The following is a 57,671-nucleotide window of genomic DNA, read 5'->3' as shown; positions in this document are numbered from 1 at the left end:
AGATGTATATGTGCCATGCGAAATCTGTCACGGTAAACGATACAACAGAGAAACTCTTGAGGTTCGTTTCAAAGGAAAATCCATAGCCGATGTGCTCGATATGACCATCAGCCGTGCTGTAGAATTCTTCGAGAACGTTCCTCAGATTCTTAACAAGATAAAGGTGCTCGAGGAAGTGGGTCTAGGATACATACGCCTGGGACAACCATCAACCACCCTTTCCGGTGGAGAGAGCCAGCGTGTGAAGCTTGCCACTGAGCTTGCCAAGAGAGATACAGGCAAAACACTCTATATACTCGATGAACCAACTACCGGACTCCATTTCGAGGATATCCGCGTACTGATGGGAGTACTTAATAAACTGGTCGACAAAGGAAACACAATCATTGTCATCGAGCACAACCTGGACGTTATCAAGATGGCCGATTACATTATTGATATGGGCCCAGAAGGCGGTAAAGGTGGCGGACAGCTTCTTTGCTGTGGAACTCCCGAAGAGGTAGCCAAATGTGATAAAGGCTACACACCTAAGTTTTTGAAAAATGAATTAGAGTATGAGTACGAAAATAAATAAAACCAATGCAGCACGCCTGCTCGACAAAGCTAAAATAGCATACGAACTGATACCTTACGAAGTAGACGAAAGCGATTTAAGTGCCGTACATGTGGCAGCCGAGTTAGGAGAGAACGTAGATCAGGTTTTTAAAACATTAGTGTTGCACGGAGATAAAACCGGTCATTTTGTTTGTATCGTTCCTGGTGACAGAGAAGTAAACCTTAAACTGGCTGCAAAAGTATCCGGCAATAAGAGTTGCGACATGATTCCCATGAAGGAATTGCTCCCCACAACCGGATATATCCGTGGTGCATGTTCTCCGATAGGAATGAAGAAACATTTTCCTACATACATTCACAACACCTGTCTGGATTTTCCATATATATATGTTAGTGCCGGGCAGAGAGGATTGCAGTTAAAAGTCGATCCCAAAGAACTTATTAAAGAAGTGCGTGCAGAAGTCTGCATACTTTTTACTGAAGAAGAATAATTAATTTAATCATAAAAAACAATTTAAACAAAACCGATGAAAAAACTACTTTTACTTGCTGCCGTTCTTTGTGTGCAAGGCAATGTTATGGACATCAATGCCCAAACCAAAGGAACAAAAGTTAAACAAAAGAATAAAGCTACAGAGAAACAAGTTAAACTTGAAGTTGCTAAAACAGTAAAACCAGTTGTTATTAAGAATCAGATGGATTCTCTTGCCTACACAATGGGTATGGCACAAACACAAGGTCTGAGAGACTATCTAACCGGTAAAATGGAGATGGATACAGCTTACTTCGACGACTTTATCCGCGGTCTTAAAGAAGTAGCCACTTCAACCGATAAGAAACAAAATGCCTATCATTTAGGAATCCTTATTGGTCAGCAACTCAATAGCCAAATGCTGAAAGGCGTTAACGAAGAGATCTTTGGCAAAGAAACAACACAAAGCATAGACAAAGACCTTTACCTTGAAGGCTTCATTGCCGGAACAATGGGTAAAGGAGGCATTATAAGCGTAGATGCTGCACAGAAATATGTTCAGGAAAATATGGAGAAAATCAAAGACAAGAATCTTGAACAACAATACGGTGCAAATAAAGAAGCCGGAATTAAATTCCTTGCCGAAAACAAAACCAAAGAAGGCGTAGTAACTACAGCCAGCGGTTTGCAGTATAAGATTATAACCAAAGGAACAGGTGAGATTCCTACCGCCGATAGCAAAGTGAAAGTTCACTATAAAGGAACCTTGCTCGATGGAACAGAGTTCGACAGTTCATATAAACGTAACGAACCAGCTACATTCGGTGCCGGTCAGGTAATCAAAGGATGGACAGAAGCCCTAACACTTATGCCTGTTGGTTCAAAATGGGAACTTTATATTCCTTACGATCTTGCTTACGGTTCAAGAGATGCTGGTCCTATCAAGCCATTCTCAACCCTTATTTTTGAAGTAGAATTACTTGGTATCGAAAAATAATATTATCCATTAAATAAATTTATATGTTAAAAGGACATCCCAAAGGATTATTTGTTCTTGCCCTTGCAAACATGGGCGAGAGATTTGGTTACTACACCATGTTGGCTATCTTTGTACTCTTTATCCAGGCCAAGTTTGGTTTTGATAAGAATGCATCCAGCGAAATATTTTCTAATTTCTTAGCCTTGGTTTACTTCCTTCCGTTATTGGGAGGTATTGTAGCCGACCGTTTCCTTGGATATGGAAAAACAGTTATAGCAGGCGTTGTTGTTATGTTTGTTGGATACCTGCTGCTGGCTATGCCTACAGGAGTCGATACAGCTGCCAAGTATATGATGTACGGTGCTTTAGGACTGATTTCTATTGGTACCGGACTTTTTAAAGGCAATATACAAGCTTTGGTTGGTAATTTGTATGATGATCCTAAATATAACTCAAAGCGTGATATGGCTTTCAGTATATTTTATATGTGTATCAATATTGGTGCATTCTTTGCTCCTTCGGCTGCAGGTGCTGTATATAACTTCTTCCTGAAAAGAGCCGGACTCTTTTACGAAGCAAAGATCCCTGCATTGGCTCATCAGCTGACTAACGGAACAATTACTCCAGAAGGTTTGGCTAGCTTTAAACAACTGGCAGAAGCTCAAACTCCGGGTGCAAGTGCCAATCTTCAAGCTTTTGGAGCTAATTATATTGAAAAGCTTTCAGAAGGATATAACTACGGCTTCGGTGTAGCTTGTGTTTCTCTGGTAATCTCTATTCTTATATTTGCTTTGTTCCGTAAATATTATAAAGCTGCCGATGTTACTGCACGTCAACAACAAAAAGCAGATGTTGCATCAGGACAAACAAATCATGTAGAAGAACTTTCGGGTGCCGAGACAAAGCAAAGACTGATAGCCTTGTGTCTTGTGTTTGCAGTAGTAATCTTCTTCTGGATGGCATTCCATCAGAACGGATTAACACTAACCTGGTTTGCCCGCGACTATACCAATAGTGCTGTTGGCGGACTAACGAGAATAGGCTTCGGCTTGCCTACCATGGTAATGATGATTGTTGCTTTCTATGGTATTCTTGGTTTTATTCAGGCAAAAAGCAATAATACAAAAGTAATATCGGCAATAGCATTCCTTATTGGAGCAGGCGGAGCATATGCCTACTACGTTGGTATGCCGGAGATATTAACCATTACTCCTGAAATCTTCCAGCAGTTCAACCCATTCTTCATCGTTATTCTTACTCCTGTATCAGTAGCATTCTTTTCTATGCTCAATAGTAAGGATAAAGAGCCATCGGCTCCGCGTAAGATTGGAATTGGTATGTTTATTGCAGCTTTTGCCTTTATAATGATGGCAATAGGTTCACTAGGCCTTCCTAATCCGGATGCAATAGCATCTACCGGTGGAGTAAGTGATGTTTTAGTTTCACCAAACATGCTTATTGGAACCTACTTCATGCTAACCATTGCCGAATTGTTCCTTAGCCCGATGGGGCTTAGCTTTGTTTCCCGTGTAGCTCCTCCCAAATATAAAGGTTTGATGCAGGGTGGATGGCTTGCAGCCACAGCTATAGGTAACAAATGTGTAGCAATCATTGGTTATTTATGGGGAATTGAATTATGGATTATGTGGGGCGTTCTTGTAGTGCTTTGTATAATCTCAGGTACATTCATTTTCTCAATCATGAAAAAGCTCGAAGCCGTTTCAAAGTAAGAAACAGATCAAGTTCTGTATAAATAGCAATAGCCTTTCTTCATCCCGAAGAAAGGCTATTTTCATATAGAGATGCCTCAATCAGCATCCAGGTGTTAAGCAAATTATTTAGTACACAATATGTATTTTTCCATGTATAGTTTTGTTGTTGTATAACTCTGCCAACTGATTAATAAAATCAGTTTTAGCTTCTTCCGTGAGTTTATTTAGGCCCGTAATTATAGTTTTCAGTTGCATATCATTCCCCGCAGTAACAGCTTTTACTGAATACGAATCAAAAAAATCGGGGTCAGTATCTTTCATTACATAAATTCCTCTATAATTACCTGTCTCAATTACTGCTGTATGGATTCCATCACACAGTTCGTGTGGTTTGGAATTTTTATGTTCAAATGTAATTTCTATAATCATATTATTTGGAATATATTATTTCTATATAAAACAGATTAATGGATAAAAATACTGCTTATTAAAATATACAATTTGCATAAAATGTTCATTGTTTTATATAAAACATTATCCGTGACAGAAAAAACATTAAATGTTTTGCTGATGAGGTAAAATGTTCTCTATTAATAGCATATTTACATTGTTTTAAATTATATGTTAAAAATAATGAATGGAATGATTAGCGCCAATTATAATTATCTATATTTAGAAAATCATAAATTATTATCTATTATACTATGAAAAGATGTACAAATCTGAAATTTTTACTTGTAACAATTAGTCTGTTTCTATCCTTAAGTTTGCAAGCGCAGGGAGCCTCGCCGGTCAAGGTCTGTACTGATACAGCCGATACATTATCAACTTCAATGCCGGCAAATGATAAGTCGCTAATTGCAGAGATAACCTTACCTGGTAACTTAAACGGAACAGATATACAATGCATTTGCGGGATGGCGGATGGAGTTCTCTTGAAAGAAAATTATGCTGTTGTAACCAAGGATAGCCTGGCGTCCTCCCAATCAATTATTATCGATCATGATGCTTTAGCAAAAAGATACAAGCGTAAATCTACAAATTACGGAATTGCAGCAGTAGTTTTTGGGGTAGGAGTCGTTGGCTGTTCTAAGTATATTTATGACCATTTTTCTTCTCATAGAGCCGTTAATGCATTGGCTATTGGTGCTGTCTGTTTGGGAGCAACTATTGGATGTACCATTGCATCAATTGTATACCATCACAAGGCAGGAAAACAACTTAAATTATCAGTAAAAGGTACAACAGCCAGTCTGGTTTATACTTTCTGATTAGGAATTCAATATTATCTATTATCTAATAAGAGGGCGTTCCAATTATTCTACGTCAGATTTAGATGTAAGACTTGATAACTTTGCTAAGAATATTAAATAATTGTCACAACTCACCAAGTAGTTTCTTCCAGACTTCAACCTTATATAAAACGCCTGTTGAGGATTGCCCATGTATGCAATGTATTTACCAACCCCCTTGTTACGGAAAAGGCCTGTATAACCCCATAATCCACCAATTCCAAACACTCTAATATCTGTAAAATCCTTATATTTTTGTGCAGTTTCAATTACAGCGATATTTGATAGCGGAATGTACACTCTATGTATTAAACATCGTATCACAAGTTTATCGCTCGTTAGGAGCAAACTTATTGGCATGAAATATAAACTTGAAATATAAGCTAATATGACTAGAAAAAATAATATAATATTGATAATATCATGAGAACCCTTTTGCAGGAAAATATCCTTCCCTAAAAAAATGAGGCAAGCAATGATACCAATAGATGTCAATATGGAAATAATCCAGACACCCTTACTAAAACTTATTTTAGAATTCATAAATTAATTATTTTAAAACCTGGAATTTTTTTTTCGATACATTTTATATTTAAGAATAACACTTGGATATTTTTCTTGAAAGGTTGTCTTATGTATGATATATGCCACTGTTACATCAATAATTAGATACCTTTTGGTGCTATATATCTTTTTTCGCTACAAGTGTAATAAAAATAGTTCAAATTAATAACTATATTGTTGTTTTTTAGCAATGGTGAGATAGCGATTTTTTAGCGAAATAAACAAAAGCAAAATGGGCTATCACTTCTGGATAGCCCATTCGTTTTATTCCCACGTTTCGTCGGCTGTGTTAAAACAGGGACATTCTTTCACACGCTCAGATGGATCAATAATGCCGTTGTAGTTTTTATCCGGACTTAAATCCCGATGACCTACTACCTTGCTGCCGGGGAACTCTTTGAGTAACTTGCTTACCAGAGCGTGTAGTGCAATTTGCTGAGACAATGTGCGAGTATCAGCCGGTTTGCCGTTGGTGTCCAGTCCGCCTTCGTAGCAGATGCCCAGAGACTTTGCATTGTATCCTCGAGCATGCGCTCCAACTTCATCGTGACTTCGCATTGGTTCCACTTTGCCGTTCTTACGGATGTAGTAGTGATACCCCCAGGAACTGAATCCCCTTACCTTGTGAGCTGAATTAATGTCTTGTGCGGTGATATCTCTATCCACTCTCGTTGCCGAGCAATGAATTACAATTAAATTAATTTCTCTCATTTTGTTTTGCCGTTATTTTATTTAAAATGCCGTAATCTTCGTTTTAATTCCCCATTAATAGGGCTTTCTGAATCTCTAATTGCCGTAATTTGTATTCCGTTTCCGTTATTAAAATACTAGTGCCGTAATTCCATTCCGGGAACCCTATAAACAAAGGCATTCTGAATCCTTAAATGCCGTTATTTATATTTCGTTCCCGTAATTTATTTACGACTGCCGTAATCTTGATTCTGGAATCCCTATTAACAGGGCTTTCTGAATCTCTAATTGCCGTAATTTGTATTCCGTTTCCGTTATTAAAATACTAATGCCGTAATTCCATTCCGGGAACCCTGTAAACAAAGGCATTCTGAATCCCTAAATGCCGTTATTTATATTTCGTTCCCGTAATTTATTTACGACTGCCGTAATCTTGATTCTGGAATCCTTATTAACAGGGTTTTCTAAATCTATAAATGCCGTAATTCTGTTTCCTGTGCCGTAACTATTGCCTGTCCTTGCAGCTGGTTACCAAACATTGTCCTTTTAGAGCGGTGTTTAGTTGCGCGTTCAAAGTAATCATCTCCTGATACATCTGCCTTACTTTCTCGGAAAGTTCGAAGTAATCCTTCTCAAAGCGGGTTACCTGCTCCATCAGGTAGTCGAACTGACTCTTTACCAGTTCGGTGAAATCCTGCACTTGCTTGGCATCCTTCTTTTTCAGAAAAGGAAGTACCATTTGCAGAATGTTTATTATGCCATCTAAAATTTTCATTTTTCTTGTTTTTGTTGATTAATAACTGATTTGAGGTAGGAGAGGCTCTCTCTTGTATGAGAGAAACCTCTCCGGTTTGCTTGTTTGCTGTGCTTATTGTGCGTTTAAAAGCAGCTACAAGGTATACAACCTTTTTGCTTCACCTATTTACTGTGCTTATCTGCTTTGCAATGGATGGTAGCAAGATTCTATAGCCTCCCTGGTTTACCGATTTGCTGCTTTTTTATTTGCCCCGCTTTTAGGAAGAGTCCCGGAATTTACCGGATGTTCTTTATCAATGCGGACTTAGAAAAGTACCTGTGCACCAACAGTTTTATTTGGTTATCGCTGTTGGTAACACAGAGTACTCTTTTCCTAAGCTACAGGTCTTGACTATCCCACCTCGTTACCACCATTGGTTACCTTTACCGGAAGCTTGGCTACCTGCGTATATGCAAGCGTTTTTTGCATATTGGTGAGCAACTTACCAGGACGGAAACTGATTCTGGTTCCGCGAATCATAGACGATACAAACTCATCTTCTTTTACGGCACCATTACTTCTCACACCAATCTGGAAACTACCGAAGTTACCCAGGCGAACAATTCTACCCTCGGCCAAAGCCTTTTTCATCGATTCCAGAATCGCTTCCACTGCTGCAGCCACATCGGCGCGGGTTACGGTACATCGTCCGTTTACCTCTTCGCAAAGCGAATCGAAATCCATTTCACCATACGCCTGTGCATGTGCGTAATACTTTCCCGGTTCTGATGATTTAGCCGGATTCTTTCTCATAACGACTGAATACTTTACACTCATTTTCTTTACATTTTTAGTTGATTAATACTGTGGTAAAGAGCTCTTATCCTTTCTTGTTAACACTACAAAGATAGGGTGTGGCGGGTGAACGGAAACAGTAGAGTGTATTAGGTGTAATTGGTTCTAATTAATTACAATTATTATGCGTTTTATTACCTTTAAAACTTGGTTAAACGGGCAAAAATTGGTAAATTTACAGGAAGAAAAACAAGAAAGACTATGATAAAAACAGCAGAAGAATTTAAAATCCGGGCATATACCAAAGTAGAACTGGCATGTCTTTACAATCCGCACATGACTATTCCCGGAGCCTTGCGCACACTTGCCCGCTGGATAGCCGGCAATAGTCAGCTAACAGCCGAGCTTTCCGTTTTGGAATACAATCACCGTAATAGGATTTATACGCCACGCCAGGTTAAAGTAATTGTAGATCATCTGGGTGAGCCTTAGAAATTTATCTCAAGGCGATATTACTCTGTTTTGTTTGTGTTTGCATATATATACAATCGGAAGAAAAAATGTATTATATATTATTGTCAGTTTTATTGGGAGGGAATGAGGGGTTATTGTAAAAAAATAGAAGAGTGATATCACTCTTCTATTCATTTCTGGTTAGGTGTAATTGGGTATTTATAATACCTTTAATGGTGTTTTGTTTCGTTTCTTATGCAAATGTATATATTATTTTTTGTATTTGCAAAAAAATTACATCCTATTTTATAAATTATATTACAATTATCTTGCCTGCTTCATCAACCACTCCATAGGCGGCACGTAATCGCTAATCTTCGTCATACTCTTGTTGTGCGAGAAATACACATTGCCCGTTTCCCCGTTACGGTGCTTGGCAATACTTAGAATGCCTAGCCCCTCAGTAGGATAGCCGCTTTCCTTGTCGGTTGCAACTTTGTATAATGCCGGGCGATGGAGCAACAACACAATATCCGCATTCTGCTCAATGGCACCACTCTCGCGCAAGTCGCTCAACTGCGGACGTCCGGCAAACCTGTTTTCTGCCTCTCTGTTTAGCTGACTGAGCAACACTACAGGATAATTCATCTCCTTAGCCAGCAATTTCGCCTTACGGGCAGCAATAGCCACTTCCTGTTCGCGGTTACGGTTCTCCTTGCTATGATTCTTCATATCACCTAATTGCAGGTAGTCGATAAAGATTATATCGCACTTTCCGCAGCTTTTAAGGAAGCAAGCCTGTACACGAATGGAGTCAATACTCATGGACGAGCTGTCGTCAATCATTATAGGCAGAGAGGTGAGTTTGCGAGCTGTGTCCTGCGCCTCAGTCCATTCCTCTGGAGTAGATTGTTCACTGCGCAAGGTGTGCGGGTTGATGTTAATTTTCATCAGCGTTTCCATATTGCGAAGCGTGTTATTCCATGCTACATCCCTGCACAGGCTGTAAAGTAGCTCTTGTGTGTTGGCAATCACATTTTCCGTATATATCGTCATATCTACAGTTGTGCCCAATGCCTTGCTCAATCCCTTTATCAGTTCCCGGCGAATAAAGTAATCTTTCAGCATAACGGTATGTGTTTAATGATTTACCAATTTATTTTTGTATAGCAACTACGTATTTGTTGGATGAACCAATAGTATCCCTTGTTTTTTACGATGGCAAAAGTACATTTTCTGCATAGATGCTCCAAAAAAACGTGTAAAATGATGTGTAAATGTGTGTAAATAGTGTGAATTGTGTGATATGATGTTTTTAGGTGGTAAATCCCAATAAAAAAAAGAATATAATTGAACTTATGCAATTAAAAAACGGGACCAAAAGGGGCCACATTTTTTTCTTTGTAACTGTTTGGTTATAAGTTAATTGCCGTGTAAGAAAAATTTATCAGGGACATAGAAGTGTTACAGAATAAATAATATTAAATATTAGTTTATATTAAAATATAAACCAGATAATTGTTCCTTTTTCGAATAAAATAACCGGTTTAGGCAGATTGATAAATGCTAACAATAAGATTGACTTTAAAGATCTCGCGAGTGGTTTCGTTTAAAAGCTTAGGAGCTCCCAGAGTATTTCAGATTATATTGGTTTGAGCAGATGTAAGTTCAATGTTTTTTTTCATCATGATCTGCTTCCAGCATTTTTTTATAAACCTTTGGCTCCTTAATTCTCTTTCTTCGTTTTTGGGAATGTAACATTTAGTCTGGATTCTATTCAACAATAATTTTATTTCATAGAGCAAAGATTTTTTTTTATTGGTGAATGGATTATTGGATATACTGTTTAATTGATTTTTTTTAAAGAAATTACTACTGAATAAGTTGTTATAAGTTAAAAATATTTTTATCTTTGTAATTCGAATAAACCGTGTAAAAGTGGATTTAAACGCATTTTTAGATAATTACACAAAATAGTAATGGCAACACCATCTTATAAGGAAATTGAAGAAAAAATCAAAGTATATTAAGAACATTCCATTACAGCGGAGGGAGTAGGCTATGTTTTACTTGAAGCTTTTTGTATGACTAAAACAAGTGTATAACGGGTTTGCTCTGGAAAGATAAACCTGGCCATTATGATGGTTTTTAGTAAAGAAAAAGCTAACTTACCAGGTTGCTTCTACAGAACAACTTGTATCAGTACCCGAAGAAGTGAAAACCAATACAAAAGATTTAAATAAATTAACACCTTAATTTTGTTTGGTGGCTAAAATAGTGGCTATGAGAAATGATGCGACAATAAATGATTTACCATTAAGCGACAAATAATATAATGACAAACGAAGAAGTAAAAATATTGCTGAACGATCTGGAGAGTGATAGAATAGAAAGAACTGTGTCCACAACAAATACTGATAAATTTTGTCAGGCTGTCTGTGCTTTTTCTAATGACCTTCCGGATAGTAAACAATCTGGATTTTTGATTATTGGAGCTAATGATGATGGTTCTTTGTCCGGGCTAAAAGTTACAGATGAGTTGATGCGTAATATAGCTGGAATTCGTGCTGATGGAAATGTCTTGCCTCAGCCAGCAATAACTGTTACAAAATTTGCATTTGAAGAAGGAGAATTACTTGTTGCAGAAATACAACCTTCAGACTTTACACCAATTCGTTATAAAGGTAGAATTTGGATTAGGGTAGGGCCACGAAAGGCTATTGCTAATGAAGCAGAAGAAAGAATATTAATAGAAAAAAGAGTGTCTAATATAAATTCTTTTGATGCTCTACCATGTTTTGGTGCTGTGCTAGATGATCTGAATACTGAGCTTTTTAAATCTTTGTATCTTCCGAAGGCTATTGATGCAGATGTTTTGGCAGAGGATAAAAGAGACGTAAAAGCTCAGCTAGAATCTCTTGGTTTTTTTGAGAGCAGATACAATAGTCCTACTAATGCAGGGATATTAATGTTTGGGAAAAGACCGGAACGTTTTCTTCCGGGAGCTTATACTCAGTATGTAGAATTTAATGGTATTAATGCTGCTGCTGATATTCTGAAAGAATATAAATTCGCGGGAAATCTTTGTGAGATACTATCAAAGCTGGATCAGTTTATAGACACAAGTATTGTTAATCGTCGTCCTGTTCCGGTAAGTGCATTAAGAGAGCAAATAGTTTTTAATTATCCTTATTGGGCTACTCGTGAATTGTTGATGAATGCTATTATGCATCGAGATTATCAAACAAATGCACCGGTTAAGTTCTATAAATATGTTGATCATATAGAGATTGCAAATCCAGGTAACCTTTATGGCAAAGCTCGCCCAGAAAATTTTCCAGATGTAAATGACTATCGTAATCCTATCATTGCAGAAGCTATGAAGGTGTTGGGGTATGTAAATCGTTTTAATCGTGGAATAATTCGGGTTCAAAAAGAGTTGGAAGAAAATGGAAATGGCAAAGCTATATTTAATTTAAATTTGTTGACTGCCTTTAGTGTTACAGAATTTGTTTCAACTTTAGCTGAAGAAATTCAGTTTAAAGAAACTAATAAACCCAAAAGTAACCATGATAGTGACTATGATAGTGACTATGATAGTGACTATGATAGCAATTATCAATATAAGATTCTCGAATTTTGTATTGTTCCAAAAAGTAGAAAAGATATCATGAATCTATTGGGATTAAGTACACATACTAAAAATTACGATAAATATATAGCTCCGCTGCTTAATACAAATTTTCTAGAAATGACTTTGCCGGATAAGCCGAAAAGTAAGAATCAAAAATATGTAATAACGGATAGAGGTATAGATTTCTGTAAATTATCGAAAGAATATATTCAGAACTATAAGATGAAATATGATAATGTTTATAAGTCGGAATATCTTAGAGATGAACTTTTACAAAAGTTCAATGAATGGGGTATGAAGAAGGTTATTGATGAGGTTGGACTATTTTCTGGGGTTGGTAAAGAGTTATATTATAAGAATATAGGTGAGAATAGATATCTTATTTTTAGTTTTATTAATCGTCCGGATTTGAATGCTTATATTTTCGATCCTTGGATTGCTTCATATAATAATGACGAAGAAATAGGAAAGGTACAATACATTAGTAAGGAAGAAGGATTTGCAAATATGAATTTTAATTTAGAAAGAGATTATCATTACATTAAAGAGTTTGTTGAATAGAAAATCTTCAAGATCTTTCTTCTTTAACTCGACACCCAAAACATGAATCGTTAATGAAAGCTATAGATAAACTGAACACTAAAGATGGCTCCCAGAAAGCATATACTAAAAACATCTATGAAACAGACACCCGCAGTGCATAAAAGCATCCGTTAGAATCGCCCAGGTAAATCATTCTATTGGCAATACAAAGAGTAGAAAGAATGGACCCCAACCCAAGTATTTGTTTCTCGGATGCAACATAATCGTTGCCATATAGTTTAAAGTTGGCTCTGAATGTTCCATCTTCATTGTACACTAATGGGGCTAAGAAATTATTTTAATAAAAAAAGTCTTGTCGTTATGCAAGATTTTGAATAAATTTTCATTTAATAATAAACACGGTCAGTAATTTAAATTATTAAAATATGAAAGGCTTTAAATTTAATTTTGGACTACTTTTAGTCATTTTCTCTGTACTTGGTATTACGGGTTGTTCTGATAAAGAAGACGAATCGTTGTATTCGGAATGGGAAACTTGTTTGGATAATCATACTGGTAATTATGTATTTGACAATCAAGGCAGGTGCTTTGGAGATGGTGGCGGAATTAGTCAGGAGAATTTTGAGAAGATGGTTACAGGGCATGGATGGAAAAACTATGGAACCTGGGAGATTGACGAGAGTGGGAAAAGGCTTCCTGACGATTTTTATAAGAATGTTTATGGTATTAATCCTGCTAATTTCTATTTTACAGAGGGGAATAAAATTACAACTTATCGAAAAGATGACTCAAAAGCAAACTCTATGCTTTCCGATACTCAGTCATACACATTTAACGGTAGATATGAGGGGGTACCAAGAAGTGTGATATTGCTGGTAGATGGTTCTTATATGCAAATAACAGGCTGGGATTTAGGTGTACATCCCTCTTTCTGTGCAGTCTATCCATTAGGCTTAAAACGTAATAACAAAGATGTTTATGGCGTTTCTATTTTTGTGCAAATGACAGATAAAGAGTTGAAGGAATTTCAAGATGCCAATAAATTATAAAATAATACATCTAAGGAACTGATACCCGCACTGCATAGAAGCACCCGTTAGAATCGCCCAGGTAAATCATTCCATTGGCAATGCAAGGGGTAGAAAGAATGGAGCCCAACCCAAGTATTTGTTTCTCGGATGCAACATAGTCGTTACCATATAGTTTGAAGTCGGCTCTAAATGTTCCATCTTCATTGTACACACTATGATAATTCAGTTTGCTACCATCCGTCTGAAATACTTCCCGGATAGTGTTCGAAGCAAGATCTACCTGATATAATTTACCGTTAAAACAGCCAAATAGTACCTGATTGCGTAACAAAATGGCTTCGGCATATACTCTCATATTCAATGAAAATGTTTTTTTTATCTCTCCGGTTGCAGCCGTCATAAGCTGAAAGTGGTGTGAGTCCGACGTTCCGTAGCACAGCAAACCATCAACCAATAGTGGTGCAGCAATAATCCAGCTATTGGTTTCTTCCTTACTCCAGTTGAGTTTACCCGATTCGATGTTCAGCGAATACATAAAGTAATCTCTGCATCCAAATACAACCGAATGGTTGTAGAGAGTTGCTCCCTTCTGAATTTCGCCTATAGGAAAATATTTGTTTCCCTTTGTCTTAAATTTCCAGATTAAACTACCATCCGACAGATTCAGCGCATAAAAATAGCCGTCGAAACTGCCTACAAAAACTTTATCGTGAACAACTAGCGGGGTAGCATGGACAATACCTCCTGTTTGAAATTTCCAACACAAATTACCCGACTGGGGATTTAATGCATAAATACAACCGTCGCCGCTACCTACAATCACTTTATTGTGGGCAAAAACAGGTGAAGATAAATAGTAATCCCATATATCGAGTCTTTTCTCGCCAGCAGTTTGCACCTTCCAGTTTTGGCGTGCTGTGCGTTTATTTATGGAATATATAAAACCATCTGTGCTATTAAAAATGAGGTTTCCTTTGTAGACAAGCGGTTTGGACTTAACTTCTCCGCAGGTTTTAAATTTCCAGTTAAGTTTACCCTCTAGCACATTCAGGGAATACATGCAAGAATCATTGGACCCAACAAATACGGCATTGCCATCAACTACGGGGGATGAATAAATACCGCTTTGAGTGGAATATTTCCATTGCACGCTATATTGAGCCATGCCGTTGAGCGAAAAGACACTCAACAAGGCTACAATAGCATAAGTTTTAAATTTAAGATCAGTATGCATTACTTTATTTTATATTATAATTATACTTCCAGTGTTGTTGCTTATATAACAAAGGTATAATTTTTTGAAAACAATTCACAACTTAAAAGCCTCGAATTTACAGGCAGAAATACATATCTTTTGTTATCCTGAAATGTACTTCTATAGATAAGACCTTTCTTCTCCTGATTTTTTATAACAAATGATGTTCCTCTAAGAAATAACCAGAATTTGAAACTATTTTTAAATTATCTGTATTTTTGCAGAAATATCAGACTTAAATAATCTTAAATATTGGATTTATGCTTAATTATCTGTATTTTTGCAGAAATATCAGACTTAAATAATCTTAAAATGAAATTAGTAAAAAATACACTTACAGGTAAAATAATGAGTCGGATTTCAGAAAGTGAACCGGGTAGCTTGTTTTTTATTAGCGACTTTTCAGAGTTTAACAATGATGAGGTAGTTGGAAAAATATTATCTCAATTAGAAAAGTTAGGTAAAATATCAAGGCTTTCTAATGGGATTTATTTTAAACCAATACAAAGCAGATTTGGTGTTATATATCCTGATACGGAGACAATAGTTAATGCTATAGCAAAAAGAGATCAGGCTCAAATAATGCCAACTGGAAGCACGGCTATGAATCTATTGGGTTTATCGACTCAAGTCCCTATGAATGCAGTGTATATTACAACTGGTTCCAGTAGAACCATTAATATTGGAAAGCGTAAAATAACATTTCGTAGGAGTGTTCCTAAAAATTTTGCTTATAAAGGGAAAATAATGTCTCTTTTGGTACAGGCATTAAAAAGCATAGGAGAAGAAAATGTTACAAATGAACATATGTATACGATTCGTGACTTATTAATGAATAATCAAGAAGAATCTACAATAAAAAACGATTTGCAATTAGCACCACTTTGGATAAAAAAACTACTATCACAAATCATTAATGAACAAATACATGAATAATTGGCAAAAACATTCTAAAGAAGAACAAAAACAGTTACTACAACTTACCGCAGAAAATATTGAAATTCCTATGGATGCGGTAGAGAAAGATTGGTGGGTAACTGTGACTCTCAAAGCCCTTTTTCAGACATCTTGTGCAGATTATCTTCTTTTTAAAGGAGGAACCTCTCTTAGTAAGGGTTGGAATCTAATCCAAAGATTTAGTGAAGATATAGATATAGCAATTGATCAGAGTCGTTTCGAAATTGATTTGACACCCAAAAAAGGTATAAATAAATTAAGAAAGGCTTCCCGAAAATATATCCATGAAGAATTATCGGTCGAGTTAAAAGAACAATTAGACCTCATGGAAATAAAAAATTATACGATAGAGAATATTACTACATATAAAGATGATTTAGGTAATGATAAGCTCATAGATAGCGATAAGGACCCTACTGAAATTCATGTTATATATGATACAATTCTTCAAAGCAGTCATGATTATATTAAACCAAGAATCAAGATTGAGATTAGTTGCCTCTCAATGTCAGAACCTAGCGAGCAAAAAGATATAAAATCTCTTATTTATGATTCTTTTCCTGACGAAGATGACGAAACAAAGTCTATTATTAAAACTGTGCTACCTACTCGTACTTTCTTGGAAAAAGCATTCTTATTAAGCGAGGAATTTCAAAAAGAAAACCCTCGATCTTTACGAATGAGCCGTCATCTGTATGATCTTGAAAAATTGATGGATACTGATTTCGCAACTGATGCACTTAATGATGGTCAACTCTATGAAAGTATTGTAGAGCATCGCTCTAAATTTTATAATTTGAAATATGTTGATTACAATAAACACCATCCGAAAATAATAGACTTTAATCCTCCAGAACATTTAAAAAATGATTGGGAAAAAGATTATAAAGATATGCAGGATAATTTTATATATGGCGATTCTATCTCTTTTACGGAACTACTTACAAGAATAGACGTTTTAAAAAGTAAATTTCAAACAATACCTAACGTTAACCAACTTAACTTTCAATAAGAAGCAATGATGAAAAGTTGATCAATTTTAATCATAGTTGAACTAGTTGTTGCTTGTATAGCAAAGGTATAATTTTGAAAGCAATTCACAACTATTTAATTAATAATAATTTAGGCACAAAGTTGTTGTATGCATTCTAAAAATCTTATTTTTGATCTGTTAATTTGCCAATCAAATATTGATAAACCATGTTTTCTGTGCAACTTTGCAAAAACAAGTAATGTGAACCGATGAAAGAAAAAATATTCAGACAACTGGAAATATATCCGGCAGATACGAGTAAAATGCTCGAGATTCCGTTTGTTGGCAATATAAAAGCGGGATTCCCTTCGCCTGCGGATGATTTTGTGGCTGCGTCTATCGACCTGAATAATATTCTTATAAAGAATCCGGAGGCTACCTTTTTTGCACGGGCAAATGGTACTTCGATGGAATCCGATCTGAGTGATGGGGATCTGTTTATCATTGATAAGAGCTTACCACCTGCCGATGGGAAAATGGCTGTATGCTTTGTAGATGGTGAGTTTACCGTGAAGCGGATTAAGATTGAGAAGACTCGGTGCATGCTTATTCCTTCGAACGCTGATTTCCCTGTCATTGAAGTGAATGAGAATAATAATTTTATGATTTGGGGTATTGTTACCTACGCTATTAGAAAGATGTGATGTTTGCTCTGGTTGACTGCAATAATTTTTATGCCAGCTGTGAAAGGGTGTTTAACCCGGCTCTTATTGGCAGGCCTGTTGTTGTTCTCAGCAATAACGACGGGTGTGTTATTGCACGAAGTAATGAAGCCAAGGCTTTGGGTATTCCCATGGGGGCGCCTGCCTATCAGTATCAGTACACTTTCGAGCAACACAACATTGCGGTGTTTTCTGCCAATTTCACTCTTTATGGTGATATGAGTCACAGGGTGATGAGCATTCTTTCGGGCTATTCGCCGGAACAGGAGGTGTATAGCATTGACGAATGTTTTCTCAATTTAGCCGGCATTGAAGAAGATTTGCATGCTTACGGGGTGAAGATGCGTAAACAGGTGCTTCAGTGGACGGGCATTCCGGTTAGCGTGGGCGTGGCTCCTACAAAGGCTTTGGCCAAGCTGGCAAACAGGATAGCAAAGAAGTATCCCGACAGGACGGAGGGCAGTTATGTGATAGACTCTGAAGAGAAGCGGATGAAGGCTTTGAAATGGATTGCTGTTGAGGACGTGTGGGGCATAGGACGTAGAAATGCTAAGAAGCTGAGGGCAATAGGGGTAAACACGGGGCTTGATTTTGCTATGCTAGACAGGGGATGGGTGCTAAGGAATATGACGATTGTGGGGCTTAGGTTGCTCGATGAACTGAATGGTATATCTCGCATTGATATGGAACCTGCAGAGAATAAGCAGAGTATTGCCACAACACGAACTTTTGAGCATGAGTATAGAACTTTTGATGAGGTGAATGAACGCATTGCTACATTTACTGTGATAAGTGCTGAGAAGTTAAGAAAGCAGTGCTCTATGTGTCAGGCCATCGTTGTGTTTATTGAAACAAGTAGGTTCCGGGAACCGTTTGAGCGATATAACAATAGCATTGTGGTGAAATTGCCTTTTCCTACATCTTCTTCATTGGAGTTGGTTAAATTTGCGAGTGAAGGATTAAAAAAGATATTTAAGCAAGGTTTTCTTTATAAAAGGGCAGGGGTGGTGCTCATGGATTTTGTTCAGGAAGCTAATCTTCAAAGGTCGCTCTTCTTTAACTCGGATCCTAAACATGAACCTTTAATGAAAGCTATAGATACATTGAACACTAAATATGGCTCTCGGAAAATACATCTGGCTGCTCAGGATACTAAAGTATGGAAGATGAAGCAGGAGAAGCTTTCGAAAAGCTTTACTACTGATATCAATGATATTCTGGACGTGAAGATTTAATAACCTGAAATTCGACCTACATTTATTTAAATATTTTGTAGACAAAAAAGCCCCTCTTCACTATAAAGAGAGGCTCTTGTTATATTCGATAAAGCTTATCTTTTATACTGGCAGCAGCTTGGCTGAGCTTTGTAGGCCTTAGAGGTTACTTTAGTCGTCCCGGAGTCATGACCGGCTTTGGCAACAGCCTGCATTACTATTTTATGCGTTTAAATGTGATTGATGTCTTTTGATTGTGTTCTGTAACACTTTCAACAAGCACATCGGGAGTTTTAAACTCTTCGTAATAAACCTTACCACTTGCAACGTTAGGATTCGTAATATCCTTTATTACAACTGCTTTCAATACATTATCCGAGATAAATTCGCATTGATAAAAAATCATTGTACCAGATTTCTTTTCTAGATCCACTGAGTATATTTTATCTGATTTTTTATCATATCCAAATATACTCTTCATCTGATAGACTATCTTATCTTTAACTTCAATTTTAAAGTTGCCAACTATGGAAATTTCTCCGAAAGGAGAAATCTCCGACCAGCCTATTGAGTCTTTTCCTAGTTCGCCTTTCCAGGTACCAATGAACTTTTTAAGCAACTCTACCTGATTGAGTTTCTTTTGGCTGCTTTGCGCCTGCATTCCGTTTGAACATAAAATGAGAAGCAGGGCAATTACTGATGTAATAAATGCTTTTTTCATATTATTATAAATTTGGTTATCCTGATTTTGCTAAATCGTTGTGGCCAGAATTGAACAGAAGAAAAGAAAGAATCCGGAAAACAGATAAAAAGCTACTGGATTAATTTTTCCTTTGAAAGTTATAATTTGTCTGGAATTTGCAGCCGGGACTTGTAATATTAAGAGACTTTTCCTCATTGGAAAGTTTTCTATTACCAAATACTACAAAGGATTATTTCTGCTGTTCAATAGCCTTGTTAATCAGGAATAAATCTTTGTTGCAAGGAATCAAAGAGACTTCCTCATTTTTTTTCATTTTGTTTAATTAAACCGAGCTGTTTCATCCAATTGAGTTCATCATAATAAGTGCGATCTTCTTTGATCAGTCCTTCCGGGGTTAATTTAGCCAGAAATGCTGCTTTAGTAACACTTTTAAGACCTGTTGGCTTAATATCGCCCTCTGGCCCGGCAAGCGGTCCGGTAAAGGTTGCTCTCATTACAATCTCAAAACAAACCTGATCGCCAGAAGCGATAATTTGTGCGTACTCCATTTTTACATCGGGAAATGCACGGAAATATTCAGCGTAATATTTTTCTATTGCTGCCTTTCCACGAACCATTTCATCTCCTTTTACATCGAATAAGATGGCATCATCGGAATAAAATTTAGTTAAGGCAGTAGCGTCATGAGCGTTAAATGCTTTCAGAATTTTATCGCCAAATAGTTTAAAATCAACTACATCTTTTTTCTGATTACAACAACCGCACAGAAGCAAACTGAAAATTAAGCCTGTCAGAATTTTAATTAGATTCGATTTCTTCATTTTTTTTAATTCAATTTAAAAGAAAATTAATCTTCGCAACTCGAAGATACTTTGATTAAAAATCAAGTCAATGCATATTTCGTTTAATTGGAAATTGACATTAACTAAATTGAGAGTGCTTTAAATTACTATTTAGCCAAAGTGTAGATTTGGCAACGTCTTTGAGGTAATGATTTTGATTATTCCTTCATTATTAATCCTCAGACAAATATGCTGATGAAAGGAATACAAATCATGCCAAATTATATAACAATCAGGTAAAGAATTAGATTAATAACCCATTAGGTAGTTATTATTATTTAGCATACTTTTTCCGCTTTTATACACTGATTTTGTGTATCTTATAATGCTTCATAATAAGCAGAAAAACGAGTATGAAGAAGAATCCTATCAGTGTTTCTCCGAAAAGCATCATCTTTACACTGTAATAATCATGAATCCATCCATCAATAGCAACCATGCAAACAAGAGGAATGTTGCCAATGGAGGAAAGTAATGCATACTTGGTAGAAGCAAGGCCATGTCCGATGACATGTAAAACAATTGTTGAGTAGGCGGCGTAGTTTACACCACACATAAAAGCGTAGGCTAATACACCGATAGTATATGTTGACGCCACATAATGGGAAATTCCCATTAAAAACGTTATTGCAGCCAATGCTGCCCCCGAACCGAAATAAGCAATCCACCGGCCAAACTTATCAGAAATGAAACCTCCGGTAAGTCCGCCAAATGCACTTATAAATCCGCTTATTGTTCCGGTAACAAGTGCCACCGTATCAGGACCAGCCTGCCAGTCTTTTGCTACGGACGACCAAATAGATTGAGCAGCTCCAACTCCAATTGGTGTAAAGACTAATAGGGAAGAAAACAGTGCTAAAGGAGAATGAATAAGTTCCTTAATGGCAGTGCCTATAAGTTTTGTTCTTTCCAGAATCTTTTCATTTGATACAGCTTTAACCTGTGGAACCAAATAAAGGGCAAACGAACAACAAAGTATAGCAAAAGCGAGTACCAGAATAGCAGTTTGAACCGAGTAATGAGTGGAGAGCCATAAGCCGGCACCTCCAGTGAGGCCAGTTCCTCCTAAATTGGCAGCCTGGGAGCAACCGGATGCCATGCCCATCCTCTCTTTCTTTACCGTTTTAGCCATAAAACCTCCTACGGGAGATACCACAAATGTAGATGCAACCAGAGAAACAAAAACCAAGGTCATTATGATTGCTTTGAAATTAAGAGTAAGAGGAATGAAACAAAACAGGGATAAGGTAATAGAGCTGAAAATAGCCCCTAAAATATACCATTTGTGTAAGTTCAGAGTTAAATCGGTCATTGGTCCCCAAAGAAAACGCAACACATTGGAAGATAGACCTAATGAGCTAATTATAGCTACAGAAGCAACTGAAAATCCGTTTTGTACTAGCAGGTAGGGTAATGTAACAGTGACAAAACCGCCACATATTCCATAAGGTAGAACAAGAATCAGAAAAGTGAATGGATTGGTATGTTTTCTTTGTACCGACATATACTTCCTTTTTACTATATTATTGATGATTTTACAGTAAAATCTAAACTCGTTTACCATCAATTTAAACATCTGACAATAAGAATAGTTGTTCAAGAAAGTATAAGATTTGTTATCGTGGTACGGATGAAAATATAAATTTTCTGATAGATTGATAAATTAAAATAGCCGGGAAGAAATAATAAAAGCCTCCCTTTGAAATAAAGAGAGGCTCTTGTTATTAAACTATCAATAAAGTTTATCTTTTATACTGGCAACAGCTTGGTAAAGCCTTGTAATCTTTAGTGGTTGCTTTAACCGTTCCGGCATCGTGACCGGCTTTGGCAACGGCCTGCATTACTTTCTTAGGAGTGGCCACTGCCGGATCATACTGCAGATGTAATGTCTGACTTTTCTGTTCCCACATTGCCATTTTTACTCCTTTTACACTCTTGGCAGCCTTTTCAATACGTGCTTTACACAGCTCACAGCTCCCTTTAACAGGAATCTGCACGTGTTTCGTTTTGGCAGCCGGAGCTGTTACTGTAGTCTTTGCTTTATTGGGACTTTGAACTGTTGCTTTAACTGGTAAAGCTGTTACAATAGCTAAAATAAGAGTAGCTAAACTCAATTTAATCATTCTTGTTTTCATATTCTTTATTATTTAATTGGTAAATAACTTACTGATTCTTATTACATGTCCATTCCTGGCATGCTGTTAGTCTTTTTATTCTCTGGTTTATCTTGATTCATCATGCTTTGCTTGCCATCCAGCTGCGCACTGGCATCAATGGCAAAAGCACCGTTGGTTACTATTTCTTCGCCCGATGCTAGTCCGCTGAGCACTACATAGGCACCCGAAAGCGACGGACCTAATTCTATTTCCCTCAGGGTAAAGGTAGGTACGGAGGTGCCAGGTGTTTTAACGTAAACAACAGAACGCTTACCGGTCCACAGTACTGCCGATTGTGGAATAACCAGCTGATCTTTACTCTTAGCCAATGAGGCCTTTACATTGCCGGTTACAAACATCTCCGGCTTTAGTTTGCCATCGCTGTTATTTATCTCTACTCTTATGCCTGCTGTGCGGGTAGAGGGATTGATTACCGGATCGATGAAAGATACCTTACCGGAAAAGACTTTCCCCGGAATGGCCTGAAGGGTGAAATCGATCTTGTTTCCTGGTTTAAGGAATGGCAGATCTCCTTCATAGGCTTGAAAAACAGCCCATACACGAGATAAATCGGCTATCTGGAAAAGTACGGAACCTTGATTGATGTAATCGCCCTTATTTACTTGCTTTGCGATAACCTTGCCACTTGTGGTTGCTTTTATCTCAACGATAGGAGAGGTCTTTCCAGATTTCTCTATCGCAGCAATCTGCTGATCGGTTAGATTCCACAAACGCAGTTTCTCTCTTGCAGCATCCAGCAAATAGGCCTTTTGCTGAGAGTTACTCATCCGTGCTGCCTCCAGTAATTCTTGCTGGGCTGTGTAAATTTCCGGAGAGTAGACGGAAGCAAGCGTTTGTCCTTTTCTGACAGATTCTCCTGTGAAATTTACCCAAAGGCGCTCCACACGACCACTTACCGTAGCTGTTTGCGATTGCATCAGTCGCTCATCCGGTTGAATCTTTCCGTAAAGTCGTAAATCTTTCGCCCTGTTATCATTGCCAACAATCGAAGTCTGCACATTAGCCAGTGCCAAAGCCTCTTCGGATAATTGTACGGCATTAGGATCAATGGTAGCACTGCTGTCACTGGAAGAGCCGCTATCTTTCAAAGGGATTAGATCCATACCGCAAATAGGGCACTGGCCGGGTTTATCCATTTTAATCTGTGGATGCATGGAGCAGGTCCAGATGGTATGTTTATGCTCATGCACCTCTTTTTTTGCAGTGGTCTCTGCCTTATCCTTACTGTCGGATGAATGGAAGAACAGCCATCCTAATGCTAGTCCTGCAAATAAAATTAGCAGATATTTTACATAGCTTCTTTTTAAAGCTTCATTGATCCATTCTTTATATTGCTTTTTCATCTTTTTCTTTATTTATTAGTTGTAATCAAATCGTCCTTAGCTATAATCTTCTCAAATTCGGCAACTGCAGTGTTGTATTCCACAACGGAATCTACCTGCTTTAAACTGTAATTAAGCAATTCACGCTGCACTTGCAGTACATCTGTGAGGCTTACACTTGATGCCGCAAATTCACGGAGCATCAGTTGGAATGTGGTTTCTGTAAGCTGACGTTGCTTCTCGTAAAGTGCTATTTTTCTTGAAGCATCGGCAATGCGCAGGTTAATAGCAACGAAGCTGGCCTCGAGCTCATTTTGGGTATTTTGATATTGAAGCTCTGCAGACTGTTTCATTAGTTTGCTGTCCTTAACCTGAGCCTTATACTTCTTTCTGTAAATTGGCAACGTAAACTTAACCATAGGCATTATCATGTCCATACCATTCATATTGTTCATGCTATTCATATCCTCAGGCTTCTTTACGTTAATCATGTATTCCAAACCGATGCCTATCATGGGGTAGCCCATCTTTTTTGCCATTTCTCCTTTAGCCTCGTAAGAAGCACTTTCTGCTTTCCACATAGCAAGCATAGGGTTCTGGGTAACAACGGCTTCCCATGCTGCAGCATCATTAGCTATAAATGGTTTCTGCAGCAAAGTATCGGGCACACTGACAGTTGAAGCATACGGACGTCCCAGTAAAGCATTGAACGCTGCTACGGCTGCTGTAAACTGCGATTGTGTAGTTTCGAGCGAGTTTTCCAGTTCGGCTCTTTCAATCTGTATACGCAGTACATCGGACATGCCACCGCTGCCACTACTCATGGACGAGGAAGACATGCTGCTCGCCATAGAGCCCGACTGGTTTGCTGTCATTGCCGAAGAGGATGGTGAACTAACAGATGAAGTTCCGCCCATTCCTGCCATTCCTCCACCTGTAGAGAGCGGCGTTCCCGATGATACCTGAACTGTAGTTGAAGAGACGGAAGAGTATGAAGAAGAACCGCTAGCTCTGCCTTTTCCACCCGGGGACTTGTATTTGTAAAGAGCAATTTCCTCCAATGATTTCAGTAGTTTAATGTTCTCTCTGATATTTGCAAGCTGTGCCTGAATGCTGTTTAGCTTATACCATTGAGACTGAATATTATAGATTACTTCAAAACTGCTCTCTCTGAACTTCTCGTAAGATGCCTTTGCCATCCACGACATTTCTGATTTGGCAGCTTTCAGCGTTCCGAACCATGGAAACATTTGCATCAGACTCAGTGTTCCAATCTCTTTGCCGTTTACCTGCTCCATAGACTTGAGGTAAAAACTGAATCCTAGCTCTGGGTCGGGCAACGATCCTGCAGGGACTACACGTTGCATAGAAGCTTCGTAGGCTGCAAAGTCGGCACGAATCTTCGGATTGTTTTTAAGTGCCTGTTGCACGTAGACGGCAATACTATCTTGTGCTTTAATCTGGCTATAGTTTGTTGTCAGCAGCACTACTACCAACAAACAAACATATCTATATATCATTTTCCTTTTCATTTGATTGGTTTGAATAGTTAGTTTCAATTTGTTCGGGTAATCGATTGTGTTTCACTGCATTTTCTCTCCACCAACACTGAAGTACGGGAACAACAAACATTGTCATGGTTTGAATCAGCATTCCTCCGAAAGTAGGGATGGCCATTGGTACCATAATGTCTGAACCCTTTCCGGTAGAAGTCAGTACAGGCAGCAAGGCTATTAACGTTGCAGCAGTTGTCATTGAAGCTGCACGTACCCTTTTCAGTCCGGCTTTCACTACTGCTTCACGAATCTCGTCCTTATCAGAAGGCTTTTCGTCAAGGAACATCTGGTGAATATAGGTTCCCATTAAAACTCCGTCGTTGGTGGCAATACCGAAGAGGGCAATGAATCCTACCCACACTGCAACACTCAGGTTAATGGTATGCATCTGAAACATATCACGCATATTCATTCCTGCAATACTAAAGTTAAGGAACCATTCCTGCCCGTATAGCCAGATGAGGATAAATCCTCCGGCAAAGGCTACAAATACACCAGAGAAGTGAATGAACGATGCTGTTACAGACTTGAAACGGAAATAGAGAATCAGCAAGATTAGTATCAAACTGATAGGTATTACAATCAGTAATCTGTTTGTAGCCCGTACTTGCTGTTCATAGTTTCCGGCAAATTTGTATGTTACTCCTTTGGGCAGTTCTATTTTTCTGTCTTTTATGTTGCTATCCAGTATTTTGCTGGCTTCGTTTACCACATCTACTTCTGCTTTATCTGGCTGCTTATCAAAGATAACATATCCTACAAGGAAGGTGTTTTCACTCTGTATCATCTGAGCACCTTTAGCATAGCTGATATCTGCCAGTTCGCTTAGAGGTATTTGTGTGCCGTTGGAAACTGGAATCAATATCTGTCCCAAAGATTCAGGATTATCTCTCAATTCTCGGGCATAACGTAAGCGGATAGGGAAGCGTTCCCGACCTTCGACGGAGGTAGAAAGCTTCATTCCACCTACGGCAGCACCAATAACCTCCTGTAAATCGGAAACCTTAACGCCATACCGAGCCATATTTTCCCGGTTCAGCTTTATCTCCAGATATGGAGCACCCACAGCACGATCATAAAAAACAGAGGCTGGCAGTACGGAAGGAACTTTTTTCAAAGCCTGTTCCATTGCCTTTCCGGCTTTCTCAATGGATTCCAGATCCGGACCATAGATTTTCAGTCCCATAGGGGCTCGCATTCCGGTGGAAAGCATCACCATACGCGTGGCAATAGGCTGTAGCTTGGGTGCAGAGGTTAGTCCGGGAAGATTGGTTACCTTCACTATTTCATTCCAGATATCATTTTTATTTTTTATCTCAGGACGCCATTGACGGTAATATTCTCCGTATCTGTAAGGTATCAGACTATCCCTGGGAATAACTCTGAATTCTTTCTCAGGATCGTATGTTTTGCCACCTAAGAGCACAAACCGCCCTTTTCTGTCCACTTTAAATCGTTCCCGCTGTCCGTCTTCATTCAGCATATACTCCGGACGATAATTAATTGTATTCTCGTACATTTGAATGGGAGCAGGGTCGAGAGCCGAATTTGCACGTCCCCATTTGCCTACAGCCAGTTCTACTTCAGGAATACCTTTTAATCGCCTGTCCAGCTTTTCAATGTTCTGAAGATTCTGCTCTACACCCGAGTGTGGCATGCTGGTAGGCATCAACAGATAAGAACCTTCATCCAGACTAGGCATAAACTCTTTTCCTATACCTGGAAACTCTTTGCTGGCACTACTCCAGAAAGTGGTTTTCCTGAAGGTATTCCAACCTACTGTTTCGAACCCTTTGGCCACAAAACCAAATGTTTTATCGAACCCTATCCATATTACCGAGCCAAACAGCAGGGTGAAGATAGGTATAGCCATAAATTTCCATCTGTTGGCAAGGCACCAGCGGAGAATCTTCTCGTAATAAATAACCAGCGACCAGAGCATAGTAAGGATTACGGTTATTATGCCTGCCACAAACAGCATATTGAGCAGAATTCCATTCTGTGGCCCCAAAGGAAGCCATTCCGACGATAGGAAATAGACTGTAGTAAGCAATGTAATCCCTATATTTATGTAGTTGGGATAATGCTTCTTTTCCTGTTTCCATTTATAAGCGAGCAGATTATTTACTCCAATGGCAGTCAGCGCTAATGCCGGAATTGAACCACTGAAAGCAAACAACAATATGCCTGCTACAATAAGTAATATATTGGCTACTTTGCGATAGCCGTGTTTGGGTATGCGCAAAGAGAATATCCAGTAGGCAAGGGTAGGCAGCAAAACGAGTCCCAAGATAAAGGCCGAAACCAATGCAAACGTTTTGGTATAAGCCAATGGATGGAACATTTTTCCCTCTTGAGCCTGCATAGCAAACACCGGAATAAAGCTGATGATGGTAGTAAGCATTGCCGTACTGATAGCTCCGGATACTTCTGTTACGGAGGTATAGATCAGTGATACAAGATACTCTCCGTATGCTTTTCCTCTATTCTCCGGGAAATTGAGGTGCCTCACTACATTCTCCATAAATACCACACCTACATCTACCATAACACCAATAGCAATGGCAATACCAGATAGAGCAACAATGTTGGCTTCGATACCCAGATTACTCATAATAATAAAAGTACTTAATACAGCTAAAGGCAGCATACCGGCAATAACAATGGATGCACGTAGATTTATAACCAGTACAATAACAACGATGATACAGATTAGGATTTCATGATCTAAAGCACTTTCCAACGTTCCAATAGTCTCTTTTATAAGTTGGGTGCGGTCATAGAACGGAACAACCGTAACTTTCGATACTCTTCCATCGGGTAGAACCTTCTGAGGCATACCGGCCTCTGTCTCTTTAATCTTGGCTTTTACATTATTGATAACATCCATCGGATTAGAACCATATCTTGCCACTACAACAGCACCAACTGCTTCCATACCTTCCTTGTCCAACCCTCCGCGACGAGTAGCCGGACCGTAGTTAACGGTTGCCACATCTTTTATTCTGACTGGAACACCATTTCGCGAAGTAATAGCAGCATTTTCAAGATCGGATAGGTTCTTTATATATCCTAATCCCCTGATCAGGTATTCAACCTTGTTAATTTCAATGGTTTCGGCTCCAATATCGAGATTACTCTTCTTAACCGCATCCATAACGTCCATTACAGATACGCCAAACGATCGCATGGCCTCAGGATTCAGATCTACCTGAAACTCCTTCACATAACCTCCCACGGAGGCAACTTCAGATACACCTTCGGCACTCGACAGAGAGTATTTTACATAATAATCCTGAATGGTACGTAACTCCTGAGGATCCCATCCTCCGGTCGGTTTTCCTGTTTTAGGATCACGGCCTTCGAGCGTGTACCAGAATATTTGTCCCAACGCTGTAGCATCGGGTCCTAGTGTAGGCTGAACACCTTCGGGCAACGTACCTGCAGGCAATGAATTTAATTTCTCAAGAATACGTGAACGACTCCAGTAGAACTCCACATTATCATTAAATATAATGTAGATAAATGACATTCCAAACATAGAGGTGCTACGTATGGTTTTAACGCCCGGAATGCCTAAAAGTGATGTTGTTAAAGGATAAGTTATCTGATCCTGAATATCCTTTGGTGACCTTCCCATCCATTCTGTTGCAACAATCTGCTGATTATCGCCTACATCGGGAATGGCATCTACTGCCACAGGATTACGCGGAAGTAAACCTCCGTGCCAGTTAAACGGAGCAGTAGCTAGTCCCCAGACTATGATAACAATTAATAGAATTGATGTAACAAGCCTGTTTTTAAGAAAATAGTTGATTATTTTATTTAGCATATTTCTTGTTATTTATATAATTCACCAATTATCAGTTTAGCCAGTATATAGGACTAAACTAATAGTAAATTTCGTAATACCAAAAACAAATTGCATTTTTTATTATACAACTCCTCATTAATTAAAGTAATTGATAATAAGTGATTTGTATGGTACGGTAATAACTAGTCTAAGCTAAAAATGGAGGCGCACGATCTCCTCCTGAACTAATAAAAACAGGTTCGTGATAATGTGAAATATAGGGTTTATATTGAATCGTTATAGAATCAATATTTCCCTCTAACCCTGTAATATTAGGATACAGGTAAAACAAGTCCGAAAGAAAACTGAGGTGAAAATCAGGATTGATTTGTGCAATCTCTCCCCGAGTATATTCATTTTGAATTTTATAAAAATGTGATTCATTTTTGCAGCAACCGCTACATTTTCGTATTCCCTTGCAGCAGGATTTTACTTCATGACTGATGGAAACAGACACAAGCTTTGCTCCACAATAATGACTGGAGATAGGTACACCTATGGTACTTATCATTAAAAGTAAAACAGCTATTATGTGAGTCAGTCTTTTTAGCATCTGTTTTTAACCGATTAATCCAATTGGTCTATTTTATACAAAACAAGATAAATCTTACTTTTGTTTAAAAACGTACATACTTATCGATGCTACAAATGTATAAGTTATATAGAGTATATGAAATACCACAAATATGGTATTTTTAGCTCTCTTGCTTTATTTCTCGCGCTGAATATTTCTACTGTTTGCAACATTATATTTTTATCTTAAAGCTATGTTGGCTACTTCTATTATATACAGTAGAAGTACATATTAAAGTTGAAAAAACGTGCGGTAAAACCTGGTGAATACAAACCTATATTCTATTATATTAAAGTACACAGCCACGGATAACTGATGAGCTCGTCATTTCTATATTTTGTTATAGTACATTTTAAAGAAGGGTGGAGTTACTTGTTCTGCACAATTATCTATTACACAGATTAAAAACGAAGTAAACAGCTTAAAAGGGTGGAGCTGCACGTTCATCACAAGTATCTTCTGATGTATTTGTTTTATCTTTTAAAAAAAATAAAAATTTGAACGATAATAAGTTTTGCAAAAAGAACTGCATCTCCTTCGTTATAATAAAAATAGAGAGAAGGCCGAAGCCTTCTCTCTGGTCTGGTTAGGAAGTTTACTCATTGATTACCAACGAGATTTTATATCTAGAATTGAACATTCACCGATCCTCCTGTTGTAAGTAAATGCTTGATAGTACAGTTTCCTGGTACAGGAGAGGGCAAAAGATTGTAATCAACAAAGAATCTTACACCAAAGTTTTGTTTCACCAGATAATTCATTGAAATTCCGGTTCCAAAGGTTAAACCTCCTTTTTTCCCAATTTCAGCTGTAGAAGAAGAGAGGGTGTATTTTGAAAAGTGGCTATATCCGGCTAGTAGCTTACTTCCAGCCGACCATCTGGATGAAATGGGGTATGAGAAATAAGGACCTACAGAGCCTGTAAAGATATCCAGGTTATCGTTTTGTGCTACGTCATCTACCAATACACCCATGCTGGCAACAGAAAATCGTCCACCAAAGCCTAGATATGGATTCATAAACCAAGCACCTTCCAGTCCGGCATTACTACCTGCTGAGAGTGATAAGCTGCTTCCATTATGCATACTAAACTCACCGGGTAACAGGTTTACACCCAGATACAGTCCAAAGAAAGATGGGTTATGGAAACGGTCGAACTGTTCCTCTTCAAGATAAGAGTGGGTAATACCTTTATCCTTGAATAGCACATCAGCCAGGAAGTATCCGAATTCTGTAGACAAGATACCAATTCCGGCACCAACCATAATATCGCTTAACCAATGCTTGTTGTTCAGCTGACGGGTAACTCCGGTAATTGTGGCCAAAGAATATGCTCCGATGCTGTACCATGGGCTGCGGGTTAGTCCGTATTCCTTGTGCATCATGGTAGCAGCCATAAATGCTGTAGCTGTGTGTCCCGACGGAAACGAATGATTGTTTGAGCCATCCGGGCGCATTACATTAGTAGTAGTCTTCAAGGTATTTACCGCAGCAGCAATAATAGCTGCCGAAAAAGCATCCGATGCTAACATCCTTGACCATGAGCTTCGTCCTTCTACGCCACCTATCTTCATGCCAATCATTGCCACTGCAGGTGCAAACTGAAGGTAATCATCATAATGCTGTCTGAAAGTAGGTATGTATTCATTTCTGAGACTGCGGAAATGGTCGTCTCCATACTTTACGATTAGTCCTCCTGCAATAAGCGGAGCACCAATATAAACCAGCTGGAATGTGCGTGACGAAGTAACTCTATCGAGCTTTATTTTAAAACTCTCTCTTGGTGCAGATGTGATTATACTGTCGTTTTGTATATTTAGAATCTGATTATAGTTTACAGATGATTTCTGAACATAATCTCTTACAGTATTGATATCTTTAAGAGACAACATTCCTTTTTGCATAGTAGTTTCACCAATCTTTTCTGGTGTGTTTGCCTGTGCTAATTCTCCAAAAGATAGAAATAACAGCAAACAGATAAAAAATAACTTCATAAGCATCTCTGTTGAATGTTACGAAGTTAACAAGTGAAATCTGTATAAAATTTGAATTTATGGTTTATGGATAGAATAAATAATATAAAATATATTAATAAAAAAGGAATACATCATTCTGTTTTTATTCTAGTTAATAAAACTGACAATAAACTCATGTCTGTTTTCATTATACTGATATTCAATATTCCATCCGTGAAAATTACAGATAGCCTTTACTATGGCTAATCCCAGACCATTTCCTTTTATTTTCTCAGATGACCGGTTGAAGCGTTCGAATACTAAATCCTTGTTGAGCATACCTTCTGCAGAGGTATTGGCTATAATTAGTTTATCCGGTTTTATGGTAATAAAGATTTCTCCGTTGGCAATATTATGTCTTACAGCATTAACTACCAAATTATTAATCAGGCTTTCCAGCAGAGTTTTGTTTGCCTCTACAGTGAGAGATTTCACCTGAATATCTTCGTTGATTGATGTACCCTGAGTAAATCCATTTAAAAGGGGTAACATATTCTCTGTAAGCTGAACAACATCTAGAATCTCCATTTGTGTGTACTGTCTGTTATCTATCTTGGCAAGTAAGAGGAGGTCTTTATTCAGGCGTGCCAAGCGTCCGGATACTTCATACAGACTTTGTACAATGTCGGCTTGTTGCTCGGACAAGTCGGGCTGTTGCAGCAGTAAATCAAGTTTAGTCTGGAAAATAGCCAGAGGAGTTTGTAGCTCATGCGATGCATTTTCAGTAAACTCCTTTTGCATTTTGTAACTACGCAGGTTTTTCTCAATCAGTTTGGTAAGCACCGAATTTAGCCGGTTAAATTCTTTAATATTGCTTCTTAAAAACAGGGGAAGTGATTCTTGTTCAAGCGAAAAATGTTCAATGCGTTTCAGCGTATCATCAAAAGGAGCCCATATTTGCTTTGAGATTACTTTCAGCATCACACTTAAAGAAACCAGTAAAACTCCCATTATTATTCCGAACTGCAATAATATACCTTCGAACATATCTCGTTCAAAGTCTGTATGAGGTATAGGAGTTCCCAATTTCGCAGCTTCAATAACTTCTCTTAAATCTTCTGCATAGTAGTATTTGGTGAGCAGGTAAAAAAGAGGAGTGGTGAGTATAAATATAATCGCTGTACAAATTGTAAACCTGGTAAGACTCTTTTGAAGTAGACTTTTCATTCAATCCATTTATATCCGGTTCCATAAACATTTTTAATACAATCCTGGCAACCAGCTTCTGCCAGTTTAGCTTTTAGGTTCTTGATATGCGCATAAATAAAATCCTGACTATCGAGCATGTCTGCCATGTCGCCACTAAGATGTTCTGCCAAAGCATTTTTAGAAACTACTCTGTTTTTGTTTCCTATAAGAAATAAAAGAAGTTCATATTCGGTTTTTGTCAGAGCTATAAGCTGTTCGTTCACCTTGACTTCCTTGTTTAGAATATCAATCGTAAGGTTGTTGATGGTGAGCATATTACTGCTTGAAAACAATCTGCGACGAATGATTGCATAGATACGTACACTCAGCTCGGGAAGATGGAAAGGCTTGGGAAGATAATCATCGGCTCCAATCTTTAGTCCGCGTATTTTGTCGTCTAGTGAATCTTTTGCAGAAATGATGATAACTCCTGCAGGATTATTCTGCCGCTTTATTTCGGTAAGAATATCCAGTCCGTTTCCTCCGGGTAGCATTAAGTCGAGTAAAATGCAATCATAAGAGTAAAGGCCAATCTTCTCCATGGCTTCATTATACGTAAAAGCCTGTTCGCAAAGATAGTTCTCTGCGGAAAGATAGGTTGCTATCCCGCGCGATAGTTCGCGTTCATCTTCAATAATTAATAGCTTCATAGGAACAAATATAAATGAAATAAATAAGATAATTATGACTGAGATGGTTTTATAAATAAAAAAGATAAAAGCACAACTAACAAATTTAAGGTTTACATTTTGTAGAAATTCTGAATATAAGGCTGTTATTAAGAAAAAAACTCAGCATTTAGATTATTTATTTCTGTTAAATAGATTAATCCTGCAGAATTTCTTCAAATTTTCTACAAAATTGAGCGCTTAATTTGCAAAATCTGCTATCTTTGATTTTCTGAAAAGCAGACATTAATTTAAACCACATAAACAGTTTGTAAAATGAATAAATCTGCAAACTATAAGTTTACCATAATTGTTCCCGTTTATAACGAGGAAGACAATATATACGCTCTAGAAGAGAAACTAGGCAAGTTCTTACCACAATCTATTTATCCGGCATGTGTACTTTTTGTAAACGACGGATCGAAAGATAACAGCAAAATGCTTCTTACTGAAATATGTAACAGAAACGAACATTTCTATTATATGGATTTAGTTCAGAATTCGGGATTGAGTGCTGCCATTAAAGCCGGAATTGACTCCGTTTGTTCTGAATACCTAGGATATATGGATGCCGATTTGCAAACTACTCCTGATGATTTCAATTTGTTGCTTGAACACATCAAGGACTATGAGATGGTGATGGGAATAAGAGCCAATCGTAAAGATACCTTTTCCAAAAAAATTCAGTCGAAAATAGCCAATGGTTTCCGTAATATGATGACTCATGACGGAGTTTCCGATACCGGATGCCCGCTTAAAGTATTGCATACGGATTATGCAAGGAGAGTACCATTCTTTACTGGTATGCACCGTTTCCTGCCTGCTTTGATTCAGTTGCAGAATGGAAAGGTAAAACAGATTCCGGTTCGCCATTTTCCTCGTGTGGCCGGTGTTTCAAAATATAATTTATGGAACAGACTTATTTCTCCATTCATTGACTGCTTTGCATACCGATGGATGAAAAAGAGATATATCAACTACAATATTGGCGAAAATAATCTGCAGTAAACAATGATAATGTATGCTATAGGTTTTTTAGCCCAGGCATTCTTTTCGGCACGTATCTTATTTCAATGGATATTATCTGAAAGGGCCAAGAAAGTATTGTCTCCTTCTATTTTTTGGATTCTAAGTATTCTGGGATCATATCTGCTGGTTATCTATGGATGGATGAGAAACGATTTCTCCATCTTGCTGGGGCAGTTTATTTCCTATTATATTTATATATGGAACCTGCATGAAAAAGGAGACTGGAAGCGGGTTCATGCTGTGCTGCGCACCATTATGTTGTTAACTCCCGTTGTAGCCGTAATCTTTGTATGCAACAATGCCGATGAGTTTATAGCTTCCTTCCTGAAAAACGATAAAGTGCCTTTGTGGCTGCTTATATTTGGCTCCATGGGACAAGTGATATTCACCCTTCGGTTTGTATATCAGATGGTTTATTCGGCCAGAAGAAATGAATCTATTCTACCAATTGGCTTCTGGGTAATTAGTCTAATAGGTTCGTTTGTAATCATAGCTTATGGAATGTTCCGTTTAGATCCGGTCTTGATATTAGGTCAGGCAGTAGGTTTTGTAGCTTACTTCCGTAATATAATAATAGCACGAAAAGACTACAAATACCGATTAAATGAAAGCGAATAAATATTTACTGTTATTGCTGGCGTTTCTGCCCCTGTTATTCTTTCGTGATTTCACACCGGATAATGAACTGAAATACCTCAGTATTGCAGATGAAGCCATTCGCTATGGCAACTTCTTCACCTTTACTAACCATGGAATAGCGTATGCCGACAAACCACCGCTCTATCTGTGGATTGTAATATTGGGTAAGCTCTTATTTGGTACCCATAGTATGCTCTTTCTGGGCCTGTTCTCCATAATTCCCGCTTTGGTAGTGCTCTATGTAATGGATAAATGGATTGCAACGGAAGCTGATCAAAATAGCCGTCTATCTGCACAATTAATGCTGATAACAAGTGGATATTTTATTGGAGCAGGTATCGTATTGCGAATGGATATGCTGATGTGTATGTTTATTGTGCTGGCTTTGTACACCTTTTACCAGATGTATACAGGGAAAGACACAAAATGGAGCAGCTATCTGTTTCCATTTTATACCTTTATGGCGCTTTTCACCAAAGGTCCTTTCGGATTATTAATTCCCATCTTGTCCGTTATCGCTTTCCTGATAGTAAAAGGCGAACTGAAAACCTTTGGACGGTACTGGGGTGTTAAGGCGTGGTGCATTCTGCTGGCAGGCTCAGCAATCTGGTTTACTGGAGTCTTTATGGAAGGTGGATATACCTATCTGCACAATCTTTTGTTTAACCAAACGGTAAACAGAGCGGTAGATTCATTTCACCATAAGAAACCGTTTTATTTCTATTTTGAAGCTATATGGTATAGTCTGGCTCCCTGGTCATTGCTTTATATCGGAGTTCTTTTTGCGGGAATAAAAGCCCGACTGATCAAGACAGATCTGGAGAAATTCTTTCTAACCATTATCACCCTTACATTCGTAGGGCTTTCTTTGGTTAGTTCAAAGGTGGAAGTTTACATGCTTCCGGCGTTTCCTTTCTTTGCCTATCTGGCTGTGCTGCTATTGAAAAAAGTAAATCAAAGCAAGTTCGTCTCTGCTCTGATAGCCATTCCATTGGTTATTATAGGAGCTGCATTTCCAGCAATAATTATATTGAGTAGAATAAAACCAATAGCCCTTTTAAATACCCCGCTTATTTACGTTTTAACTGCGTTTTTACTGGTTATAGCCGTTCTGGCTCTTTACTATTTGTACAAGCAAAGGAATTTGAATAAGTCAATCTATACACTTGCTGCAGGATTACTCATAACCATTTTTGCCGGATCGTTCTTTATACCTTCCTACAATGAATATATAGGTTATGGAGAAATGTGTAAAACAGGAGAGGAGATTGCCCGCCAGAAAGGAATAGATTCATTCTACTTTTATAATTCCGGTAGAATGGAAAATATAGATGCTTATCTGAAACGAGATTTAAAGGAGCTTAAAGAGACTGATTTGAACAAAAAACAATGCGGCAAAGCTATATTGTTTGTCCGTATAAAAGATGTAAACAGAACCCCTTCTCTTAAGAAAATGGTAGAAGGTAAACAGAAAATAGTTAAAGGTGATTGTTTCATCATAATTCTATAAAATAGATTTTATGAAGAAGATATTAGTAACAGGTGCAGCCGGATTTATAGGCTATCATATAGTTAAGAGATTACTGGAACGTGGAGATGAGGTCGTGGGAATTGATAATATTAATAGTTACTACGACGTTAGATTGAAGTACAGTCGTTTGAAAGAAACCGGCATAAACCAAGCAGAGATAGCCGACAAAGAACTGGTTCCTAGTGCTACATATTCTCATTATCGCTTCATTAAGTTAGATCTCACGGAAAGAGATGAGCTAAATAAACTGTTCGAGACCGAGAAGTTCGATGTAGTTTGTAATCTGGCAGCTCAGGCCGGAGTGCGTTATTCCATTGATCACCCGTTTACGTATATTGAATCGAATATTGTTGGTTTCGCTAATGTGCTCGAAGCTTGTAGGCAGAACCAGGTAGAGCACTTTGTTTATGCCAGTTCCAGCAGCATATACGGACTTAATGAGAAGGTTCCGTATTCAGAAGACGATCAGGTAGACAGGCCCGAAAGCTTATATGCTGCAACAAAGAAAGCAGACGAACTGATGGCTCATGCCTATAGTCACTTGTATCAACTACCCACTACGGGCGTACGCTTCTTTACCGTTTATGGTCCTTGGGGAAGACCAGACATGGCTCCCTTTCTTTTCATGAAAGCTACCATGAATGGAACGCCAATCAAAGTGTTTAATCACGGAGATATGGAACGAGATTTTACCTATATCGACGATGTAATTCAAGGACTGGAAAAGATCATTGATAAACCAACTACCGGACAGACTCCTTATAAAATCTACAATATAGGAGATTCGAGCCCTGTGAAACTGATGGATTTTATTCATACCATTGAAGCTGTTACAGGTAAAGAGGCTGTGAAGGAATATGTAGGCATGCAACCCGGTGATGTTTATCGCACTTATGCAGACGTATCGCTGCTTGAAAAGGATTTTGGATACAAGCCTCAAACGTCTATTCAGGAAGGTATAGAGAGGTTTTATGACTGGATTGTATCTTACGGTGCTTCTTTTGATTAGATGGATATACGTGAAACATTTCAGCGATAAGCATATCGATTTTGAGAGATTCAATTTGCTTTATACAAAGTCTATTTTACAGATTTAAATTCTTGAAATAAGTGTAAAAAAGCATCCACTTTTGAAACAAAATTTATTGGTGAATAATTAAAATTCATTGGTGAATAGTTATTCAGTCACTGGTGAATGGATTTTTTTTATTGGTGAATGAAAAAAATAATTTCATAGAGATAGCTTGGAGTTAAAATAATTAACCTATCTTCGCGCCTCAATTTTAATATTACTCTTAAAACTAAATTTATGAATAAAGAAACAAAAAGATTATCCCAACTAATGGAGGCCGGAATTGAATCTCTTGATATTACTATTACAATTGAAGATATAGTGAATCAGGATATATCGGCCCAAATGGCTATTCTTTCTGCACTTCTTGATAACGAGGATTTTGCTATATATTTTAGAGAAAAAGTAAACATCGTTTTTACAGGTATAAATCCTGGAGATAAGAATCTTTGGGAAATACCTGAGGTGAGAAAATACATTCAAAAACTTGATGATGAGTTTCCATATTGGCTCTATTTTTTATCAAAAGAAGGAGATGGCTTAAACTTGATTTATGAGTGTCGGATGATACCTTTTTTGAATCCTGAAGATGAATTCGACTTGAATTTTGCTGAATTTAAAGATAGCGTTCAAAATAGATGGATACCGGCGATGAGCGAGGTTTGTGCGTTTACTGATATGTCTGACGAGGAAACACAACAACTGTGCATGAGTTTTTATCGTTATATGTTAGCTAAGTGAATCGCATAGCTCTTGAAACTTTATTTTAGTTTCGAATACTCGTAGAAAAATAGAAATCCACTTAAAAAGGTTGATAATCCAAAATCAACTTTTCTAAGTGGATTTTTACTGAAAAGTAATATCCTTTTAAAACTAACATCTTATTTACATATTCAAGGAGTTATTACTAATGATATTAAAAACTTAAACATTGAAATCGGATAACCCACAAGGTATAACAATCTTGTTATTCCTTGTGATATTTAAAGTCTATACGATTATTCTTAAAGCTAAGAGCATTATTCCTAAAGTTGTTTCTGGCGATATTTAAAACTCAGACTGCATCTTCTACGTTTGGTATTATAATCTCTTCCTATTGTCAATTAAGAACTGGTAATTTTCATTATGTGATAGATTTTAAAGGTATCAACTCTGCAACTTCTATACTTGCTTCAGATTCTCCGCTCAGTAGAAGAAATTCATCTTCTCCGTTCGGTTCCAGTATTTCTTTCCGGCTTTGAGGTTTCCTGCCTTTTAGTTTCCTGCCTCTCTGTTGTTCTCGACTGCCTTGCAGGAGCATCACTTCGTCTTGGAGTAACCGTACGGTCTTGTGCCGGTTCAGTTCTTCTTTGAGGTGTTGCATCTTGTTGCCTCACGGGCCTATTTACATCTGTGGGCGAAGTTCTAGGAACCCTTTCAGGCTGATCTACGTCACGACGAGGAACAGTTGGGGCATTTATTTTCTGTGGAATATCCTTCTTCTCAGGTTGCTTAATCGGGCCATTTATCGGGTTTATTCTCAGATTCTGATTAGGGATTTCTCTGTCAGGAGTTCGTATTACATCATCTCTTTTGATTACCCTTGATGGAGCTGTTTCCCTTGTATTTCTGTTTCTGTCAATCTGAGGTCGATAAATACGTAATTCATTATTTCTGATCTCCTGTCCGGGTCTATTGCTTTCACGGACAGAATACCGGTTAACGGTTGTGCCCGATGCCCTTTGAACAGACTCTCTGTCAGGCCCATAGTTGTAGGTTGCATTTCTTCTTCTGTAATTATAAGTTCTATCTATTACTGTAGAGGTTCTCATAATTTTTTCGTGACCCGATTGATCTACATAATAGCGATATATGTTTCGTCTTCCAAAGTCTCTTTCTCTAACAAAGCACCAATGGTCATGGTATCTGTCATATCGTCCATCAAAAATGAAGTTTATACCCATTCCTGGACCAATTGGCGACCAGCCATAGTAGCCATTGCCATGAAGCCAGTAAACCCATGAGGGGCCCCATTCATAACCAGGCACCCAGAACCATCCTAATGCATTATTAAATCCCCAGCGGCCATAATGGAATACTGCCCAACCCCAATTATAATCAGATATCCACGACCATCCATATTGAGTTAGTACCCAATAGCCGTTGGTGGAATAGGGTGCGAAGGTTTCGCGTACATAAGGAATCCAGATATAGCCATAATCTGGATAATCAACCCATTGACCATAAGAGCCCAACTGATCATAGAAAATCTGGAAGCTTACAGGTGTCTCATCATAATAGGTGTCTCTAGATAATGTTGCACATGAAGTGGTCAATACAAATATTAGAGCGCAGATTGTAGTATTTGTTTTCATGAATAGTTGTTTTTATAAGAGTTAGTCTCTTAATAAATAACAAAGTATGATGAGCAAAGGTTTTATTTCGATAAGTTGATTACCTGCTTTTTTTACTGAGATAAAAATAAAAACAAAAGGCTGAACCCATTGTGTGAGCTCAGCCTTTACTTTTATAATTTAGTGAAACGTATTATTTCAACCATTTATCCAGCCATGCAGCAAAAGTTCTTTGCCATAGGATACCGTTTTGTGGTTTAAGTACCCAGTGGTTTTCGTCAGGATAGATAAGCAGCTGCGCAGGAACGCCTCTTAGTTTGGCTGCATTGAAAGCAGACATGCCTTGAGAAGCAAGAATTCTGTAATCCTTTTCTCCGTGGATACAAAGGATAGGAGTATCCCATTTGTCTACAAACTTATGAGGTGAATTGGCAAATGTGCGCTGTGCTGTGGCGTTGTTCTTATCCCAGTAAGCACCACCCATATCCCAGTTGGCAAACCACATTTCTTCAGTTTCCAGATATTGTTGTTCCATGTTAAAGATACCATCGTGAGCAATAAATGCCTTGAAACGCTTGTTGTGATGTCCGGCAAGCCAGTAAACAGAGAAGCCACCGAAGCTGGCACCAACACATCCTAATTTGTCGGCATTTACATAAGGTTCCTTTGCCATCTCGTCGATAGCAGATAGGTAATCTTTCATGCACTGACCACCGTAGTCTCCGCTGATCTCCTCATTCCATTCCTTACCAAAGCCTGGTAATCCGCGACGGTTGGGAGCTACAACAATATAATCGTTTGTTGCCATCATCTGGAAGTTCCAACGGTATGACCAGAACTGGCTTACAGGTGACTGTGGTCCACCTTCACAATAAAGCAGGGTAGGATATTTCTTGTTAGGATCGAACTTAGGAGGATAGATAATCCAGGTTAGCATATCTTTGCCATCGGTTGTCTTAATCCAACGTTCTTCCACTTTGCCCATCTCTACTTGATCGTAGATATGCTTGTTCTCGAAAGTAAGCTGTTTAGCTTCACCTTTCATTGATACAGCATAGATTTCATCGCCCATGCTCATGGAGTGACGAGTGGCAATCAGTTGTTTGCCGTTAAGTTTAATAGCAGCATAGTCGTGAACACCTTCAGTAAGTTTTTGTTGCTTTTTACCTTCAACATCTACTTTGTAGATCTGTGAAGTAGCATGCCATACACCGGTGAAGAAAAGACTCTTGCTATCGCTGTTCCAGATAAATCCTTCCACACTAGAATCGAATGCTTTGCTTACGAATGTTTTTACTCCGGTAGCCAGATTCATTACGAATAAACGATTCTGATCGCTTTCATATCCATCGTGCTCCATGCTTTGCCATGCAATATATTTTCCGTCCGGAGAATATTGAGGGTTTGTGTCGTAACCCATCATACCTTCGGTTATATTCTTTGTTTGCTTGGAAGCCAGATTATATACATAGATATCCGAATTGGTAGAAACGGCATAATCTATACCTGTCTTCTTGCGTGAAGTATATGCAATGTTCTCGCCTTTAGCATCCCATGCCAGTTGCTCAATGCCACCAAAAGGTTTCATTGGCGATTCGTATGGTTCGCCAGCCATGATATCTGTAATATTTGTAAGTGCAGAGCCATCAAAATCGGCTACAAAAGGGTGGGGAACAGTAGTAACCCATTCGTCCCAGTGCTTGTACATAAGGTCCTCAACAACAAGTCCGCTAGCTTTTGGAAGATCTGGGTATCTGTCGGCTGTAGTTGTGCCATACTTTACTTGTGAAATGAAAAGTACTTTTTTCCCGTCAGGAGAAAAAGAAAAACCTTCAATGTCTTTGTCGAAGTTGGAAAGTTGTTTGCGATCTGTACCGTCCGGATTCATTTCCCAAAGCTGACTACTTCCGCTCTCTGAACTTATAAAGGCAATTTTGCTACCGCCTTTAATCCAGATAGCTTCGTTCTCACCAAATGAAGTGTGAGTAATTTGCTTGTTGTCAGTACCGTCTGCGTTCATCACAAAGACTTCTCTGTTGCTCTTGTTTTGTGGTACACTGTAGTAAGCAACCGTATAGACGATTTTCTTTCCGTCTGGTGAAACATTAAATCCGCCGATTCTTCCCATAGCCCAAAGAGCTTCAGGAGTCATTCGTCCGCCTTTGATTACTATATCGGACTTTCCGATAAGCGACTCGCTCTTGTCTCCTGCAGCTTCTGCCGAAAGTGTTCCGGCAAGCATTAGCGCTGCTGACATCGTTACTAATTTTGATTTTTTCATATAATTAAATGAATTATTTATTCGTAGTGCGAAATTAATCATTCTGGGGTGATTATTTATTCTTTCGCGGAATAAATATAACAGAAAAATGTGTTTGAGTGAAAGGTAATAAAGAACTTTGCTAATATGAAACGGAGTAAATCATGTGTAACGCCACTTTAGGACTTAGATATGGAGGTAATAAAAAAGGGATTGTTCAATTAGAACAATCCCTCTAAATCTATATTCTATTACGAATTATTTTCCGCGTTTCAAACGTTCAGCTTTTAAACGATCACGTTCCTTGGCCATACGTTCCTGTTGCTCTTGCATATCAGCCATTTTAGCCATTAAGCCTGTTTTTTTCTTAGGCTTATCGCTACTCTTATAAGCTTCTAGTTTTGCTAGTATCTTATCGTCGCTAACAACCTTTTTAAGTACAACCATTGTGATTATACTGATCAGGGTAGAAAGTAAATAGTAGTAGTTCAATCCTGAGGCATAATCGTTCAAAATAAAGATGAACATGATTGGCATTACATACATCATAGCTTTCATACCTGGCATTTGTTGCTGACCTGTATCTTGCTGGTTCATTGTATACTTAGTGTTCAGAATGTTTGCCAATGACATTAACAAACAGAACAAACTGATGTGATTTCCTACAAACGGAATATGCTGATTCCATTGAATAAATGCATCGAATGTTGAAAGGTCGTCTGCCCAAAGGAAGCTCTGCTGACGCAATTCAATAGCACTAGGCACGAACATGAACAGTGCGATAACGATAGGCATCTGAAGCACCATTGGTAAGCATCCGCTCATTGGACTAACACCATATTTGCTGTAAAGAGACATCGTTTCCTGTTGTTTCTTCAATGCGTCTTCTTTCTTAGGATACTTCTGATTAATCAAGTCGATCTGAGGTTTCAGAACTCTCATTCTGGCAGATGACATGTATGACTTGAATGTAAAGTAGAAAATAACAGCTTTAACAATTACAGTCATAAAGAATAGTACCCATCCCATGCTCAATCCAAGGCCTGTAAGCCAGTCGAATACATTAATGGTAAATACTTTGTTGATCCAGCGAAGGAATGACCATCCTAGTGGAACCAGTTTATCAAGTTCAAGCTTATTTGCATCGTCTTTACCTGCATCGAATGCCTTCAATGTCTTGTAATGATTAGGACCAAAGTAGAAATGCATGTTAGTAGCCTTAGAACCTTTAGCATCAAAGTAAGTAGTCATTGTTGATGAGTAATTCTTCAGATAGCCACTACCTTCAGTTTCTAAACTAGATTTCAAAACATTCTTTTCGAAATCCTGATCGGCAATAAATACAGAAGAGAAGTATTGAGTTTTGTAACCAATCCATTTTAATCTTCCTGTAATAGAGGCATCAGCATTCTTAGCTTCAGAAAGGTGATCAGTGTCTGCACCATCATACTTATACATCAGATAAGCATAACGACCTTCGTTTTTGTATCCACGTTCTGCCTGACGAAGTTTCTGATTCCATTCAATATCTACGTAATTAACGCTTGGAGACAACTTATCAAGCATGCCGTTTGCTTTAATACTGAAATCAACCATGTAGTTTCCTTTGTGCATGGTGTAAGTGAAATCGATATAGCTATCGTTGCTGGCAGCCAGACGCATTGTAACTGAAGAGTCGCTCTTGTTTACAGCCTGGAAATAATAATCCTTAGTCTCAATTTTTTCTTTCTTGTTATAGAAGAAGAAATTCATACTAACATCTTCTTTGTCGAATAAAACCAAAGGCTTTTTGTCTTGTCCATTGTATTTCTTCAACATGGCAGAGTAAACTCGTCCGCCTTTGTTAGAGAATGTTAGTTTTACTAAATCATTTTCAATAGTAGTAAAGCTTTCTGTTCCTTTTGCAGCATTGTAGAAAGTACCTGCTGTGTCAACAGCCTGAGCTGCAACAGAATCTGTAAAAGCAGCAGCTTTAGCTTTGTTGGCAGTATCTTTCTTAGCCAGAGCTTGAATGGAATCCTGAAAGTGTTTCTGGGCAATAAGTTGTTTCTCGCTAGGGCGTTGTAAAAAGGTAAATCCTATTAAAACAGCTCCTATCAGTACGAATCCCACTAAGGTGTTTTTGTCCATAATTACAAGTTATACATTTATATTTTTAAAGTCTTATTTATTAATAGCGGCCTTAATAAAGGATACAAACAGTGGATGAGGATTAAGCACTGTACTGCTGTATTCAGGGTGGAATTGTGTACCTATATACCAACGTAGATTAGGTATTTCTACAATTTCTACCAAGTCCGACTCCGGATTAACTCCCACACACTTCATTCCAGCCTTTTCGTATTCAGCTTTATATAAGTTGTTGAATTCATAACGGTGACGGTGACGTTCCTGGATATGTTCTTTTTTATAAGCTTCGTAAGTCTTTGATTTTTTGTCTATAACGCATTCAAAAGCACCAAGACGCATAGTTCCACCCATGTTGGTAATTGCTTTTTGTTCTTCCATAATGTCAATTACAGGGAACTTAGTGCTTTCGTCCATCTCTACAGAGTTTGCATCTGCATAGCCTAACACGTTTCTTGCAAATTCAATACAGATTGATTGCATACCCAGACAGATACCAAATGTAGGAATATCATTTTCACGAGTATATTTTGCTGCTACGAACTTACCTTCGATACCTCTAGGACCAAATCCCGGACAGATAACAACACCATCTACATTGCTTAACTTCTCAGCAACATTAGCTTCTGTAAGTTTTTCGCTCTGTACATATTCAATCTTAACCTTACGATCGTTGTAAGTAGCTGCCTGTGAAAGAGCTTCGAGAATTGATTTGTAAGCATCCTGCAATTCTACGTATTTACCAACAAGGGCAATCTTAACTTCTTTGGTTGCCTTGTTTCTTCTTTCAATAAATGCTTTCCATGAATCCAGGTTTGGTTTGTTACCAACAGGTAATCCCATTTTACTAAGGATTGTTTCATCAAGTCCTTGTTCCTGCATTTTTAATGGAACTTCGTAAATACTTGGTACGTCTGTTGACTGAACTACAGCTCTATCTTCTACATTACAGAATAGTGCAACTTTCTTTCTTAAACCGTCACTCAAATTATGTTCACTGCGAAGTACCAGAATATCAGGTTGTACTCCTAATTCCTGTAATTGCTTAACAGAGTGCTGAGTTGGTTTAGTTTTCAACTCTTTAGCAGCAGCAAGATAAGGTACATAAGTTAAGTGTACGCAAAGCGCATTATTACCAAGTTCCCAACGAAGCTGGCGCATGCTTTCGATAAATGGAAGAGATTCAATGTCACCAACAGTACCACCAATTTCTGTAATTACAAAGTCGTACTTGTATTTACTACCAAGGAATTTAACGTTTCGTTTAATTTCGTCTGTAATATGAGGTATAACCTGAATAGTTTTACCTAAGAAATCGCCACGGCGTTCTTTGTCAATTACACTTTTATAAATACGTCCTGTTGTGATATTATTGGCCTTGGTAGTCTGAATATCCAACATTCTTTCGTAATGTCCCAAGTCAAGGTCGCATTCATGACCATCAACTGTGACGTAACATTCCCCATGTTCGTAAGGGTTAAGTGTTCCTGAGTCAATATTGATATAAGGATCGAACTTCTGTATAGTTACCTTATAGCCTCTTGCTTGAAGTAACTTACCAATTGATGATGCAATAATTCCTTTACCTAATGAAGAGGCAACCCCTCCTGTGACGAAGATGTACTTTGTTTCTCCCACGACAATACTATTTTATTATAATTAATTAAGCGGTTTTTATAGACCTTTTAAACCGCAAAAATACTAAAAAAAGAGGACGTAGTTAAATTTTCAACTTAAAATTATTATAAAAAACAATATTTGGGGATTCTTTATGCAATTTAAATATTTAATTGTAGCTTTGTGATTTATTAGTTTTTAAATACGGTATGAAAAAAGAATTTACTTTAATTTTATTATTGTTTTTTACGCTTACTTCGTTTGCTAATAATAAGAAAAGTCAGCGTTCTTCCTTGGAGAAAATTGAGCAGGATACGGTATTCCTGAAAAAGTACAGTGACGCACTTACTACATTGTATAATCGTCATCTGGGAGTGTTGGATTCATTGAATAATGATTCTGTTCAGGCTAGAAATATAGAGCTTGAGCCAAGATTCTACAGATTATTTGTGCCTCTTGCATATTATTATTCTCCAATTGCAGATGCTTATAATCCAAAGTGGAAACCGCTTGGAATACAAAAACAAGGATATCCTCTTGATGAGCTATTTCCTATTGATAAAAATGCATTCAATCAGACAGAAAGGATAAACCATATTGTAAATAAAGCTTTACTATATACATATCTTAGATATCCAGATTTAGTTGTTAATTTTGAAGATAATATAACCAAACAATCAATATATAGAGTTGAAGAAACAGAAGAGTTAAAACCAAAGACTTCTGTTATAAAGCTCTTTAAACCAGAGCCTATGAGTAACCATGTAGAAAAGGTTCAAGTAACAATTCAGAAACCTAATTTCTGGGTTAATTATGGAACCGGGTCTATGCAATTTACTCAGAACTATATTTCGGATAACTGGTATAATGGTGGTGAAAGTACAAACTCTGTATTGATGAATCTTCAATTATTTGCAAATTATAATGATCAGCAAAAGATCCAGTTTGATAATACTTTTGAAGCTAAAATAGGATTCAATACAGTGTCTTCAGACACGATTCGTCCTTATAGAATAAACACCGACCTGCTTCGTTTGTCTAGTAAACTAGGATTAAAAGCAGCTTCTAACTGGTATTATACAATATCTGGTGAGTTCACTACTCAGTTCTTTAAAAATTATTCTACTAATAGCAGAAATCTTAAATCGTCTTTCCTTGCTCCGGCCAACTTTAACTTAAGTATTGGTATGGACTACAAGATAAACAAAAAGAAGCTTACTTTGTCTGTAGTTATGTCTCCTGCTGCATATAATATGAAATATGTAGGAAACGATAAGGTGAATGAAACAAGCTATGGATTGAAGGAAGGAGAAACATTCCTGCATGATGTCGGTTCTAAGTTGCTGACTAATATGAAATGGACTATGTTCCCATCGGTAACCTGGGAGTCTCGTTTATACTATTTCACCAGCTACAAAAAGGTAGAAGCAGAATGGGAAAATACGTTCAACTTTGTGCTAAATCGTTATTTATCGACCAAACTATTCTTCCACGGACGATTTGATGATGGTGTTACTCGTCGCCCGGGAAAATCTTACTTCCAGTTTAAGGAATTGCTTAGCTTTGGTATAAATTACGCCTGGTAAACAGGTTCACAAATTAATAAATAACACTCCCCGTATGTTGGATTTAAACATGCGGGGAGTGTTTGTTTTTATATAGATTGTTATTCGTTAAACCATTAAATAATCCGTTGCTGATTTGCTTGGATTTAATAACGATTAATATTTAGATATTGATTAATTCTTTTTTGTAATGTAACAGATTCTTTTACAGCATATTCAAGTGATTAACATCAAATAACTGAAATTCTGCACAACAATATAGTTCCATTTACATTAATAATCTGTACATTTGATTCAATAAAATAAAATAGGTATGCTAGATTTAGAAAAAATAACAGAGAAAGTACGCCAGCTGGCTATTGAAACCGGTGCCTTTCTTCGGGAAGAACGTATCAACTTTAACAAGGATAGGGTAGAAGAAAAGAATTCTCACGATTATGTATCATACGTAGATAAAGAGTCGGAACGCAGAGTCGTTGCCCGTTTGTCGGAACTGATTCCGGAAGCAGGATTTATTGCAGAAGAGGGATCTGGTTCTCATGGAGAAGAGGAGTATTTCTGGTTGGTTGATCCTCTTGACGGAACTACAAACTATATTCATAACAATGCTCCTTATTGCGTTAGTATAGCATTGAGAAGTAAAACAGAACTATTAATTGGAGTTGTGTATGAAGTGTGCAGAGATGAATGTTTCTGGGCATGGAAAGGCAGCAAGGCGTATTTAAACGGCAATGAAATTCATGTTTCGGATGTTGAGGTTATGGATAGTGCATTTATAGCTTTGGGATTTCCTTATAATTCTAAAGAGTACAAACCAATGGCTCTTCACATTATACAAGAATTGTATGGTAAAGCAGGAGGTTTGCGCCTGCAGGGAGCTGCAGCAGCCGAAATTTGTTATATTGCTGCGGGGCGGTTTGAAGCACGTATAGAAGCATTTCTTGGTCCATGGGATATAGCAGCAGGAACATTAATCTTAATGCAGGCCGGAGGTAAGGTTACTGATTTTGATGGAGGAGATACTTTTTATTCAGGACATCAGGTTCTTGCTACAAATGGAAAACTTCATAATCAGCTACTTGAGGTTGTAAGAATGGGTAAAGAATAGCACTGATCTCATTTTTGCATTAAAATATACGGTAATACAATTTTATTTTAGTACGTTTGTAGTGGTAAAAAGATAAATGTAATAATGAATATACCTATTATATTTCAGTTCTTGAAAGAACTATCTTTAAATAATAATCGCGAATGGTTTAATGACCATAAGGACGATTATCTGAAAGCTCAGACTGAATTCGAAAACTTACTGACTGCCATTATTCAACGGATATCTCTGTTTGATAATGAAATTGTTGGAATTCAGGCAAAAGACTGCACATACCGCATTTATCGAGATGTTCGTTTCTCTCAGGATAAATCGCCGTACAAGCTCCATTTTGGTGGATATATTAATGGAAAAGGCAAGAAGTCAGAGCATTGTGGTTACTATGTTCATCTGCAGTTGGGCTATTGCTTACTGGCAGGAGGAAGTCTGTGCCCTCCACCTGATATTCTGAAGGCCTTAAGGCAATCTGTCTATGATAATATTGACGAGTATCGTTCTATAGTTGAAGATCCTGCTTTCAAGAAATATTTTCCGGTAATTGGAGAAAACTTTCTGAAGACAGCTCCTAAAGGCTTTCCTAAAGATTTTAAATACATTGATTACCTTAAACCAAAGGAGTTTATATGCTCTTATCAGGTTCCTGATGAGTTCTTTTTGGATGAAAAGATGCTCGATAATGTATCTGATGTATTTAAGCAACTAAAACGCTTTAGCGACTTCACTAATTATACAATTGATGAATTTGAATAAAATTAAAATTAGTAATTATTAATCTAAAAAATTAAAAAGTTATGGTAGTAGATAAAATTGAAAATTTGGACAAATATGTTTCTTTGAATCCTCTTTTTGCTCAGGCTGTTGAATTTCTGAAATCAAATAATCTTTCGGAAATGGAAGTAGGCAAAACTGAACTTAAAGGTGCCGATCTAGTTGTTAATGTAGCGCAGACTAGCCCAAAAACAAAGGAACAAGCCAAATTGGAAACACACAATAAGTTTATTGATATTCAGATTCCATTGTCGGGTGTAGAAGTTATGGGATACACTGCTGGTGCAGACTGTAAACCTGCTGATGCTGCTTATAATGAAGAAAAAGATATTACTTTCTTTGAAGGGCTAGCAGAGAGTTATATAGCTGTAAAACCTGGAATGTTTGCTATATTCTTCCCTGAAGACGGTCATGCTCCTGGTATTACTGAAACAGGAGTTAAGAAAGTAATCGTTAAAGTATTAGCTTAAGTTATACTGACCCCACACACCTATGAATAAGACACTGAATTTAATTAAGAGAGACTCATGGCTTGAACCCTACAAGGAAGCAATAACAGGACGCTATGAACATGCGCTCTATAAAGAGTCTGAATTAACCGAAAAAGGTAAAATAACGCTTTCAGACTTTGCTTCCGGATATCTGTATTTCGGATTACACCGAACCATCGATGGATGGATATTCCGTGAATGTGCTCCTAATGCCACTTGTATTTATATGATTGGTACATTCAGTGACTGGCAGGAAAAGGAATCTTATAAATTACAACGCATTGGTAATGGGAATTGGGAATTGAAATTACCAGCCGATGCGTTGAAACATGGTGAGTTATATAAACTGAAAATCTATTGGGAGGGAGGACAAGGTGAACGTATTCCCGCATGGGCAACACGGGTAGTGCAGGATGATATTACCAAAATATTTTCTGCTCAGGTGTGGTTTCCTGAAGAAGCTTTTCAGTTTAGTAAGACACCATTTATTCCTAAAAAAGATCCACTTTTAATCTATGAGTGCCATATCGGTATGGCTCAGCAAGAGGAGAAGGTAGGAACTTACAATGAATTCCGTGAAAAAACACTTCCACGAATTGCAAAGGCTGGATACAACTGTATTCAAATTATGGCAATTCAAGAGCATCCTTATTACGGAAGTTTTGGCTATCACGTATCTAATTTCTTTGCAGCATCTTCGCGTTTCGGTACTCCTGATGAACTGAAATTCCTTATTGATACAGCTCACGGATTAGGTATTGCTGTGATTATGGATATTGTCCATTCTCATGCGGCCAAGAATGAAATAGAAGGGCTAGGAAATTTTGCCGGCGATCCTTATCAGTACTTCTATCAAGGTGCTAAAAGAGAACATCCAGCATGGGATTCACTTTGCTTTGATTACGGCAAGAACGAAGTTATTCATTTCTTACTATCTAACTGTAAATTCTGGATGGATGAATACAAGTTTGATGGATTTCGTTTCGATGGCGTAACTTCAATGCTTTATTACAGCCATGGTTTAGGAGAAGCATTTGTTGGCTATGGTGATTATTTCAATGGCCATCAGGATGACAATGCTATATGTTACCTTACTTTGGCAAACAAGCTTATACATCAGGTTAATCCAGAGGCCATAACAATTGCCGAAGAAGTTTCTGGTATGCCGGGATTAGCTGCTAAAACAGAAGATGGTGGCTATGGATTTGATTACCGCATGGCAATGAATATTCCGGATTACTGGATAAAGACAATAAAGGAAAAAATAGACGAGGACTGGAAACCTTCATCTATATTCTGGGAAGTAACCAATCGTCGTAAAGACGAAAAAACTATTTCGTATGCAGAAAGTCATGATCAGGCTTTAGTGGGCGATAAGACACTTATATTCCGCTTAATTGATGCTGATATGTACTGGCACATGCAGAAAGGTAGCGAAAACTATACTGTGCATCGTGGAATGGCTCTTCATAAAATGATCCGCTTGGTTACTGCTACTACAATCAATGGAGGATATCTCAACTTCATGGGAAATGAATTTGGTCACCCAGAATGGATTGATTTTCCGCGTGAAGGTAATGGTTGGTCATGTAAATATGCACGTCGTCAATGGGATCTTGTAGATCGTAAAACGTTGGTTTATCATTATTTGGCCGATTTTGATCAACAAATGATTGAATTGGTTGAAGGTGTTAAAGATTTCCAGAATATTCCTATAGAGGAAATATGGCATAATGATGGTGATCAGATTTTAGCATATAAACGTGAGGATTTAGTTTTCGTATTTAACTTTAATCCGGCTAAATCATTTACCGATTATGGCTTCCTTGTTGCTCCAGGCTCGTATAGTGTTGTACTGAATACCGATGCTAAGGAATTTGGCGGAAATGGATTGGCAGATGACACTATTAAGCATTTAACTAATTTCGATCCGCTATATAAAGGTGAAAATAAAGAGTGGTTAAAACTATATATTCCAGCCCGCTCTGCAGTAGTTTTGCGTAAAACAGAATAGGTTATGTATAGTTATAACTCTCATTTAGAAAAAAAAGCCACTCGTACAATCTCTTGTGTGAGTGGATTTCTTTTTATTTTATTTAGCTTTGTTTATCTGGCTGTAAGTTTCCGATATTTATTATATATAACAGAGGACTTATCTCTTTTTACTTATGACTTTCCTTTCTTTCTGGAAAAAGTAAGTAAACCGGGAGGTATACTTCTTTATGTAGCTTCTTTTTTCACTCAGTTCCTGTGTTATCCCTGGATAGGAGCACTTATTATTATTGCATTTTTGCAACTAATTCAGTGGCTCATTCACAGATCGTTTTACTTTAACAGGAAGTATTTTATAGTCTCCTATATTCCGTCGTTCCTTCTTTTGGTTATTATAACAGATGCAGGGCGTTCGCTTTATCTGATGACCCATCTGGAGTCTATTTTCACTTATGTGCTTAGCCTGTTTTTTCTGCTGCTAAGCTATTATTCTTTTATAAACATACAAGATCCCCGAAAAAGCCTCATAACTCTGTGCTGGCTAATTCCATTATTGTTTTTTGGACTTTCGGGTAGTGCAGCAATTTTCTTTTCTGGGCTAATCCTCTTATGCGGAACATTATCAAAAAGAAATAGCAATATTTTCTCTATTTGTTTATTGTCTTTGGGGTTAATGGGACTTTCGTTCATTCTGGCTAAATATTTATTATATCCCCATTTTACAACCAATCAGGTTTTGTTTGGCATTCATCCTATAACCCCGGTAGATTATAAAACAGAGAAACTGTTGCCGCATCTGTTGCTTTTACTATTTTTCGTGTTAATTGCAATCAGGCAAATGTTTCCTCCAATGGGAAATAGAATTACTTCTTATGCCCGATGGACGTACACAAATATTATCGGCTTACTCATCTTATCTGCACTTACTGCTACGCTGGCCAATAGTAATGATGACTTCAGATACGAGATGGTTATAGATCGTAGCATACAAAACAGAAACTATAACAAAGCTTTACGGGCAGGGAAAGATGCTCCTCATCCTACAAGAGAGATGACTGTGCTTCGTAATACAGCTTTAGTTCTTTCTGGACATGCAGGAGATAAAATGTTTGAATATGCACAGAATTATAAATCAGATGGCCTGTTCTTTGATTATAATAAAGATAAACCATCATATCCGGGTGGTGCTATGATTTATTTCTATTTAGGAGCCAAACATCTTGCAACGGAGTGGGCAAACAATGATTATCTAAAAAATAGAAATTCATTCAGAATGCTAAAGGATTATGCACTTATAGCTACTGCAAACGGACACTTAAATGCAACAAAGCAAACTGCGCAAATACTGGATAAGACACTATTTCATCGCGATTTCGCAAAAGAACTTTATGAAATAATTGCAGATTCTACTATTCTTATGAATAAGGATCAGGTGTTTGGAGGTATTAAGCAAAGATTGTCTGATAACTATTATCCATTTCCAACTAAAGGAAATTATGATAAGTTTATTTGTAGTTTCTATCGCGATAATCAGAATAATAAAGTGGCATACGAATATTACTTAATGTCTGCTCTGCTAGATAAGAATGTTGATAAAATAAGCTGGGGTCTGAAGCGTTACTGGAATTATTATAAAAGTACAATGCCAAAGCATTATTCAGAAGCTGCCGCATTGTGCAATTATTTGTATAAAGCTCCCGTGGTATATGTAAATAAGGTCACTTTGGAGAAGTTTAAAGAGTTTCTTAAAATGAAGAAAGTACAAAATAATCCTGCAACCGAAGCAAATGTAATGCGTAAAAACTTCGGAGATACTTACTGGTGGTATTATTTTTATAAATGAGTTCGGAGATTTTATAACTGCTAAATTATAATGTTATGAATAAAATTAATATTCTTTGGACAACTGATAATAAGGATACCGTGTTTAATATGTTGTCAATGTATGCTATAAACTCAAAGAAAAGAGAATGGTGGCAGGAAGTCAATGTTATTATATGGGGAGCTTCTGTGAAATTAGTAGGAAATGATACTCAGATACAAACAGAAGTTCTTGAAATGTTAGGTCAGGGACTACATGTTGAAGCTTGTAAAGACTGTTGTGATAAGTTTGGAGTTACAAGCACATTAATAAAACTAGGAATTGATGTTCGATATATGGGAGAACCCTTAACCGAATATTTAAAAAATGGTGAAACAATTCTGACTATATAATTTATATCAGATATTTTTAAATATATTTCCTCTATAAATAAAAGCCATATTTTTATTTAACGCGCTTATAAATAGAGATCCTTATGTAAGTTAACATAAAGCAAAATAGTAAAAAAGAGAGGATAGCAAACCATAATTTACTATCCTCTTTCTATTTTTTGATTAACTTATCTAATCGAAAGTTTCATATCTTGTGGTGAGCAATTTACGATCTCCCAGCGTATTATCCACACGGGCTACATTTATCCAGAACTTATTATCTCGTACAGACTGAATAGGATAAGCAGCCTTTTCACGTGAATATGCGTGCGACCAATTATCAGCCACCACTTCATATTCGGGGTGAGGAGCATTTACAAGAACATTATCTGTTTTGTCGGCAGTGCCATCCTTCACTTCCTGAATTTCATTGTATATAGAAAGCATCACGTCTACAAAGTTATCCAGTTCGGCAAGGCTTTCGCTTTCTGTAGGTTCAACCATTAATGTTCCGTGAACAGGGAATGAGAGAGTAGGAGCATGGTATCCGTAATCCATCAATCGCTTGGCAATATCATTTTCTGTAATGCCTGTCTCGTTAGAAATGTTACGGCATTCAAGAATCATTTCATGACCCACGAAGCCATTGGCACCTCTATAAACAATGCCATAAGTATCTTTCAGACGAGCAGCCAAATAGTTTGCATTTAGAATAGCAATGGCCGTTGCTTGCTTTAAGCCTTCAATTCCCATCATTCGTATATACCCGTAAGTGATTGGTAAAACACCGGCACTTCCATACGGAGCAGAGGAAACTGTATTCTGAGAAGATCCAAAGAAAGGATGTTCAGGCAAGAATGGAACTAGGTGTTTAGCCACGCAAATAGGGCCTACACCAGGACCACCACCACCATGAGGAATGGCAAATGTTTTATGTAGATTAAGATGACAGACATCTGCACCAATTGTTCCCGGGTTGGTATATCCTACCTGAGCGTTCATGTTTGCTCCATCCATGTAGACTTGTGCACCGTAGGAATGAATAATAGCACAGATTTCTTTAATTTCAGTTTCAAAAATACCGTGAGTAGAAGGGTAGGTAATCATCAAGGCAGCCAGATCGTCCTTATGTTCTTCTGCTTTAGTGCGAAGATCATTCATATCAACGTTACCAAATTCATCGCAAGCACAGATAATTGGGGTGAACCCTGCTTGAACAGCCGATGCCGGATTGGTTCCGTGAGCTGATGCCGGAATTAAAACTTTACTACGATTACCTTTACCTCTGCTGATAAGATAAGTACGGATAACACGAAGTCCGGTATATTCTCCTGCAGCACCTGAATTGGGCTGGAAACTTACACCTGCAAAGCCGGTAATTTGTTTCAAATATTCACCTAAGTTATAGATAAGTTCGCTGTAACCTTCTACCTGGTCTTCCGGAGCAAAAGGATGTATGCCTGAAAATGCAGGATTTGACAATGGGAACAACTCGGCAGCAGCGTTTAGCTTCATTGTGCACGATCCCAGAGAAATCATGGAATGAGCCAATGAGATATCCTTTCTGTCCAGACGCTTAATATATCTCATCATCTCCGTCTCAGTATGATACTGATTGAAAACAGGATGAGTTAGGAATGTACTTTTACGTTTAAATGATTCTTTCAGTGAACCATTTTCAGGAATAGCCGTAACTTCTGCAAACTCTTTTTCTGCCGCAATAGAGAAAATGGTAAGCAGAACATTTACATCGTGAATATCTGTTGTTTCGTCAATACTAATTCCCACATCTCCATTATCAAAATAGCGCAGGTTAACTTTTTTGCTTTGAGCGATTGTGCGCATCTGACTGGCAGAAACCTGATCTGTGAGTGATAAGCGGATTGTGTCGAAGTATTGTTCGTTTTGCTGCTTATATCCTAATTTCTTTAATATTTTGTTTATATAGGTAGTTGTCTGATGTATGCGGTTGGCTATGTTCTTTAAACCCTCAGCACCATGGTAAACAGCGTAGAATCCGGCCATGGTTGCAAGCAAAGCCTGAGAAGTACAAATGTTTGAAGTAGCTTTTTCACGCTTAATGTGTTGTTCACGTGTCTGCAATGCCATGCGGTAGCAAAGTTTACCATATTTATCTTTCGACCAGCCAATGATTCGTCCCGGCATACTTCTTTTAAACTCATCGCGTGTAGCAAAGTAAGCAGCAGAAGGGCCTCCGTAATACATTGGGATACCTAATCGCTGAGTTGAGCCGAAAACTATATCTGCTCCCCATTCTCCAGGAGGAACAAGCAGTGCCAGACTAAGTATGTCGGCAGCTACGGAAACCTTACATCCCGCTGCATGGGCTTTTTCGGTGAATCCGCGATAGTCTTCCACATTTCCGTCTGAATTTGGATATTGAATAATACAGCCAAATACATCGGGCGTAAATTCAAATTGCTTATAATCTCCGGTAAGTACTACTATTCCCTGAGGAACTGCACGGGTATTAATTACGGCTAGTGTCTGCGGAAAAACCTTTTCATCAACAAAAAGAATATTGGCGTTATTCTTTTGCTGCTCCCGAGAACGCAGTCCGTACATCATGTTTGCAGCTTCTGCGGCAGCCGTTGCCTCGTCGAGCAATGAACAGTTTGCCAAAGGCATAGCCGTTAAATCAGAAATAACGGTCTGGAAATTCATTAATGCTTCCAGACGTCCTTGCGAAACTTCAGACTGATAAGGCGTATATGAAGTGTACCAAACAGGATTCTCAAGTACATTACGTTGAATAACGGCAGGAGTAATAGTGTCATACCACCCCATACCGATATAAGTAGTAAAAATCTTATTCTTTGCTCCTAGTCTGCAGATGTGTTCTGTAAAAAGACGTTCCGTCATCGGAGCAGGAAGACTTACTTGTTTCTTCAAGCGAATATTTGAAGGAATTGTTTGGTTAATCAGTTCATCCAGGCTTTTTACACCAATGGTATTGAGCATGTGTTCCATATCTTTCTCTTCAATGCCGATATGTCGGTTAGATAATAGATCTGTTTTCATAGTGTTATATTTTTCTTAAAGTATAGTTATATTTTGGTTCTTTACCTATCTGAAAAAAGGATTCTCGGTTTTCTCAATTCCTATTGTTGTAGGAGCTCCGTGACCGGGATAAACAACTGTATCATTTGGCAAAACAAAGAGACGACTACAAATGTTTTCCAGCAATTCGTCGAAGTTACCTCGAGCAAGATCGGCACGCCCTATGCTTCCCTGAAACAATACATCGCCGGAGAACATACAGTTTTCCTGCTTGCAGTAGTAAACCAGACTACCGGGTGAATGGCCCGGAACATGAATGGCTTCCAGAGTTAAATTACCAAACGAAATAATGTCTCCATCGCATATATATTTGCCAAGTGGCACCGGTTCTTCTTTAAGCTCAAAGCCAAACATGCGCGACTGTTTAGGTGCCTGTTCAAGCCAGAACTC

At 37.8% G+C, this 57,671-nt stretch carries 46 protein-coding genes and 2 pseudogenes (2 of these 48 only partly in view); 24 read left to right on the top strand and 24 right to left on the bottom strand.

The genetic code is table 11. The features are described from left to right. The 4 genes in view from uvrA to BUC21_RS01455 are tightly spaced (at most 36 nt apart) and all read left to right on the top strand, a layout consistent with a single transcriptional unit that may run on beyond the window. A protein-coding gene (uvrA, locus tag BUC21_RS01470; RefSeq protein WP_073398736.1) for an excinuclease ABC subunit UvrA crosses the window boundary here: on the top strand, positions 1–574 show its 3' portion. Its footprint begins 2,270 nt before the window's first position; the window shows 574 of its 2,844 coding nt (coding positions 2,271–2,844); its start codon lies off the left edge, out of view; the stop codon is at positions 572–574. Next, positions 555–1,046 (top strand): Cys-tRNA(Pro) deacylase, encoded by a 492-nt coding sequence (gene ybaK / locus BUC21_RS01465; RefSeq protein ID WP_073398735.1) that lies wholly within the window; start codon positions 555–557, stop codon positions 1,044–1,046. The genes uvrA and ybaK overlap by 20 nt, the downstream gene beginning before the upstream one ends. Before the next feature lie 36 nt (positions 1,047–1,082). After that, positions 1,083–2,024, top strand: a complete 942-nt coding sequence (locus BUC21_RS01460) for a BamJ family beta-barrel-assembly machinery protein (protein ID WP_139261183.1) — start codon at positions 1,083–1,085, stop codon at positions 2,022–2,024. A gap of 23 nt (positions 2,025–2,047) precedes the next feature. Beyond that, entirely contained in the window at positions 2,048–3,736 is a 1,689-nt protein-coding gene (locus BUC21_RS01455) for a peptide MFS transporter (RefSeq protein ID WP_073398734.1), read from the top strand. Positions 3,737–3,844: 108 nt separating this feature from the next. Here BUC21_RS01455 and BUC21_RS01450 read toward each other — a convergent pair whose 3' ends face one another. Further along, entirely contained in the window at positions 3,845–4,147 is a 303-nt protein-coding gene (locus BUC21_RS01450; protein WP_073398733.1) for a hypothetical protein, read from the bottom strand. Positions 4,148–4,422: 275 nt separating this feature from the next. Between BUC21_RS01450 and BUC21_RS01445 the strand changes: the two genes are divergently transcribed. Beyond that, a complete protein-coding gene (locus tag BUC21_RS01445) occupies positions 4,423–4,989 on the top strand; it encodes a hypothetical protein (protein ID WP_139261181.1) in 567 nt (188 codons plus the stop codon). Positions 4,990–5,034: 45 nt separating this feature from the next. Here the strand turns inward: BUC21_RS01445 and BUC21_RS16255 are convergent, their stop codons facing one another. The 4 genes from BUC21_RS16255 to BUC21_RS01425 form a co-directional block, all read right to left on the bottom strand. Beyond that, on the bottom strand, positions 5,035–5,553 hold the full coding sequence (locus tag BUC21_RS16255; RefSeq protein WP_073398731.1) for a PH domain-containing protein: 519 nt from the start codon (positions 5,551–5,553) through the stop codon (positions 5,035–5,037). A gap of 285 nt (positions 5,554–5,838) precedes the next feature. Then, positions 5,839–6,285: an N-acetylmuramoyl-L-alanine amidase gene (locus tag BUC21_RS01435; protein ID WP_073398730.1), complete on the bottom strand. Its 447-nt coding sequence runs from the start codon at positions 6,283–6,285 to the stop codon at positions 5,839–5,841. A 484-nt stretch (positions 6,286–6,769) separates the two neighbouring features. Continuing rightward, a complete protein-coding gene (locus BUC21_RS01430) occupies positions 6,770–7,039 on the bottom strand; it encodes a hypothetical protein (protein WP_083547531.1) in 270 nt (89 codons plus the stop codon). A gap of 372 nt (positions 7,040–7,411) precedes the next feature. Further along, on the bottom strand, positions 7,412–7,837 hold the full coding sequence (locus BUC21_RS01425) for an HU family DNA-binding protein (protein ID WP_073398729.1): 426 nt from the start codon (positions 7,835–7,837) through the stop codon (positions 7,412–7,414). A gap of 219 nt (positions 7,838–8,056) precedes the next feature. Here BUC21_RS01425 and BUC21_RS01420 point away from each other — a divergent pair, with 219 nt between their 5' ends. After that, positions 8,057–8,287: a DUF4248 domain-containing protein gene (locus BUC21_RS01420; protein WP_073398728.1), complete on the top strand. Its 231-nt coding sequence runs from the start codon at positions 8,057–8,059 to the stop codon at positions 8,285–8,287. Between the two features lie 285 nt (positions 8,288–8,572). Here BUC21_RS01420 and BUC21_RS01415 read toward each other — a convergent pair. Next, positions 8,573–9,190 (bottom strand): annotated as a pseudogene (locus BUC21_RS01415) (DnaB-like helicase C-terminal domain-containing protein); the annotation flags it as partial. 1,393 nt (positions 9,191–10,583) lie between these two features. Here BUC21_RS01415 and BUC21_RS16745 point away from each other — a divergent pair. Continuing rightward, positions 10,584–12,443: an RNA-binding domain-containing protein gene (locus tag BUC21_RS16745; RefSeq protein WP_073398726.1), complete on the top strand. Its 1,860-nt coding sequence runs from the start codon at positions 10,584–10,586 to the stop codon at positions 12,441–12,443. A gap of 407 nt (positions 12,444–12,850) precedes the next feature. After that, complete coding sequence (locus BUC21_RS01405) at positions 12,851–13,474, top strand: hypothetical protein (protein ID WP_073398725.1); 624 nt, start codon at positions 12,851–12,853, stop codon at positions 13,472–13,474. Positions 13,475–13,484: 10 nt separating this feature from the next. Here BUC21_RS01405 and BUC21_RS01400 read toward each other — a convergent pair whose 3' ends face one another. After that, positions 13,485–14,690, bottom strand: a complete 1,206-nt coding sequence (locus tag BUC21_RS01400) for an outer membrane protein assembly factor BamB family protein (RefSeq protein WP_073398724.1) — start codon at positions 14,688–14,690, stop codon at positions 13,485–13,487. A gap of 333 nt (positions 14,691–15,023) precedes the next feature. Here BUC21_RS01400 and BUC21_RS01395 point away from each other — a divergent pair, with 333 nt between their 5' ends. From BUC21_RS01395 to BUC21_RS01380, 4 genes are all read left to right on the top strand, one after another. Next, complete coding sequence (locus tag BUC21_RS01395) at positions 15,024–15,647, top strand: DUF6088 family protein (protein WP_073398723.1); 624 nt, start codon at positions 15,024–15,026, stop codon at positions 15,645–15,647. Beyond that, positions 15,640–16,680: a nucleotidyl transferase AbiEii/AbiGii toxin family protein gene (locus tag BUC21_RS01390; protein WP_073398816.1), complete on the top strand. Its 1,041-nt coding sequence runs from the start codon at positions 15,640–15,642 to the stop codon at positions 16,678–16,680. Before BUC21_RS01395 ends, BUC21_RS01390 begins: the two co-directional genes overlap by 8 nt. A 230-nt stretch (positions 16,681–16,910) precedes the next feature. Further along, a complete protein-coding gene (locus tag BUC21_RS01385) occupies positions 16,911–17,345 on the top strand; it encodes a LexA family protein (protein WP_073398722.1) in 435 nt (144 codons plus the stop codon). After that, positions 17,345–18,598 carry a Y-family DNA polymerase gene (locus BUC21_RS01380; protein ID WP_073398721.1) on the top strand — a complete coding sequence of 418 codons (1,254 nt, stop codon included), beginning with the start codon at positions 17,345–17,347 and terminating at the stop codon, positions 18,596–18,598. Before BUC21_RS01385 ends, BUC21_RS01380 begins: the two co-directional genes overlap by 1 nt. 196 nt (positions 18,599–18,794) lie before the next feature. Here the strand turns inward: BUC21_RS01380 and BUC21_RS01375 are convergent, their stop codons facing one another. The 11 genes and pseudogenes from BUC21_RS01375 to BUC21_RS01325 all read right to left on the bottom strand — a co-directional run bounded on the left by BUC21_RS01375 (position 18,795) and on the right by BUC21_RS01325 (position 33,457). Further along, positions 18,795–19,298, bottom strand: coding sequence for a hypothetical protein (locus tag BUC21_RS01375; protein ID WP_073398720.1), 504 nt, complete (start codon positions 19,296–19,298; stop codon positions 18,795–18,797). A gap of 281 nt (positions 19,299–19,579) precedes the next feature. Beyond that, on the bottom strand, positions 19,580–20,101 hold the full coding sequence (locus tag BUC21_RS01370) for an ester cyclase (protein WP_073398719.1): 522 nt from the start codon (positions 20,099–20,101) through the stop codon (positions 19,580–19,582). A gap of 319 nt (positions 20,102–20,420) precedes the next feature. Further along, positions 20,421–21,626, bottom strand: coding sequence for an MFS transporter (locus BUC21_RS01365; RefSeq protein ID WP_073398718.1), 1,206 nt, complete (start codon positions 21,624–21,626; stop codon positions 20,421–20,423). A 238-nt stretch (positions 21,627–21,864) separates the two neighbouring features. Then, complete coding sequence (locus tag BUC21_RS01360; RefSeq protein WP_245797039.1) at positions 21,865–22,257, bottom strand: heavy-metal-associated domain-containing protein; 393 nt, start codon at positions 22,255–22,257, stop codon at positions 21,865–21,867. Positions 22,258–22,307: 50 nt separating this feature from the next. Further along, a pseudogene (locus tag BUC21_RS01355) lies at positions 22,308–23,642 on the bottom strand (efflux RND transporter periplasmic adaptor subunit); the annotation flags it as partial. Between the two features lie 8 nt (positions 23,643–23,650). Then, positions 23,651–25,141 carry a TolC family protein gene (locus tag BUC21_RS01350; RefSeq protein ID WP_139261179.1) on the bottom strand — a complete coding sequence of 497 codons (1,491 nt, stop codon included), beginning with the start codon at positions 25,139–25,141 and terminating at the stop codon, positions 23,651–23,653. Next, positions 25,131–29,009: an efflux RND transporter permease subunit gene (locus BUC21_RS01345; RefSeq protein WP_073398715.1), complete on the bottom strand. Its 3,879-nt coding sequence runs from the start codon at positions 29,007–29,009 to the stop codon at positions 25,131–25,133. Before BUC21_RS01345 ends, BUC21_RS01350 begins: the two co-directional genes overlap by 11 nt. A 169-nt stretch (positions 29,010–29,178) precedes the next feature. Further along, positions 29,179–29,583 (bottom strand): HYC_CC_PP family protein, encoded by a 405-nt coding sequence (locus BUC21_RS01340; RefSeq protein ID WP_139261177.1) that lies wholly within the window; start codon positions 29,581–29,583, stop codon positions 29,179–29,181. Positions 29,584–30,230: 647 nt separating this feature from the next. Then, positions 30,231–31,598 (bottom strand): phosphatase PAP2 family protein, encoded by a 1,368-nt coding sequence (locus BUC21_RS01335; protein WP_245797038.1) that lies wholly within the window; start codon positions 31,596–31,598, stop codon positions 30,231–30,233. A 129-nt stretch (positions 31,599–31,727) separates the two neighbouring features. Further along, positions 31,728–32,786 carry a sensor histidine kinase gene (locus BUC21_RS01330; protein WP_073398713.1) on the bottom strand — a complete coding sequence of 353 codons (1,059 nt, stop codon included), beginning with the start codon at positions 32,784–32,786 and terminating at the stop codon, positions 31,728–31,730. Continuing rightward, entirely contained in the window at positions 32,783–33,457 is a 675-nt protein-coding gene (locus BUC21_RS01325; protein ID WP_073398712.1) for a response regulator transcription factor, read from the bottom strand. The genes BUC21_RS01330 and BUC21_RS01325 overlap by 4 nt, the downstream gene beginning before the upstream one ends. Positions 33,458–33,751: 294 nt before the next feature. Between BUC21_RS01325 and BUC21_RS01320 the strand changes: the two genes are divergently transcribed. The 5 genes from BUC21_RS01320 to BUC21_RS01300 all read left to right on the top strand — a co-directional run bounded on the left by BUC21_RS01320 (position 33,752) and on the right by BUC21_RS01300 (position 38,487). Beyond that, positions 33,752–34,483, top strand: coding sequence for a glycosyltransferase (locus tag BUC21_RS01320; protein ID WP_073398711.1), 732 nt, complete (start codon positions 33,752–33,754; stop codon positions 34,481–34,483). 3 nt (positions 34,484–34,486) lie between these two features. Then, complete coding sequence (locus tag BUC21_RS01315) at positions 34,487–35,122, top strand: lipid-A-disaccharide synthase N-terminal domain-containing protein (protein ID WP_073398710.1); 636 nt, start codon at positions 34,487–34,489, stop codon at positions 35,120–35,122. Next, on the top strand, positions 35,109–36,653 hold the full coding sequence (locus BUC21_RS01310) for an ArnT family glycosyltransferase (RefSeq protein WP_073398709.1): 1,545 nt from the start codon (positions 35,109–35,111) through the stop codon (positions 36,651–36,653). The genes BUC21_RS01315 and BUC21_RS01310 overlap by 14 nt, the downstream gene beginning before the upstream one ends. 10 nt (positions 36,654–36,663) lie before the next feature. Continuing rightward, on the top strand, positions 36,664–37,683 hold the full coding sequence (locus tag BUC21_RS01305; RefSeq protein WP_073398708.1) for an NAD-dependent epimerase: 1,020 nt from the start codon (positions 36,664–36,666) through the stop codon (positions 37,681–37,683). A 300-nt stretch (positions 37,684–37,983) separates the two neighbouring features. After that, positions 37,984–38,487, top strand: coding sequence for a hypothetical protein (locus BUC21_RS01300; RefSeq protein WP_073398707.1), 504 nt, complete (start codon positions 37,984–37,986; stop codon positions 38,485–38,487). Between the two features lie 458 nt (positions 38,488–38,945). Here BUC21_RS01300 and BUC21_RS01295 read toward each other — a convergent pair whose 3' ends face one another. The 4 genes from BUC21_RS01295 to BUC21_RS01280 all read right to left on the bottom strand — a co-directional run bounded on the left by BUC21_RS01295 (position 38,946) and on the right by BUC21_RS01280 (position 46,104). Beyond that, on the bottom strand, positions 38,946–40,100 hold the full coding sequence (locus BUC21_RS01295; RefSeq protein ID WP_073398706.1) for a DUF6600 domain-containing protein: 1,155 nt from the start codon (positions 40,098–40,100) through the stop codon (positions 38,946–38,948). Between the two features lie 172 nt (positions 40,101–40,272). Continuing rightward, on the bottom strand, positions 40,273–42,321 hold the full coding sequence (locus BUC21_RS01290) for a dipeptidyl-peptidase Dpp5 (RefSeq protein ID WP_394332742.1): 2,049 nt from the start codon (positions 42,319–42,321) through the stop codon (positions 40,273–40,275). Between the two features lie 276 nt (positions 42,322–42,597). Next, positions 42,598–44,469: a membrane protein insertase YidC gene (gene yidC, locus BUC21_RS01285; protein ID WP_073398704.1), complete on the bottom strand. Its 1,872-nt coding sequence runs from the start codon at positions 44,467–44,469 to the stop codon at positions 42,598–42,600. Between the two features lie 33 nt (positions 44,470–44,502). Then, positions 44,503–46,104 carry a CTP synthase gene (locus tag BUC21_RS01280; protein WP_073398703.1) on the bottom strand — a complete coding sequence of 534 codons (1,602 nt, stop codon included), beginning with the start codon at positions 46,102–46,104 and terminating at the stop codon, positions 44,503–44,505. 188 nt (positions 46,105–46,292) lie between these two features. On the opposite strand from BUC21_RS01280, the gene BUC21_RS01275 reads away from it, so the two are divergent. From BUC21_RS01275 to BUC21_RS01245, 7 genes are all read left to right on the top strand, one after another. Continuing rightward, entirely contained in the window at positions 46,293–47,669 is a 1,377-nt protein-coding gene (locus BUC21_RS01275) for a DUF3078 domain-containing protein (RefSeq protein WP_073398702.1), read from the top strand. Positions 47,670–47,961: 292 nt separating this feature from the next. Then, positions 47,962–48,756, top strand: a complete 795-nt coding sequence (locus tag BUC21_RS01270) for an inositol monophosphatase family protein (RefSeq protein WP_073398701.1) — start codon at positions 47,962–47,964, stop codon at positions 48,754–48,756. 84 nt (positions 48,757–48,840) lie between these two features. After that, a complete protein-coding gene (locus BUC21_RS01265) occupies positions 48,841–49,506 on the top strand; it encodes a DUF2461 domain-containing protein (protein WP_073398700.1) in 666 nt (221 codons plus the stop codon). Positions 49,507–49,547: 41 nt separating this feature from the next. Beyond that, positions 49,548–49,994, top strand: a complete 447-nt coding sequence (locus tag BUC21_RS01260; RefSeq protein WP_073398699.1) for a NanQ anomerase/TabA/YiaL family protein — start codon at positions 49,548–49,550, stop codon at positions 49,992–49,994. A 22-nt stretch (positions 49,995–50,016) separates the two neighbouring features. Then, on the top strand, positions 50,017–52,029 hold the full coding sequence (locus BUC21_RS01255; RefSeq protein WP_073398698.1) for an alpha amylase C-terminal domain-containing protein: 2,013 nt from the start codon (positions 50,017–50,019) through the stop codon (positions 52,027–52,029). 3 nt (positions 52,030–52,032) lie between these two features. Next, positions 52,033–53,850 (top strand): DUF6057 family protein, encoded by a 1,818-nt coding sequence (locus BUC21_RS01250; protein ID WP_073398697.1) that lies wholly within the window; start codon positions 52,033–52,035, stop codon positions 53,848–53,850. A gap of 35 nt (positions 53,851–53,885) precedes the next feature. Continuing rightward, a complete protein-coding gene (locus BUC21_RS01245; protein WP_073398696.1) occupies positions 53,886–54,221 on the top strand; it encodes a DsrE family protein in 336 nt (111 codons plus the stop codon). A 171-nt stretch (positions 54,222–54,392) separates the two neighbouring features. Here BUC21_RS01245 and gcvP read toward each other — a convergent pair whose 3' ends face one another. Beyond that, complete coding sequence (gene gcvP, locus BUC21_RS01240; protein WP_073398695.1) at positions 54,393–57,242, bottom strand: aminomethyl-transferring glycine dehydrogenase; 2,850 nt, start codon at positions 57,240–57,242, stop codon at positions 54,393–54,395. Positions 57,243–57,287: 45 nt separating this feature from the next. Next, positions 57,288–57,671: the 3' portion of an MBL fold metallo-hydrolase gene (locus tag BUC21_RS01235; protein ID WP_073398694.1), read on the bottom strand. 255 nt of this gene lie beyond the right edge of the window; only the last 384 of its 639 coding nucleotides appear in the window; its start codon lies beyond the right edge, outside the window; it ends in the stop codon at positions 57,288–57,290.

The sequence above is a fragment of the Bacteroides luti genome, assembly GCF_900128905.1.
Classification (GTDB): domain Bacteria; phylum Bacteroidota; class Bacteroidia; order Bacteroidales; family Bacteroidaceae; genus Bacteroides; species Bacteroides luti.
The sequence above is the reverse complement of the archived record's forward strand: the minus strand, read 5'-3'. Positions and strand labels throughout refer to the sequence as shown.

Coding starts and splice junctions, on each gene's coding strand:
- BUC21_RS01350 (WP_139261179.1), bottom strand. CDS start 25,141: ATGATATATAGATATGTTTGTTTGTTGGTAGTAGTGCTGCTGACAACA.
- BUC21_RS01360 (WP_245797039.1), bottom strand. CDS start 22,257: ATGAAAACAAGAATGATTAAATTGAGTTTAGCTACTCTTATTTTAGCT.
- BUC21_RS01435 (WP_073398730.1), bottom strand. CDS start 6,285: ATGAGAGAAATTAATTTAATTGTAATTCATTGCTCGGCAACGAGAGTG.
- BUC21_RS01380 (WP_073398721.1), top strand. CDS start 17,345: ATGTTTGCTCTGGTTGACTGCAATAATTTTTATGCCAGCTGTGAAAGG.
- BUC21_RS01320 (WP_073398711.1), top strand. CDS start 33,752: ATGAATAAATCTGCAAACTATAAGTTTACCATAATTGTTCCCGTTTAT.
- BUC21_RS01335 (WP_245797038.1), bottom strand. CDS start 31,598: ATGAAGTTATTTTTTATCTGTTTGCTGTTATTTCTATCTTTTGGAGAA.
- BUC21_RS01305 (WP_073398708.1), top strand. CDS start 36,664: ATGAAGAAGATATTAGTAACAGGTGCAGCCGGATTTATAGGCTATCAT.
- ybaK (WP_073398735.1), top strand. CDS start 555: ATGAGTACGAAAATAAATAAAACCAATGCAGCACGCCTGCTCGACAAA.
- BUC21_RS01400 (WP_073398724.1), bottom strand. CDS start 14,690: ATGCATACTGATCTTAAATTTAAAACTTATGCTATTGTAGCCTTGTTG.
- BUC21_RS01275 (WP_073398702.1), top strand. CDS start 46,293: ATGAAAAAAGAATTTACTTTAATTTTATTATTGTTTTTTACGCTTACT.
- BUC21_RS01245 (WP_073398696.1), top strand. CDS start 53,886: ATGAATAAAATTAATATTCTTTGGACAACTGATAATAAGGATACCGTG.
- BUC21_RS01420 (WP_073398728.1), top strand. CDS start 8,057: ATGATAAAAACAGCAGAAGAATTTAAAATCCGGGCATATACCAAAGTA.
- BUC21_RS01310 (WP_073398709.1), top strand. CDS start 35,109: ATGAAAGCGAATAAATATTTACTGTTATTGCTGGCGTTTCTGCCCCTG.
- BUC21_RS01375 (WP_073398720.1), bottom strand. CDS start 19,298: ATGAAAAAAGCATTTATTACATCAGTAATTGCCCTGCTTCTCATTTTA.
- BUC21_RS01455 (WP_073398734.1), top strand. CDS start 2,048: ATGTTAAAAGGACATCCCAAAGGATTATTTGTTCTTGCCCTTGCAAAC.
- BUC21_RS01340 (WP_139261177.1), bottom strand. CDS start 29,583: ATGCTAAAAAGACTGACTCACATAATAGCTGTTTTACTTTTAATGATA.
- BUC21_RS01395 (WP_073398723.1), top strand. CDS start 15,024: ATGAAATTAGTAAAAAATACACTTACAGGTAAAATAATGAGTCGGATT.
- BUC21_RS01345 (WP_073398715.1), bottom strand. CDS start 29,009: ATGCTAAATAAAATAATCAACTATTTTCTTAAAAACAGGCTTGTTACA.
- BUC21_RS01260 (WP_073398699.1), top strand. CDS start 49,548: ATGGTAGTAGATAAAATTGAAAATTTGGACAAATATGTTTCTTTGAAT.
- BUC21_RS01265 (WP_073398700.1), top strand. CDS start 48,841: ATGAATATACCTATTATATTTCAGTTCTTGAAAGAACTATCTTTAAAT.
- BUC21_RS01390 (WP_073398816.1), top strand. CDS start 15,640: ATGAATAATTGGCAAAAACATTCTAAAGAAGAACAAAAACAGTTACTA.
- BUC21_RS01450 (WP_073398733.1), bottom strand. CDS start 4,147: ATGATTATAGAAATTACATTTGAACATAAAAATTCCAAACCACACGAA.
- BUC21_RS01315 (WP_073398710.1), top strand. CDS start 34,487: ATGATAATGTATGCTATAGGTTTTTTAGCCCAGGCATTCTTTTCGGCA.
- BUC21_RS01325 (WP_073398712.1), bottom strand. CDS start 33,457: ATGAAGCTATTAATTATTGAAGATGAACGCGAACTATCGCGCGGGATA.
- BUC21_RS16255 (WP_073398731.1), bottom strand. CDS start 5,553: ATGAATTCTAAAATAAGTTTTAGTAAGGGTGTCTGGATTATTTCCATA.
- BUC21_RS01300 (WP_073398707.1), top strand. CDS start 37,984: ATGAATAAAGAAACAAAAAGATTATCCCAACTAATGGAGGCCGGAATT.
- BUC21_RS01370 (WP_073398719.1), bottom strand. CDS start 20,101: ATGAAGAAATCGAATCTAATTAAAATTCTGACAGGCTTAATTTTCAGT.
- BUC21_RS01425 (WP_073398729.1), bottom strand. CDS start 7,837: ATGAGTGTAAAGTATTCAGTCGTTATGAGAAAGAATCCGGCTAAATCA.
- BUC21_RS01330 (WP_073398713.1), bottom strand. CDS start 32,786: ATGAAAAGTCTACTTCAAAAGAGTCTTACCAGGTTTACAATTTGTACA.
- BUC21_RS01365 (WP_073398718.1), bottom strand. CDS start 21,626: ATGTCGGTACAAAGAAAACATACCAATCCATTCACTTTTCTGATTCTT.
- BUC21_RS01270 (WP_073398701.1), top strand. CDS start 47,962: ATGCTAGATTTAGAAAAAATAACAGAGAAAGTACGCCAGCTGGCTATT.
- BUC21_RS01250 (WP_073398697.1), top strand. CDS start 52,033: ATGTATAGTTATAACTCTCATTTAGAAAAAAAAGCCACTCGTACAATC.
- BUC21_RS01460 (WP_139261183.1), top strand. CDS start 1,083: ATGAAAAAACTACTTTTACTTGCTGCCGTTCTTTGTGTGCAAGGCAAT.
- BUC21_RS01290 (WP_394332742.1), bottom strand. CDS start 42,321: ATGCTTGCCGGAACACTTTCGGCAGAAGCTGCAGGAGACAAGAGCGAG.
- BUC21_RS01385 (WP_073398722.1), top strand. CDS start 16,911: ATGAAAGAAAAAATATTCAGACAACTGGAAATATATCCGGCAGATACG.
- BUC21_RS01405 (WP_073398725.1), top strand. CDS start 12,851: ATGAAAGGCTTTAAATTTAATTTTGGACTACTTTTAGTCATTTTCTCT.
- gcvP (WP_073398695.1), bottom strand. CDS start 57,242: ATGAAAACAGATCTATTATCTAACCGACATATCGGCATTGAAGAGAAA.
- BUC21_RS01255 (WP_073398698.1), top strand. CDS start 50,017: ATGAATAAGACACTGAATTTAATTAAGAGAGACTCATGGCTTGAACCC.
- BUC21_RS01295 (WP_073398706.1), bottom strand. CDS start 40,100: ATGAAAACAAATACTACAATCTGCGCTCTAATATTTGTATTGACCACT.
- BUC21_RS01445 (WP_139261181.1), top strand. CDS start 4,423: ATGAAAAGATGTACAAATCTGAAATTTTTACTTGTAACAATTAGTCTG.
- yidC (WP_073398704.1), bottom strand. CDS start 44,469: ATGGACAAAAACACCTTAGTGGGATTCGTACTGATAGGAGCTGTTTTA.
- BUC21_RS01430 (WP_083547531.1), bottom strand. CDS start 7,039: ATGAAAATTTTAGATGGCATAATAAACATTCTGCAAATGGTACTTCCT.
- BUC21_RS16745 (WP_073398726.1), top strand. CDS start 10,584: ATGACAAACGAAGAAGTAAAAATATTGCTGAACGATCTGGAGAGTGAT.